The organism is Arthrobacter sp. CDRTa11 (genome assembly GCF_026427775.1).
Lineage (GTDB): Bacteria > Actinomycetota > Actinomycetes > Actinomycetales > Micrococcaceae > Arthrobacter.
This window is the reverse complement of the sequence record NZ_CP044532.1, coordinates 2918832-2974661: the sequence shown is the minus strand read 5'-3', so window position 1 is coordinate 2974661 and position 55830 is coordinate 2918832. Positions and strand designations below refer to the sequence as shown.

Here is a 55830-nt window from a genome sequence, read left to right as displayed (position 1 = left end):
AAGCCGGCCATGCCGATGGCAGTACGCGTTGGTGCGTTGCGGGGACGGTCCAGGACATGGTGCTCTCGGTTGTCCTTGGTGATCCACCGTTCGATCCACGGGTACATGAACATCACCGTGAAGAGAATGCCTGCGGGAACCAGGGCCGGCAGCAGGACATTGAGGGTGAGCGTGTATCCGAAGATGACGTACTCGAAGTGGAAGTCCCCGATCACACCGGGCATCAGGCGCAGGGCACCGTCAACAAAGCCGATGTACCAGTCAGGCTGGGTACCTGCCGACACCGGTGAGGGGTCGTAGGGGCCGTAGTTCCAGATCGGGTTGATGGTGAAGAACCCCGCCATCAGTGCGATGACACCGAAGACGATGAAGAAGAATCCGCCTGCCTTGGCAGCGTATACGGGGCCCAGCGGGTAGCCTACGACGTTTCCGTCGTTGCGGCCGGGGCCGGGGTACTGGGTGTGCTTGTGGATGACCACCATAAACAGGTGCAGGACGATCATCAGGAGGATCAGCGCCGGAACCAGCAGGATGTGGAGCATATAGAGCCGGCCAATGACCATCGTTCCGGGGAATTCGCCTCCGAAGAAGAAGAAGGAAGCGTAGGTTCCGATCACCGGGATTGCCTTCATGACGCCGTCGATGATGCGCAGGCCGTTGCCGGACAGCAGGTCATCGGGGAGGGAGTAGCCGGTAAAGCCGGCTGCCATCGCCAGGATGAGCAGGACGCCACCCACCACCCAGTTCATTTCACGGGGCTTCCGGAAGGCTCCGGTGAAGAAGACGCGGAGCATGTGCACGGCGATGGACGCCACGAACAGCAGGGCCGCCCAGTGGTGCACCTGACGCATGAACAGGCCGCCGCGAACGTCGAAGGAGATGTCCAGCGATGAGCTGTAGGCGACTGACATCTCGACGCCCTTGAGGGGCACGTACGAGCCGTCGTAGTGCGTTTCCGCCATCGACGGATCGAAGAAGAACGTCAGGAACGTACCTGACAGCAGCAGGATGACGAAGGAATACAGCGCGACTTCGCCGAACATGAACGACCAGTGGTCCGGGAAGACTTTCCGCCCGAATTCACGCAGGATTCCGGCGCCGCCGACGCGCTCGTCAACGAAATCGGTAATGCGTCCGGCTTTGGTCTTGGCGACGAAGGCGGGGGCTTCAGCTCTTGATGCTGCGCTCATGCTCATCACGCTCCCAGTAACTAGGTCCTACAGGTTCTTTGAAGTCGCTGGTTGCGACCAGGTAGCCCTCGTCATCCACGGCAATGGGAAGCTGCGGAAGGGGCCGGCTGGCCGGGCCAAAGATCACTTTGCACTCGTTGGTGAGATCAAAAGTGGACTGGTGGCACGGGCACAGCAGGTGGTGCGTCTGCTGCTCGTAAAGAGCAACGGGGCACCCGACGTGAGTGCAGATCTTGGAGTAGGCAACGATTCCGTTGTAGCTCCAGTCCTCGCGGCCCGCCGAAGGATTCAGCGATGCCGGATCCAGGCGCATCAGCAGCACAACAGCCTTGGCTTTTTCGTTGAGCTTGCCCTCATGCAGTTCGTTCAGGCCTTCCGGGATGACGTGGAAGGCGGAGCCGAGGGTGACGTCCGAAGCCTTGATCGGGGTCCCGTCAGGGTCCCTGGCCAGGCGCTTGAGCTTGCCCTCCTGGGGTGCCCACATGGTGTGCGACAGTGCCATGTCGGGGCGCGGGCCCAAGTCACCGAATATAGCCACTGCGGGCAGGGGCGCCAGGGCAACAGCGCCGAGAAGGGTGTTGCGGATGAGCGGACGGCGCTTGATTCCGGTCTCTTCCACAATGTCATCTACGATGCGGACAGCGGCGAGGCGGTCCTCTTCCGTGCGGATGCCATGGCGTTCTTCCGAGACCTCATGGTCCGGCATGAGGGCCTTGGCCCAATGGACAATGCCGGTACCGATGCCAAGCATGGCAAAAGCAGTGCCGATGCCCAGCAGGGCATTCTGGAGGCGGACAGCGGCAATGCTGGAATCGTTGCCAAGGTCGATGGCGAAGTACGCCACCAGGAAGATCACGGTGCCGACAACAGAGCTGCCAAAAAGTAGGGCGACCTGCCGTTCTGCACGCTTTGCGGCCTTCGGGTCCGTGTCAGCCAGGCGCAAACGATGCGGAGGGAGTCCAGGATCCTGGAACTTCTCCACCTCATTCTGACCAGCCGTAGCTACGGTGCCCGAGTGGCTCGGACTGCCGTCACTATGGTTGCCCATAATTCGCCTCATCCTTCTCTCGTCCCGGCTTCTGCCGAGTTAGTTTTTCAATTTCGAACTGCTGACTGATCAGCAGAAGTTTTTTCTGTGGCAAGCGAAACGCCTAGGACGTCCGCGAGGTCAGCCAGATGGTGAAAGCGATGATGACACCCAGCCCCGCGACCCAGACGAACAGGCCTTCGGCGACAGGACCCAGTGCACCGAGGTCGGCGCCGCCGGGGGAGCCGTTGGACTCGATCTGCTTCAGGAACGTGATGATGTCGCGCTTGCCTTCGGGGGTGATGTTGGCATCGCTGAATACAGGCATGTTCTGCGGGCCGGTAGCCATGGCCTCGTAAATGTGCTTGCCCGAAACATCGGCCAGGGCGGGTGCGAACTTACCCCGCGTCAGCGCACCGCCGGCAGCGGCAGCGTTGTGGCACATGGCGCAGTTGGTGCGGAAGAGCTCGCCGCCTTCGGCTGAGTTACCCTTTTCGTCCAGCAGGTGCTCTTCAGGGATTGCCGGCCCGGCTCCCAGGGAAGCAACATAGGCTGAAAGCTGGTGGGTCTGTTCGTCGTTGAACTGAACTGGCTTCTCGGCGGCCTGCGGGCCGTTCATCTGCATGGGCATCCGGCCGGTGCCAACCTGGAAGTCAACCGCTGCGGCGCCGACACCCACGAGGGACGGGCCGTCCTGGCTTCCGCTGGCGCCCATGCCGTGGCAGGTGGCGCAGTTAGCCGCGAAGAGCTTGCCGCCCTCTTCAACATCATCGGCGCTGTAGCTGGTGGTGGAAGCCTTCGCCTCGTTGACGGTGGTGGCAACGGCGTAAAGCCCACCAGTGACGAGGAGCCCCATCAGGAGCAGCGCTATTGCTGCAAGTGGGTGACGCCGCTTTTGCGAGAGTGCCTTCACGTGGTGGTTCCTTTATTCGATCGTGCGTCGGCTCCGTGAGCCGCTTCTTGAAATTCTGCCTCTTGTAGAAAAAGAATCAAAGCTGGCTACTTGAGTACGTAGATGACCAGGAAAAGGCCGATCCACACGACATCCACGAAGTGCCAGTAGTAGGACGTGACAATCGCGGAGGTTGCTTCAAAGTGACCAAACTTCTTCGCGGCGAACGAGCGGCCGATGATGAAGAGGAAGGCCACGAGGCCACCGATAACGTGCAGGCCGTGGAACCCGGTGGTGATGTAGAAGGCCGAGCCGTAGGCGTTGGAGGAGAGCGAAACATGCTCAGATACCAGCATCGCGTATTCCGTGGCCTGGCCGGCGACGAAGAACGCGCCCATGAGGAAAGTCAGGGTGAACCACTCGTTCATGCCCCAGCGGGAGAACTGGAACGGGCCACCGGACTTGCGGGGCTGCAGCCGTTCGGCGGCGAAGACGCCCATCTGGCAAGTAAAGGAACTGGCCACAAGGACAATCGTGTTGACGAGCGCAAAGGGGAAGTTGAGCTTGGCCGTCTCTTCCGCCCACATCTCACCGCTAGTGGAGCGCAGCGTGAAGTACATGGCGAAGAGACCGGCGAAGAACATCAACTCGCTGGACAGCCACACTACGGTTCCAACGGAAACCATATTGGGGCGGTTCAGCGTGGGGTGCGCCGGGGTACTGGGGGCATGGGTCGCAGATGTCACATAGACATTATGTCTATAAACTTCCGTAGTTCCCAACGCGAACCGGCTTTTCGTTGGGACTTTTTCTACAAAGACGCGAAATCAGCGGGAAAAGTTCCCGGCCGGGTTCACATTGGTCAGGGCCGCCGCCCGGTCGATAGCATCAGGGGGTGACTTCTCAGGCATCGGCACCGGCGGCCGGCAACACGTGGCCGCGCCTCATCTCCGCACTCATTAATGGCACAGACCTGACAGCGGACAGTACCGCCTGGGCGATGGGCACCATTATGTCCGGCGAGGCGACCCCGGCTCAGATTGCCGGCTTCCTGGTTGCCCTCCGCGCCAAGGGCGAAACTGTCGAAGAGATCTCAGGTTTGGTCGAAGCAATGCTGGGCCACGCCCGGCCGGTGAGTATTTCCGGGCAGAAACTGGACATTGTTGGTACCGGGGGAGACCAGCTCAACACAGTGAACATTTCCACCATGGCGGCCCTGGTGGCTGCAGGTGCCGGTGCCAAGGTGGTGAAGCACGGCAACCGCGCGGCGTCGTCCTCTTCCGGTTCGGCCGATGTGCTGGAGGCATTGGGGGTCAGGCTGGACCTCCCCATCGACCAGGTGGCCAGCAACGCCGAGGAAGCAGGCATCACCTTCTGCTTTGCGCAGGTATTCCATCCGTCGTTCCGTCACACCGCCGTGCCCCGGCGTGAACTGGCCATCCCCACCGCCTTCAACTTCCTGGGCCCGCTGACCAACCCGGCTCATGTCCAGGCCTCAGCCGTTGGGGTGGCAAACGCCAGGATGGCGCCTTTGGTGGCAGGCGTATTGGCCCGCCGGGGGAGCAGGGGCCTGGTGTTCCGCGGAGACGACGGGCTGGACGAACTGACCACCACCGGACCCTCGACGGTCTGGGAGATCCGGGACGGTGACGTCACCGAGTCGTCGTTCTCCCCGGCCGATCTTGGAATCCGTCCGGCGACTGTGGAAGAGCTGCGTGGCGGAGATGCGCAGGCCAATGCCGCCGTCGTGCGCGACGTCCTGGCCGGCAAGGCCGGACCAGCCCGCGATGCAGTCCTGCTCAATGCGGCAGCAGGACTGGTGGCTTTCGATACAGAAGCCCACGGGCCATTCCTTGAACGTATGCGAACAGCGCTGGCGCGGGCCACTGCCTCAATCGACTCAGGTGCTGCCGCCGCAGTCCTTGATAAGTGGGTATCGCTCACGCAGGCCTGACCCGCCGCCTGGCAGTGCCAGACGGCAGAGCGGGGCCCCGGCTGATTCGCCGGGCCCCGCTCTGCGTTCGGTTGCTGTGGAAGCTACTGCTCGAAGCCCAGCGCGAACGCCGCATCCAGGTCGTGCTGGGAGTAGGCGCGAAAAGCGATGTGGGTGCTGGTATGCACCACAGCCGGAACCTTCGAGAGCCTGTCTGCAATGACATCGGCCAGTTCCTCATGGCGCGAGACCCGGGCCACGGCAATGAGGTCCCATTCCCCGGTAACGGAGTACACCTCACTGATGCCCTGGATGGCGGAAATCTCCTCGGCCGTTTCGGGAATGCGGGCGGCATCTGTTTTGATCAGAACGAATGCGGTGATCACTTCAATCCTTCCGGATTTGTAGGCCGTAGCAGTGCGCCGGCGGGACTGTTCAGTGCTGCCAGCCTATTACATCGCTCCGGTCATGAGCCCTTGTTTGCCGGGCGCCGCAACCGGATGAGCAGTGCCAGCAGGAGACGGTAGCCCATAAGGAACACGCCCAAAGTCAGCAGGGCGACGACGACAAACGCGATCACCACGGTTTGTCCCGTCAGCGCACGCAGGAGCATCCCGCCCGCGACGGCTCCGAGCCAGACTGCCAGCCCTGCCGGGCGGACAGACAGGGGACGGCGCCAGACTCTTGCCGCAGCCCACGCGAGCGCAGCTCCGGCAAGGAAGGGCCAGGCCGTCAGCAGTACCCCCGTGACGACGTCGCCGCGCTGATGGGCGTCCCGGCCGATGGCTGCGAAGACCAGGATAAGGAGGGCATCAGTCGAGGCCGCTCCCGCGATGACAAGGCGGCCGGCGCCGTCGGACCTGTTTTGCTGTTTCGTCTGTCTGGTCTCGGGATTCACGCCTTCGAGCCTAACGGTTTCCCGACAGAGAAAAGCCGTGAGTCCTGCCACGTGCCCTTCGGCGACCCATCAGGAATCGTTGTGCAGCCATGCACGCCGGATTAGGCTCAGCTCGGATAGGAAGCAGATGCAGCAAATTTCGACATGCCTGTGGTTCGAGAACCAGGCCGAAGAAGCCGCCGGTTTATACACGTCGGTCTTCAGTGATTCCCGGATCCTTAACGTGGCCCGGTTCGGGGAGGGCGGCCCAGGGCCTGCGGGCCAGGCAATGACGGTGGAGTTCGAGATCGAAGGGCGCAGGTTTATGGCACTCAATGGCGGCCCGGCGAGCAATTTTACCGAAGCAGTTTCCTTTGTGGTCGATTGCGCCGATCAGGACGAGGTGGACCGGTACTGGGCAGCACTTACCGACGGCGGATCCGAGCAGCGGTGCGGGTGGCTGAAGGACCGTTATGGGGTGTCCTGGCAGATCATCCCCTCGGTTCTCGGATCACTCCTGGGGGGTGCTGATCCCGAGGGCTCGCAGCGCGCCATGCAGGCGATGCTTGGAATGCAGAAGTTGGACATCGCGCAGCTTCAGCAGGCCTACGACGGCTGACCGGCCGCCAGCCTCCGCAGCGACAGGCCCTCCGCGAAGCTCTGCCCGGCCGCGGGCCCGGAAAGCACGGATCGTATGAGCCGCTCCAAGGTGGCCAGGCCATCGGTGGAGAGCACAGATTCCAGGTGTCCCTGAATGGATGCGACCCCTTCGCCGCGTAACGCGTTCACGATGCCGTTGTCTGCGGAGATCTCCAGGTTGAGGCGAGGTGTTGCCAGCTGGCCTGGCTCAGCCATGGCGGCGAAGGTGTTGTAAAAGCCGAGGCTGGCCCGGGTACCGAAAACGTCTGCGTCAAGCCGTGTGCCCTGACGCGGGGTAGGCAATGCTTCAACGGGAAGCCCCGCAAGGATCGACAGGAGCTGGTGGCTCAGGCAGACGGCCAGCAGCGGCCGGCCCGCCTCCAGCCTGGCAAGCATCAGGGTCCGCACGGTTGCCAGCCGCCTGCTGGTGTCGCTCCGCGGATCTCCGGGGCCAGGGCCGAAGACCACCAGGTCGGCGGTGGAAATATCCACGGCGGCATCCCATCGGACCACGGTGGTTTCCATGCCGAGGTGGCGCAGTTGATGGGCGAGCATCTCGGTAAACTGGTCCTCGCAGTCGATGACAAGCGCTGTTTTGCCGGCAAGGGGCGGGTGTTGTTCCCAGCCCTGGGGGCGGATCCAAAACGGTGCCAATTGGCTGTTTCGATCCAGAAGCGCCTCAGCCACGCCTGGCAGTGAGTTCAGGTCCACGGCCGGTGGGGCCGGCGTCGAGGGGAGGAGCCCAAGCGCCGAGAGTATTCCTGACGCTTTTGCATGCGTTTCTGCTGCCTCTCCTTCCGGCGTCGAGAGCCGAACGAGCGTAGCGCCTGCCGACACGGTGACGGCGCCGGTCCCGTCCACGTGGGCCGTGCGGATGAGGATTGGTGCGTCCAGCTCATAGGAAACGCAACCGTTCCCGTCCATTCGGGACTCAAAGAACGCCAAGACACCTGAGTAGTATCCGCGGCCACCCTCTTCATGGCGTTCGATAACGGAACAGGCGTTCTCCATGGGAGAGCCGGTAACGGTGGGAGCGAACATGGTGGCACGCAGGACCTCCCGCAGATCCAGTCCGGTTCGGCCCTCCAGCAGATACTCGGTGTGGCTGAGCCTGGACATCTGCTTGAGGTACGGGCCCAGGATGCGCCCGCCGTCCGGACAGATGGCGCTCATCATCTTCAGTTCCTCATCGACCACCATAAAGAGTTCGCCACTCTCCTTGATGTCGGACAGGAATCCCAGGACGCCTTCTGCAGTGGGACCGGCGCCTGGGTGCCTGTATGTCCCGGAAATGGGATTCATCGTTACCATGCCGTCCTTGACCGAGACGTGGCGCTCCGGAGTTGCTCCGACAAGTGAATGCCCGGGGGAGTGCACCGCAAAGGTCCAGTAGGCGCCCTGCTCTGCGAGGAGCAGCGCACGCATCCATGCAAGCACCGCAAACGCCGGGGAAGCTTCGATGCCTCCGCGGAAAGAGCGCCGGATGACAAAGTTGGCGCCTTCGCCTTGTCCAATTTCCTCGTCGATAACCCGCCGTACGATCCCGGCGTAGTCTGCGTCGGACGTCTCAAACCCCAGAGACTCGATGGGAACCGTATTGGCGGGAAGAATGGCCAGCGCTTCAGCGATGGTTACCGTTTCACGTTCCGTTACGAGCAGGCAACGGAGCGGCGCGCCGTCGTCGGTCGCCATAAATCCGCGCTCCCTGACCTGGCGGAACGGAACCATGGTAAGCACGTCCTGCCCGCCGGACGTCCAGTCGAGGGGAATGTCCGCCAGGTTCTCGACGTCGACAATGTCGCCTGTGAGGACGTCTACGACGTCGGACTGCTGGCGCCGTATGACGGCGAAAGGCAGTGACGCCTCCGTGGAGGAGTTAACGATGCGGGTGAGGAGCGAGGTCATGGACAGTCCCTGGGTTTATGTCCACCCCGCCCGACCGGTGCAGCAAAAAAACGACCGCCTGGCGAGGCGGTCGTGAGCGTGGTTGTGCGCGCGTCAGTCCGCCTTACGGGGCGGGCCACCAAGAAGAAGAAGCTGAGAAGCGCATGGGCCCGATCTTAGGGGGCCGGAGCCGCTTCCCGCAAGCGGGCATCGTGGGGCGGAGGGCCGGCGCTCCCGCCCCACGATGTACCGCAGTCACTGCGTGCATTCCGGGTCCTTTTGAGCCGGAGCTAGTCAACCATCCGGAATGTTGCGTCTGCACGGTCCAAGTCGCTCACCATTGGAGCCAGAACCAGGGCGTAGTTCTGGTGGCGGATATACCGGTCCGGGAAGTTGTGCGACCGGAAGGATGTCAGGCGGCTGTGGCCCAGGCCGGGCACAGGAAGGAAGGTCGTGTCCGCTTTGAAGATCGCCGAGCCGTCATTCTTCACCAGGCTGAACTGGTAGTTCCAGTGGCGCAGGAAGTAGCCGGGCATGTCCAGGGATTCAAAGGAGATTCGCCCTTCTGCCCCGCTGGCAAGCCCGGGAACTACCCGGAACTGTGAGTCGTTGACCGGCGACGTCGTGGGATCGAGGCGGACTGTTGCACCGGAGTGCCGGACATAGCGGCCCGGGACGTTGAAGCTTTGCAACCGGGAAAGGCGGCTGCCGGTCTGGGCGGGATACTGCATCAGCGTGCCGAATCCGAGGGCGTCATACCCGCCGGAGGTGCTGCCGTAATCGCCTCCTCCGCTATCCGGCCGAAGGGTGGCAGCGATTTGGCTGACCCAGGGGGTGCTGAGGCCCATGCGGCCGGAGTAGTGTCCCAGGACCTGATCCCACACCGGCCGGGCCTGCCCGCGGGAGCCGGCTCCGGGGACTGTCTGGGTCTGCCAGCCGACGTGGGGTGCGGTAGTGGCCTTTGGGCCGGACTGCCAGGTGTACGGGGTGAACGGGACGTCGTTGCCGAGGTTGTACTTCGCGACGTACTCCGCTGCCTTGAGGAAGCGGTTGTTGTCGTGCCCGTAGCAGTCGATGCCCTGGTTCCAGGCCATTTCGCAGAAGGCACCCATGAGCCCGATGCCCATAATGGTATGCGCCTGGTCGCGGCCGCTCTCCTGCCACTGGGCCAGGCCCTCGTCCTCGTAAACGAAGGGCACGGCGTTCGCCAGCGAGCCGTTGCCCGCCCCGCTCTGGAAGTAGGTGACCGCGCGGTCCACCAGATCGTCGCGGTCCGCGAGGATGCCGATGGCCATGATCGATGCCATGTTGCAGAGGTCCCAGTTGGCCCAGTAGTTCGTGATGACAGCACCATTGTGATTTGTGAGGAAGTCCTCATTCATCGGGTGGAAAATGTTGAGGAGCATGTCCCGGAACCGCTCGAATTCGAAGTCTGGGTGGTCCCGCACCAGCTCTGCCGCGTTAGCGAACTGGTAGCCGTAGATGCCGGCGGCCAGGAAGCGGTCGGCGTTGCCGGTGACCGTGGTCAACATCCCGGACCAGGCGTTGAGGATCCGCACGGCAGCCGCACCATGGGCGGCGTCGCCGGAGATCCGCCACCTCAGGGCGTTCTGGTACGCGGCATGGACGTCGGGGAACAGCTGCCCGTAGTTGGAGCCGTCGCCGCCGCGGACGACTGTCTCCAACGGACGCGGCTGCCAGCCGGAATGGGAACGCCCGTTTGCCACCAGGCGGTCCCAGCCACCCAGCCAGGGCTGGGCGCCACTGTCCACCTGTGTCGATACGCGTTCGATGTCCGACAGCGTGTGCACCAGCCCAGGGTGTGCGTAGGTGGACGTCCCGGCTGCAGTGGCGAGCGGCACGGGACGGGGCTTGTCCTTGGCTGCCGAAGCACCCAAATTTCCGAAAGCTGCAAGAGGTATGGCCAGTGAGGCGCCTGCTATCAGGGACCTGCGTGAAATCGTACTGCCGAATGAGTGCGGGTGGCGGTAATTCGTCGTCATTGACTTCCGTTCGCTAGGGCTGGCTGAAGTTGTGGGTCCGTCGATTACGACTGCGACGGCGGCACTGCACTCCGTCCAGACATGGGCCCGCCCCACGGCTCGCCATGGCAATCACAGCGGGCGCAGTTGGTGAGTGAGCGCTAACAACACTCTCCCACGTCCATCCGCAGCATTGAAAAATTGCCATACACCGGGCCGAAGGGCAGCGGGAAATCGTTATCCCGCTCCGTGAATACTCACATGGGAGGGCCGGAAGTTCAAGAGCCGGCCTGAATCGGTCAGAGCACGATTGCTCCGCTATCAAGAGTGGCGGGTTTCCCTTTGCTGCTTCCTGGCCGTCAGCAGCAGGTATTCCCAGTCCATCTGCGATGGCGCATCACCGTGGGCGTCGCTGAAGGTATCGGCCAGTTCCGTGAGCGCCTTGTCCAGAGCCGTGATCTTTTCCTCATCCCCGGCGAGGAACTTGTAGACGGAGATGGTCGGGCCGTAATGGGACTTGAAGTAGTGCAGAAAGTCGTCCGGCCTATGGAAGCTGGTGATTGAGACTGTCTGCGTCCGCGCCTGGACATCCGTGATCCTGTCTCCCAAGAGCTCGCGCACGTGGACTTCGCTGCCCCAAAGAGGCGGTGGCTGGGCACCAGGCGGGGGTGGGGGAGCGAACGGCTTCATGGCCGCGAACATCCTGCCGATGAACCCGTCAGGAGTCCAGCTCAGCAGCCCAATGGTGCCGCCGGGTTTGCACACGCGCACCAGCTCATCAGCAGCCGCCTGGTGGTGCGGTGCGAACATCACACCCAGGCAGGACAGCACCACATCGAATTCGTCGTCAGGAAAGGGCAGGGATTCGGCGTCGGCTTCCATCCATTCCAGTTCAGCCCCACGGTCCGCTGCCTGCCGGCGCCCGGCGTCGAAGAGTTCGGGGGTGAGGTCGCTGGCCACCACTTCCGCTCCCATCATGGCTGCTGGGATCGCCGCGTTGCCGGCGCCGGCGGCCACGTCAAGGACACGCTGCCGGGACTTGACCCCGCACGCTTCGACGAGGATCGCCCCGAGGTCCGGAATCAGTTCGCCGGCGAGGGCTGGGTAGTCGCCCTGGGCCCACATGGCCCGGTGCTTTTGCTTCAGTACCCGGTCCGCGTCGATGGCATCTGTCTGCTCATTCATGTCATTGCCCCTTGCTGTGCAGGTTTTCAATGGACAGCCCGCTGTTGGCCCTTGGAGGCTGTGGTGCGCTTATTGTGAGCGCGGCAGGAGGCGGATGTAAAGCTCGACGACGACGTGGTGGGTTTCGCCGCCGGTCCGTGCCTCTGCATAGACTCGGCTTATGAGTGAAAGTCCGATTGCGGTCGAATGGGAATCAGCGCGCGCGAGCAACCGCGACAACTGGGAAGACCGGGTTCCGTTGCACGAAAAGGCGTATGCGGTCAGCGACTTGGACGATCCGGACTACCTGACCGAAATCGTCCTCACCGACCTTGCCGCGCTGCAGCCGTTCCTTCCAGGGGGCACGGTGGCGGGTCTGGATGTCTGCCACCTTCAGTGCCATATCGGAACGGATACACTGTCCCTGGCGCGGGCCGGTGCCCAGGTCACAGGCGTCGATTTCTCCCCGGCCGCGCTGGAATCTGCCGCCAGGCTGGCACAGCATATGGGACTCGAAGCAACGTGGATCGAGACGGACGTCCTCGAGGCCCGTGCCGCCGTCGAAGGCCATTTTGACCTCGTGTACACCAGCATCGGAACCATTACCTGGCTGCCTGACCTGGACCGTTGGGCAACCCAGGTATCAGGTCTCCTTCGGGCAGGAGGGTTGTTTTACATCCGCGATGGGCATCCTGCCCTCTACGCCCTTGATGAGCACGCCGACGGCCTGCAGCTGAGGTATCCATATTTTGGCAACGGCAGGGCGCAGGTATGGGATGACGAGTCCACGTATGTCGGCGATGGAAAAGTCGCGCACTCCCGGACCTATCAGTGGGCCCACCCCCTGTCCGACATCCTCAACTCGCTCATCAGGGCAGGCCTGCAAATTCTCCGTTTCGACGAGGACAACACCATTCCTTGGAAGTTCAGCCCGCGCATGCTGGAGGTTCCAGGCGGTTATGCGTGGCCGGTGCCCGAGCGGGACCTTGTGCCGTGCACCTACACGATCGTTGCTCGGAAAACAGCCGAATAGACAAGCAGGCAGGATTTCGCACGATCGCGGGGCGATGCGGATGGCGTTGGGCAACCGCATGCATACTGGACGGATGGCTGGAAGTATTTCGCCGACAGCACCTCCACGGTCAGTGTTCGCGGCATTCGGGGCTTCGGGGCCGCCCGAGCGGTTGACTGGCGGCCGGGGGCTCACCTGGCGGGCAGGGCACGTCGTGCTTCGCCCCACTGAGGATTCCGAAGAGGCTGCCTGGAAGTCAGAGGTGCTGGCAGCGCTTGACGGTGCCGGTAAGTTCACCGTTCCACGGCCCATCCGCGACGATCACGGCAAGTGGGTCCGCGACGGCTGGCAAGCTGCCGAGTGGATCCCGGGCGCCGCGGACGAGACCCGGGTTTCCGACGTCGTCCGGGCAGGTGAGGCGTTTCACCGTGCCATTGCGGGGCTCCCGCAGCCGGCCTTCATCATGGCGTCCAACGATCCGTGGAGCAATGCCGACCGTGCGGCCTGGGGTGAGGCGGCTTTGCCTGCCGATCAGCTTCTGGAGCTGTTGGTGGGGGAGTACCACCCGGTGGAAACGCCCTCGCAGGTCATTCACGGTGATCTGTTGGGCAACGTCCTGTTTGCACAGGGGCGGCCGCCGGCGTTGATCGACTGGGCGCCTTATTGGCGTCCGGCAGGACTGGGGGCGGCGATTGCAGTGGCCGATGCCGCCTGTTGGCATGGATACCCGCTGGATGATTTGGCAGGTCACCACGGCATTCCGGAGTGGCGCCAGCTGCTGCTGAGGGCGCTGGTGTTCCGGATGACAACGCTTCACCTGCTCGGGTACTGGGATGACGTGCAGGCAGAGCGGCACGCGCCGATAGCGGAGGCTGTCATCGCCCTTACCGAGCTTTAGGCTGGCTAGAGACATTGTTTTGTGATCGGGGGAAAGAAATGAAGCACGCACTTTCCTGCACTGCCTTGGCCGTCATTGCTCTTTGCCTGGCATCCTGCGCGGCAGCGGTACAAGACGGCGCGACTGCCAGTGTCCCGCCCGTCGAAAGGCCCTCACCATCCTCCACCCTCCGCATCGTCACATCTGATATACCGCAGCTGAGCGGCATGGACGCGCTTTTCTCCGGCACGTTGACGGTAGACGGCAACGGCTGCATACAGGCGAAGACGGCGGGAGATTCTTTCCTGGCCACTCTTGTATGGCCCCAGGGGTACGTGGTCCAGGGAGATTCGAAGTCCTTTGAGGTTCTTGACGCAAGCAAGAATGTTGTGGCGCGTTCGGGCTCGCCTTTTGCCTTCGGCGGTGGCCTTGTTGACTCGTTCCATGACGGGTGGACTGAGCCCGGCTGCGCCAATGGCCCGCTTTGGATGGTCGGAGAAGCAGCAGGCTAGGAGCTGGGGGACTGGGCGAATTGATTCAGCTGTTGGGCCGAAGCATTACTACTGGTAACGGTGATTATTCGGTTTCGAACTATTCTCAGCTGGCTACAGAGCCCGCATTTAAACGGTGGAGCCGATAGTGCCGCCCAGCGGTCTCGTGATGGCCAGTTGAGGAACTCTGCCACCGAGGTTTATCTAGCCGAGACAAGCCCAAGGATCGCAATGGCGACGCCGATCCCAACCCAAGCCCCGGCCATGATCCGCAGTATTCTGACGTTTCGCCGCTTGAATGCCGGCCGGTCCAGATTTGGCTGAAACCACTCGACGCGGATCCTCGCCACCCGTTCCGTCAGGGCAGGTGAAATAGCGAAGAGAAAAATTCCTGCCCCTACCAGTGCCAGTCCGAATATTGTTCCGGGCGTCATGCGTTCTCCCTAGTAGCGGAGTATCTGTTCGGCCATTATCTATGCCATCTCTTTGCCTGCGTAACGCGACCACGGTTCTGCCGCTGCTGCGGAGTGTTTCTGGGTGACTTGGTAGCTGTAGCCGAGCATTTCGGCCACGAGTGGTGCTGGCACTTCATTCACGAGGGCGCGGAGGGATGCGTTGCGTGCGCCCAGGAGGTCGATGCCGATTTCTCTGAGGCGTTCCATGAGCGTGTTGGGGTGGATGTGTTGCCCGGGCCGGTATCCGGGGAACAGCCATTTGCTGCCCGAGCTGCTGCCTGTGCGTAAGTTGGGGCGTGCGGCCAGGTGTTGGGTGAGCAGTGAGGCGAACGGTTCGGGTACTGGCGCTGGATCTCCTTCCGCGAGTGACAGACGCGGGCCATCGGGCGTGAGGATCACGTCGGTGCTTTTCATCGCGGCGATCTTCACGACTGGCTGGGCGTAGAGCAGCAGGAGAGTGGCGGCGACGCGGTAGTGCAGGGTGTCGATGTTGTCGGTGAGGCAGGCTTTGAGCATGGCGAGCCGATGGCCCTGGGAGAGCAGTGGCACGGTCTTGGCTTGTCGGAATCCGATGGTGATGTTGGTGCAGGTCCGGTTCTTGACCGCCCAGACGAAGAAGGTTCTGATGGCGTGTCTGGTGGTCGGGCCGTCGGCCAGCCAGGTGTCGACGTCGGCCTGGACACAGGAGGCGACGGTCCGTCCGTGGGTGAGCTTGAGCCAGGTGAGGAATTTGATGGTTTCGGTGATTTCCTGCTTCGCGCTGTGGACGGGGCCTCGGGTGGGTTTCCCGTGTAGAGACGCTCCGGATGCGTCGCAGGTGGTGCCACCGGGCAAAAGACTCGACCGGCCGTCTGATGTCGGCGTCGTCAAGGTCCGCGAGCTTGTTGGTGAGCCAGCCTTCGAAGAGAGCGAGGTAGTGGTCCCTGTTCGGGAGTAGCTTGTGGTGGGTGAGCAGGCTGCGCATGTGTTCCACCCGCAGGCTGTTTGGTTCCTTGTCCAGCGCTTCATGGCTGAGGGGGATGCCGCCGGTGGCAAGCCGGGCGAGCAAGTCGCGGACACCGGGTTTGCGCAGCCATGTGAGGATACTTTCAGGGCGCTGGGCTCCGCAGAGCGCGCCGAGGAGTTTCGTCGCCGTCGTTTCCGGTCCCCGGGCCTCGTCGACGCGCAACAGGACGGTGAGGTCATCCCGAAGTGAGCAGCGTGCGCAAGTGTTCTGGCGGTAGTGCTCCGTTTCCGTGCCGCAGCGGGAGCAGTGGTAATCCTGGGTGATACCCGCGCAATCGACACAGACCGGTTGGTCGCCGTGGGCAGCAGACCGCCCGGGAAGCATGCGCTCTGTTCGGCAGCCGGGGCAGGGACCGTGGGTGCGCATGGCGATCGTGAAACAGGTCCCGCAGATCCTGCCTTCTGGCCAGCTGGCGCGGTGCCTGCCGGCTGCCCTGGAGCATCTGTCGCAGGTGAACGCCCCTGCCGTGCGGGGCCGGCCGCGGACGGCAATCCGCGGTGTGATTTCAGCCGTCATCGCGGATCACGCGGGCCCGTTTGGGCCGGATGGTCTTGTTCAGGTCCACGACGTTGGCGTCGGAGGCGACCTTGCGGACCTTGGCATCTGTGGCCGTGACGGTGACGAGGTCCTCGGGTCCGCAGGAGAAGATGTCGCAGAGCGCAGCGATCATCATCAGTGAAACGCGTTCCGGGCGCTGGGTGACGAGCCGATAGACCTGGGAGGCAGAGAGTTCGATGCCGCGTTCCTTCAGCAACGGGCTCAAGTCGGTGCTGTTGTGCATTCCCCGGGCTGCCATGAGTTCTGCAAGCCGCCACCGGTAGTCGATCTCTCGTTTCATGAGGTTCAGTCTTCCATTCCGGCCAGGGCGTCCCGGACGGTGGAGTCCAGGGCCCGGCGCAGCGTGTTGACCCGGTAGTCGCTGGAGACGGAGGTATAGAGGGCCGTGGTCGAGGCGTGCTCGTGTCCAGCCTGGTGCTGGACGAACAGGGGGTCCATGCCGGCTTCGATCAGGTGGGTGACGTAGGAGCGGCGCAGCGAGTGGATGTCCAGTCCGGGGGAGAGGCCCAGGTCTTCGCAGTAGCGGTTGAACCTGCGGTTCAGTGCTGTCTCCGAGACAAGGGTGCCGCGTTCGGACGGGAACAGGTCCAGCCCGTCGGTCATGTGCCGGTGGCCGCGTTCCAGCCAGTCGGCGATGACCTCCGCCGACCAGTCAAACACCGTCAGGACGCTGCGGCGTTTCGGGGGAGACCCTTTCATGGCCTTGCCATAGCGGACCTGCAGAACCCCGTACTTGCCGAATTCCCGGGCGTGCGGGTTCCGGGCAAAATCCACGGTCTGGAGGTGTCTGACCTCATTGCGTCGCAGCCCCCAGCTGTAGGCCACCTTGAACAGGACAGCGTCGCGGTAGGCCGGCAGCCAGCCCTTGCGGCCCAAGGTCGCAATCCGGTCCACCTCGTCATCGGCCCGGTCAAAGAAGGCCTGCAGCTCCTGCCTGGTGAACGGGCGCCGGACTGGAGCTGACTCTGTCGCCTGCGCATGGACCGCGGTATTCCAGTCAAAGCAGACCTGCGAAGGGTGCGTTCCAAAGTACTGTTCGCAGACCCGGTCCCAGCCATACTCGGGCGACGCTGCGTAGGCGCAGAACGCCCTCAGCGCTGCCTGGTAGCTCCGGATGGTGGACTGCGCGGCATGCCTCACGCTGCGAAGATCCCCGAAGAACTCATCCACGTGGGCCGGCGTCCACTGCCATGGATACTCGTTAGTGGACTCCTGGAACCGCGTCACCAGCCGTTCGCGGCCCTCGATGGTGCCAAACGCCAGGTTCCGGCTCAACTGCTGGTTGCGCCAGCCAGTGAGCATCTGGGTGAACACGTGGTCCTCCGGGTGAAGGAAACGCACAGCGCCGAAGTCGAGCACCCGTCCCGCTGAATCGACCGCCACGAACCCTCCCGATACATTGCATTGGATGCAAGAATCATGCAATTAATGCAGAACCCGCGCAAATCCGCGGATCTGAAGGCCATTCCAGCCTGATGCAATCCAGCTCCTGAGGGCCTGCGCGGTGGATTTACGAGTAGCCCGGCCGACCCTCCGCACGGTGTTTCGGCAGGTCACAGGCTATTTCGGCTTCAAGTGACGCGATACCGGGTGGCAGTGGGTGGAGGAGGAGTGAATCGTGCATCAGATGCAATAATCACTGTTTTACTTTACATAATGTAGATTATCGGCGTTATTCAACGGTGGTAATCGCTGCTGATGTTGTGTCATCCCGGTGCGAGTTGTTCCATTCGAATGTTGTCGTCAAAGTGCCCCATTTGGGCATTCATTGAAGCCCGCAGAGCGTTTCCTCGCGGCTCCGGTCCAGAGCCTCGAGAATCACAAGGTTTCCTGTACGGGATGCCGTGCAAGGTTTTCACGGGAACGTGCGATCGGCCGGGAAAACCCACCCTGCACGGACATGCCAGGCGGACAATCGAGTTAGTTGACATAACTACCCACATACGCGGCGAGGTGTTCGCCGGTGAGTGTTGGCCGGCTGGTCACAAGATCTGTTGGCGTCCCCTCGAAAACGATCCGGCCGCCGTCGTGGCCTGCTCCCGGTCCGAGGTCGATAATCCAGTCGGCGTGCGCCATCACTGCTTGGTGGTGCTCAATGACAATGACGGACTTTCCGGAGTCGACCAGGCGGTCGAGCAGGCCCAGCAGGTTCTCGACGTCGGCAAGGTGAAGCCCGGTGGTCGGTTCATCGAGGACGTAGACATCGCCTTTCTCAGCCATCTGGGTGGCAAGCTTGACACGCTGCCGCTCTCCCCCGGACAACGTGGTCAGCGGCTGGCCGAGGGTGAGGTACCCGAGCCCAACATCCACGATTCGGTCCAGGATCTTATGGGCGGCGGGCGTACGGGCTTCCCCTTCGCCGAAGAACTTTTCCGCCTCAGTCATGGACATTGCCAGCACCTCGGCGATGTTCCGCCCGGCCATCGTGTATTCCAGGACAGATGCCTGGAACCGCCGGCCCTCGCAGACCTCGCACGTCGACTCGACAGTAGCCATAACCCCCAGTTCCGTGAAGATGACACCCGCGCCGTTGCAGTTGGGGCAGGCGCCCTCGGAGTTGGAACTGAAAAGCGCCGGCTTCACGCCGTTGGCCTTGGCGAAAGCCTTGCGGATGGGTTCCAGCAGGCCGGTGTACGTCGCGGGGTTGCTCCGGCGTGAGCCCTTGATGGCACCCTGGTCAACCACCACCACGCCTTCGCGCCCGGCAACCGAGCCGTGGATCAGTGAGCTCTTCCCCGAGCCGGCGACGCCGGTCACCACGCAGAGCACACCGAGCGGCACATCAACGTCCACATTCTGCAGGTTGTGCGTGCCCGCACCGCGGACCTCCAGCGCACCCTTGGGTGTGCGGACTGCCTTCTTGAGGGCAGCCCGGTCGTCAAGATGCCGCCCGGTGATGGTGTCACTGCGCCGAAGCGCCTCGACGCTGCCCTCGAAGACCACCTCACCGCCGGCGGTGCCCGCACCGGGACCGAGGTCGACGACGTGATCACCAATGGCGATTGTCTCTGGCTTGTGCTCCACGACGAGCACGGTGTTGCCCTTGTCGCGCAACTGCAGCAGCAGCTGATTCATCCGCTCGATGTCGTGGGGGTGCAGGCCGATGGTGGGCTCGTCGAACACATAGGTGACGTCGGTGAGGGAGGACCCGAGGTGCCGGATCATCTTGGTCCGCTGGGCCTCTCCCCCGGACAGCGTGCCCGCCGGCCGGTCCAGTGAAAGGTAGCCGAGGCCTATTTCGGCGAACGAATCCAGCAGGTGCCGCAGCCCCTTCAGCAGCGGTGCCACCGATGGCTCTTTCAGCTCGCGGACCCACCCGGCCAGGTCGCTGATCTGCATCTCGCACAGGTCCGCGATGTTCTTGCCCTGGATCTTTGAGGAGCGGGCCTCCGGGCTCAGCCTGGTCCCGTCGCATTCAGGGCAGGTCTGAAACGTGATCGCACGATCCACGAAAGCCCGGATGTGCGGCTGCATCGCCTCGACGTCCTTGGACAGCATCGATTTCTGGATCTTCGGGATCAAGCCTTCGTAGGTGAGGTTGATGCCCTCCACCTTGATCTTTGTTGGCTCCTTGTAGAGGAGATCCTGCATTTCCTTCTTGGTGAACTTTGCGATCGGCTTGTCCATATTGAAGCCTGCGCCGCTGAAGATGCGGCCGTACCAGCCATCCATGCTGTAGCCGGGCACCGTCAAGGCACCTTCGGCGAGCGACTTGCTCTCGTCGTAAAGCGCAGAGAGGTCAAAGTCAGAGACTGAGCCCATGCCCTCGCAGCGGGGACACATGCCGCCAAGGTAAACGACGTTTTGGACAACGCTCTTCTCTACCCGGCCACTCTTCTCTGTGCTCATCACCCCGCTCGCTTTGCGCGTCGGGACATTAAAGGAGAACGCTGTGGGCGGCCCGACGTAGGGGTTGCCGAGCCGGCTGAACAGAATCCGGAGCATGGCGTGGGCGTCAGTGGCAGTTCCCACGGTGGAACGGGGGTTTGCGCCCATCCGCTCCTGGTCAACGATGATGGCAGTCGTGAGGCCCTCGAGCACGTCAACGTCCGGACGAGCCAGGGACGGCATGAACCCTTGCACAAAGGCGCTGTAGGTTTCATTGATCATCCGCTGCGACTCGGCAGCGATGGTGGCAAACACCAGCGAGCTCTTCCCCGAACCGGAAACGCCGGTGAACACCGTCAGCCGGCGCTTCGGGATCTCGACGCTGACGTTCTTGAGGTTGTTTTCCCGGGCGCCCTGCACGCGGATCAGATCGTGGCTGTCTGCAACGTGCAGTCCCGGCGATTGTGTGTCCGTCCCCGTGGCCGTGCTCATGGTGTCTCCATCCGTTACAGGACCGCGGTCGCGGTCACCTGGCTTTCTCTGTCCAGCTTCGTGCAGTCTAACCAGCCTGTGCTCTGCTCAGTTCAGTTCCTGGATGCGGATCAGGCTTCCCGCTGGATCGCGGAAGGCGCAGTCCCGAATGCCGTACGGCTGGGACGTCGGTTCCTGGACAACCTCCGCGTCGCTTTCCTGCACCTTGGCGAAGACGCCGTCGAGGTCATGAGTGGCCAGCAGGATGATGCCGTAGGTGCCCTTGGCCATCATTTCGGTGATGGTGCGGCGCTCGTCGTCGGTGATGCCGGGGTCTACGGCCGGCGGATGCAGGACGATGGATGTGTCGGGCTGGCCGGCCGGGCCCACCGTGATCCATCTCATGGTGCCGTGTCCCACGTCGTTGCGGACCTCAAAGCCGAGGGTGTCGCGGTAGAAGGCCAGCGAGGCCTCGGGATCGTTGTGCGGAAGGAAGCTTGAGTGAATGGTGATGTCCATGGCAGTCATGCTAACTGCGGCTCCGGGGCCCGTGCTTCTCGATTCCTGACCGGTCTGGTCACCTGTTTCGCCACGCAGGAGGGGATTTCTGCCGCCGCATGGGCGCTCTCGCGCCGGTAGACGCTGGGCGGAACACCCACCAGCTCGGTGAAGCGGGTGCTGAACGTGCCCAGCGACGAGCATCCGACGGCGAAGCAGACTTCGGTGACGCTGAGCTCACCGATGCGCAGCAGCGCCATGGCGCGTTCGATGCGGCGGGTCATCAGGTAGGAATACGGCGACTCGCCGTAGGCCAGACGGAACTGGCGGCTGAGGTGTCCGGCGGACATGTTCACCCCCCGGGCAAGTGCTTCCACATCCAGTGGCCTGGTGTACTCCCGGTCCATCCTGTCGCGGACGCGGCGCAGCAGGGCGAGGTCCCGCAGGTTCGGCGGCGTGGCGGGTTTGCTGGTCACGTCGCGATGCTGCCACGTACCAGTCAGGTTGTCCAGCCCCTGCCGCTACGGTGGCGCCGCGGCCCGGCCCGAGGGTGCACGGAGCCAAGTCTCCGCAGTTCAAAGGCGCATTGACCCCACTTGCCATTGTCATATGTGCGGCGCTCGCCAAGAATGAAGCAATGACGGTCTATCTGCGTTCATTGGAAACTGCTGTCCCGCCGACGATGCTGGTCCAGACAGAAGCCAGGGACGTTTTTGCGGCGCAGCCCGGGCTGTCCAGGCTTGGTTCCCGACTGGTAAGCACCTGCTTCGACTCTGCGGCGATCGACACGCGTTACACGGCTGTCGAGGAAATGACGATGGACTTCCGGGCAGACGATCCCCAGTTCTTTGACCCGGCCACCGGACTGCTGCTTAACCCCAGTACAAAGGTGCGGAATGAAATCTTTGCCCGCGAGGCCACCAAGCTTTTTATCGACGCTGCGCAGGCGGCCATGGACGCCTGCCCCGAACTGGATCCGTCCGGCATCACCCACCTCATCACCGTCTCCTGCACAGGCTTCTTCAACCCGGGTCCCGACTACAAGATAGTCCGGGCCCTCGGGCTGGATCCGGCCGTGCAGCGCTACCACCTTGGATTTATGGGCTGCTATGCAGCTTTCCCCGCCCTGCGGGCCGCCAAGTCCTTCTGCGAGGCGGATCCCGAAGCAGTTGTCCTGGTGGTCTGCGCGGAACTCTGTTCCCTGCATGTCCGTACGTCCAACGATCCGGACACCATCATGGGGTCGGCGCTGTTTGCGGACGGCGCGGCAGCCGCCGTCGTTACTGCCCGGGAGTTCCCGGAAGCACCCGCGCTCCTGCAGCTGGACCACTTTGAAACCGTACTGACGCCCGTCGGCGAGGAATCCATGGCGTGGAACATCGGGGACCACGGTTTTGAAATGGTGCTGGGAAACTACGTACCGCACATTATTGATGACCATATTGTCGGCGCGCTCCAACCACTGTTGGCTCATGACCCCACCGTGCTGGGACTCCCCTACAGCGGCATCCGCCACTGGGCCATCCACCCTGGCGGCCGGAGCATTTTGGACAAGGTCCAGTCGAGGCTGGAACTGACGGACCAGCAGCTTGTTCCTGCCCGTGAAACGCTGCGGAACTACGGAAACATGAGCAGTGCCACGGTCCTGTTTGTCCTGAGGTACATCCTGGAACAGCCGCCGGAAGATGGCGACGAACGTATCTGTTCCATGGCTTTCGGGCCTGGCCTTACTGTTGAAACGGGCCTCTTCACCAAGCTTCGGCAGGCGCCTCAAGTTCTGCTGCGGAGCCCGGCAGCCAGCGGGCTGGCCCAGGGGCAGGCAGCCGCGGAATCGCTGGCCTGAGAGGGCAAGGTGTTGCGGATGCGGCGGCGGGACTCCGACGCCGTGGAAATCATGGACCTGCCGGACTGCGACCCCCGGGGCCTGGACCGCACCTACCGGCAGTTCGCCATCATCAACCGGACGCTGTCGGGCTGGCGCAGGCTCTACTCCCGTGAACTGAGGCCACTCCTGTCGGAAGAGTCAGGCACCACTCTCCTGGACATCGGATCCGGCGGCGGAGATCTTGCCGTAACGCTGTCCAGGTGGGCGGAGCACGACAGGTTGAAGCTTCACATCACCGGAATCGACCCCGACGGGAGGGCGCATGCGTTCGCCGCCGCCAGGCCGAAGGTTCCGGACGTTGAATTCCGGCAGGCGCACAGTTCCGACCTGCTGACCGAAGGGCGCAGTTACGACGTAGTGATCTCCAACCACGTCCTGCACCACCTGCAGCCGCCTCAAGTGCAGCAGCTGCTGCTGGACTCCGAGGCGCTCGCACGCCGCACAGTGCTGCATAACGACCTGCGGCGGAGCGCGCTTGCCTACGCCCTGTTCTCTGTCGCAGCCCTTCCCTTCCGGGGCTCCTTCATCCGGGCTGATGGCCTGACCTCCATCAGGCGCAGTTACATTCCCGCGGAGCTGGCTGCCCTCGCTCCCCCGGGCTGGAATGTGGAGACGCACGCCCCGTTCCACCAGGTGCTGGTCCGCCGCAAGGGCAGCGTTGATGGCTGACGTGGTGATCGTGGGTGGCGGACCCGTGGGGCTTTATCTTGCCGTCCTGCTCCTGCAGGAGGGCGTGGCGGTGCAGGTCTTGGAGCAGCGGCTTCACCGGGACCTGCACTCGCGGGCCATCGGCATCCACCCGCCCGCGCTGCAGGCGCTGGAGCGGGCAGGCGTCGCTTCAAAGATGGTTAGCGAAGGCGTGCCCATCCGCCGCGGCTTTGCCATCAGCGGGGGGAAGGCGGTGGGTTCCATGTCCTTTACACCTGTGTCCGACCGGTTTCCGTTTGTCCTGGCCCTTCCGCAGTTCCGGACCGAAGCCCTCCTGGAGAGGAGGGTCCGTGAGCTTGATCCGGCGGCCCTGGTCAGGGGGATCCGGGCCACTGGAATAGGGGACGACGGCGGCCGGGTCACCATCAGTGCTGCGGCCGGCACCGCGCCGGTGCAGGTTTCAGCTGCCCTGGCGGTAGCCGCGGACGGCTCCAGGTCAGTCATGCGGAGCCTGCTCGGCATACCCGTCCGGACCCGAAGATACCCCGATCACTACGTCATGGGCGACTTTGCGGACGCCGGAGCTTTCGGCCAGGATGCCGTGCTTTTCCTTGCCGCCGGCGGGATCGTGGAATCCTTCCCGCTGCCCGGTGGCCTTCGCCGCTGGGTAGTCCGGGTCAGCGAGCCGGGTCCAGCCCCCAGCGCAGGGCACCTTACCTGGCTTGTCCAGCAGCGCACCGGCGTCGACCTGGACTCCGGTACCAACAGCATGCTCAGCAGTTTCAGCGTCCGGTCAACCATCGCCCGCAGGCTGGTGGCAGGACGGGTTGCGCTGATCGGCGATGCTGCCCACGAAATCAGCCCGATCGGCGGCCAGGGCATGAACCTGGGCTGGCTCGACGCTCAGGAACTGGCGCCCATCATCCTTGCCGCCCTGGAGGGGCAGCCGGTTGGACAGGCCCTCCGGACATTCGAACTCCACCGACGGAAGGCCGCCCGTACCGCTCGGCGGCAGTCCGAGGTGAACATGATGCTGGGCCGGCCGCTGCCGGCGCCCTGGGTGGACCTGCGGAACGGTGTTATCGGGGCCATTGCCTCCGTCCCGCCAGTCAACAGGCTTGTCGCCAGGCGATTCACCATGCAGTGATAAGACGCACTGCGGCAGTGGCGCCGGCGGGCTCAGGAACCGGGGAAGTAGCAGTCGTAACTGTCCTGGCTGACGATAAGTCCGTCCCGGACCTCAAACACCGATGAGGTCCTGGCCCGGATCGTCTCGCCCGAATCCCAATACCGGAGGTCCATCACGGACGTCGCTGACCAGTCCGCTTCGAGCACAACGCGGCCGCCCTCGCTGGTGGTGCGGCGAATGTCGAACTTCTGGTTGGCAACCACCTGTGAGCTCTGGTCGGCACCTTTGAGTACCTGCTCCAGGGTGCGGGTTGCGCCGTTAGGGGCCAGCAAATGCGGCGCCTCCACCAACACAAACTCGTCGGAGAGGAATCGGCGGATCTTCGCCCCGCCCCCTCCGGCCTCAAGGGTCCGGACAAAGTCGAGTACGACGTCCACGGGCAGGGTCTCCGGTGCGGTCAGTTCAGCCATGGCATTGAGACTAGCGGATGCCTGCCGCCACGCCTTTGTCCGCCGCTAGGCTTTCCCCATGAACCCAGCATCACCCCCGACGCCGTTCAGCCCGTCGTTTATCCAGGAAACAGTGCAGGAGATCCTCGCTGCCGAATCACTCCCGCCGATCGTCCAGGCCGGGCATCCAGTGCTGCGCCAGCACGCAGCGGCCTTTGACGGCCAGATCAGCCCGGCAGAACTGGACCAGCTGATCAGCCTGATGAGGCGCGTGATGCACGAAGCCCCGGGCGTGGGACTGGCAGCCCCGCAGCTGGGAATTCCCCTGCAGCTCGCGGTGCTGGAGGACCAGTTCGACGTCGATCCGGAGGCAGCCGCGCTCCGCCACCGGACACCGCTGGGCTTCCTCAGCGTCCTGAATCCACGCTACAGCCCGGTCGGTTCACAGACCGCAGCCTTTTTTGAAGGCTGCCTGTCCCTGAATGGTTTGCAGGCCGTGGTGGTTCGCCCGGAACTGGTACTGCTCAGGTTCGAAACGCCGGGTGGCGTCTCCACCGAACGGCAGTTTGAAGGCTGGCAGGCACGGATCGTCCAGCATGAGACCGATCACCTTCAGGGCATCCTCTACGTTGACCGCGCCGAGCTCAGGTCATTAAGCAGCAATGCCGAATATGCAGCCCGTTGGGCCGAGCCGGGCATTGGCAAGGCACGCGCTGCCCTGGGTTTCCTCCCGGAAGCGGCTGAGCCGCTCCCCTAAGGGGCCCTGGGTTTTTTCGGGGCCGGCTGCTGAGGCGCCCGCCCTAAGATGGTGCCTATGCCAATCTCCGCTCCCCTTCCGTTGCTGTGCCCCGTGTGCCGGGCAGCGCTCGACGCCACAGGCGACGGCGGGCCTGCCTTCCCCGCCGTCGCCTTGCGCTGCGGTGCCGGGCACAGTTTCGATGCGGCCAAACAGGGCTACTTCAATCTGCTGGTTGGAAAGGGCACCGTTTTTGAGTCCGACACCGCCGAGATGGTGGCCGCGCGCTTCAATTTCCTCGAAGGCGGCCACTACAGGCCCCTGGCTGAGGCAGTCGCGGCGGCCGCTGCCCCCCATCTGGCCGGAAGCGGCCGCGCCGTAGTCGATTCCGGAACGGGAACCGGCCACTACCTCAGGCAGTTGCTGGACACCGTAGCGCCGGCAACGACGGGTCTCCACGTCATTGCCCTGGACATTTCCAAATACGCGCTCCGGAGGGCGGCCCGGCTCAACCCGGAAGCAGTCAACCTTGCCTGCGATGTCTGGCAGCCGCTTCCCGTGGCGGATTCCGCCGTCGACGTTGTCACCGTCATTTTCGCACCGCGGAACGCAGCCGAATTCGCGCGGATTCTCAGGCCGGCCGGCAGGCTGGTGGTGGTCACCCCGCGGGCGGGGCATCTGGCGGCGGTGAGGGCGGAAACGGGAATGCTGGGGATCGAAGCAGATAAGGACGACAGGCTGGCCGAGGCGATGTCCGGGCATTTTGATGTCGAGTCTGCCCAGGACCTGGATATACCCATGACCCTGACACCAACCGAAGTTGCCGACCTGGCATTCATGGGGCCTGCGGGCCACCACCTGAACCGTGCAGGACTGATCCAACGGCTCTCCGGCCTTGCCCCGATGACCGCAGTGGAGGCCCGCTTCCGGATCACGGTCCTTGGCCTGGCAGGGCGCCCAGGGTAACAACTTGGCCACTATCCCCCACGCATTATCCGCCGCCTGCCGCCCGGCATGCCTTCGGACTAGGATGGAATAACAGTTACCGGAGGACCTGTGGCTGCGTCAGGCTGCAGGATGCCGACGAAGGGGGACGGAATGTTCGAATGGCTGAGCGAGAACTGGTGGGCGCTGTGGCTCACCGTATTTCTTGCCTTCGCAGTGATCGAGATGATCACCCTTGACCTGTTCTTCATCATGCTTGGCGGTGGCACCCTCGCCGCCCTTGTCGCCGATTTCGCGGGCGCGGACCTATGGCTGCAGATCGTCGTTTTCTGCGTCGTATCACTGCTGATGATTGCGTTTGTCCGGCCCGTGGCCCTCAAACACCTGAAAAAGGGACCCTCCGAGCAGCGCACCAACGTAGACCGGCTCATTGGCGAACAGGCCCTCGTGATGGAAGCGGTGAGCTCCACGGGTGGCCTCGTAAAGATCGGTGGCGACGTCTGGAGCGCGCGCTCGGCAACAGGCGTGCTGCCCGCGGGGCAACGGGTAGTGGTGTCCGCAATCGACGGCGCAACCGCCGTGGTCGCAGCCCAGCCGGAAACCGCCAACCCATCCTGATACAGCTTCACTAACTACTGGGGAAATAAAGGAGATGTATGGATAACGCAGGAGGAGCCGCCGTGGCCATTGTGCTGGTGGTCCTGATCGTGTTCGTGATTATCGTTCTGGTCCGCTCAGTGCGAATCATTCCACAGGCGAGGGCAGGCGTCGTCGAGCGGCTCGGCAAGTACCAGCGGACCCTTAACCCCGGCCTGACCATCCTGATCCCCTTCGTGGACCGGCTCCTGCCGCTCCTGGACCTGAGGGAACAGGTGGTTTCATTTCCTCCCCAGCCGGTCATCACCGAAGACAACCTGGTGGTGTCGATCGACACGGTGGTCTATTTCCAGGTCACCGATCCGCGTGCCGCCACGTACGAAATTGCCAACTACATCCAGGCCGTCGAGCAACTCACCACCACCACCCTCCGCAACGTCGTGGGCGGCCTGAACCTGGAAGAGGCCTTGACCTCCCGGGACCAGATCAACGGCCAACTGCGCGGAGTGCTCGATGAGGCAACCGGCCGGTGGGGCATCCGTGTTTCACGCGTGGAGCTCAAAGCCATCGATCCGCCGCACTCCATCCAGGACTCGATGGAAAAGCAGATGCGGGCCGAACGTGACCGTCGGGCAGCCATCCTCACTGCCGAAGGTACCAAGCAGTCCGCCATCCTTACGGCTGAGGGCCAGCGGCAAGCCTCCATCCTGGCAGCAGAGGGTGATGCGAAGGCAGCCATCCTGAGGGCGGATGGTGAAGCCCAGGCCATCCAGAAGGTCTTCGACGCCATCCACAAGGGCAACCCCGACCAGAAACTGCTTGCCTACCAGTACCTGCAGACGTTGCCCAAACTGGCTGAGGGATCATCCAACAAGCTGTGGATCATCCCCAGTGAAGTCGGCGAGGCCCTCAAGGGCATCGGAAATGCGCTGGGCGGCACCAATCCCGATCCGCGCTCAGGCGGCGGGTTGTTCGACGAGCCGGAGAAGCAGCCGCAGCCCTGATAACCGGGCCGGCGCCCAGGCTGTACGGGGTGCAGCAGACGGGGAGGTAACCTTCATTGGAGGTCACCTCCCTGTTCTGTACCCTCCTCACTTGCCGTGTTCTTTGCCGCTGCTCTTCGCCCCTGTTCACCCGCTCAGGAGTATGGTATTTTGCCCCACCGGCCGCGCACCCGTATAATAGGGTATTTGTCCGGTAGGTGCAGATCCGCTGGAACAAGAACGCTTCGCAATGCGTTGAATCTTATGATGCAGCACAGTGCACACAGTAGTCCGACGGCGCCTGGTCGCCGTCGGCTAGCGTGGAGCCTTGCTCCGCGAACCGACCAAAGGGAGAAAACATGAGCGATCGCAGCCTGCGGGGTATGCGCCTTGGTGCACAGAGCATGGAGACCGAGTCCGGCGTGGAGCCGGCCCCGCGTCAGCGTGTCGAATACAGGTGCGAGGACGGCGAGCAGGTCTTCGTTACGTTCTCCTCCGAAGCCGAGATTCCCCCCGTGTGGGTTTCCAAGACCGGCAAGGAAGCACTTCTGGTCGACGGTGAACGCCCGGACACCAGCAACGAAAAAGCTGTCCGCACCCACTGGGACATGCTGCTGGAACGCCGCTCGCTCCCCGAGCTGGAACAGATCCTTGAAGACCGGCTGACCATCCTGCGCGAACGGCGTGGCGAACGGCGCAGCGCCTAGCCGCAACGCTGTAACAGCGTCACCAACTGGCAAGGGCCGCCCCGCACCACTTACATGGTGCGGGGCGGCCCTTTCAGTTTCCGCGCCTGTTCGGCCGGTTCTGCTACCCCTGGTCCGCAGTGTCGCGTCCAGTCAGCTTGTTCCATCTGGCCTGCAGGCCCCACTTGGTGACGTTGATCATTGCTTCGACCACGATGTTTCCGCTCATCTTGGAAGCGCCCAGCTCGCGCTCCACAAAGGTGATGGGGCGTTCCTCGATCCGCAGCCCCATTTTGGCCACGCGCCATGCAAGGTCCACCTGGAAGCCGTAACCAACCGAATCAATCTGGTCCAGATTCAGCTTTTCCAAGGTTGTCCGCCGGAAGGCCCGGTATCCGCCGGTAACGTCCTTGATCTTGAGACCGAGCATGATGCGGGCGTACGTGCTGCCGGTCCGTGAAATGGCCTGGCGGTACAGCGGCCAGTTGACCACTTTTCCGCCGGAGACCCAACGGGAACCCATGGCCAGGTCTGCACCCTGTTCTACTGCCTCCAGCAGCTGGGGAAGCTGTTCGGGCTGGTGGGACCCGTCAGCATCCATCTCCACCAGGACGTCATATCCGGCGTCCAGGCCCCAGCGGAAACCCGCAATGTAAGCGGCGCCCAGGCCTTCCTTGCCTTTGCGGTGCAGGACGTGGACCTGGGGATCGTCGGCAGCGAAGCTGTCGGCAAGCTGGCCTGTGCCGTCCGGGCTGTTGTCGTCCACCACAAGCACATCCGACGCCGGCACAGCCGCGCGCAGGCGCTGGAGTGTCTTCGGCAGGGATTCCAGCTCGTTGTAGGTGGGAATGATGGTAAGGACGCGCACAGGGAGCCTTTCCTGGATGGGAGCGGTCGGAGCGACTGAGCCTCAGCGGTTATCGCAGGCGCAGGCGCAACTACCTATTATAGGGTGATTCCCCGGCCGCCCCGGTCAGGAACGGAGCCGGCCCCGCCCAGGGATCGGGGCCGGCGCCGTTCAGGATCGGAGTGCGGGACTGGCGTACAGCTCGCGGCCATCCCTCACAGTCTGCAGGCAGACGGGGTCCCGGCCGGTATCCAAGGCCGGCAACAAGGGAGTGCGTGCCCTCGGATCAGTGCTCCAGGACTGAACCCTTCCGTCGGCCACCTGGACCATCAGTTCCTCCACCTCCCACACGGCGAATGAGGCGGGCGCGCCCGGCACGAGTTGTCCGGCCATGGGGTTACGGTACTTGGCCGCCCGCCAGCCAGCCCGGGTATGGCCCAGGAACGCCGCCCTCGCCGAAATCCGTTCGTCCTGGTTGTGATGCTCCAGGCAGGCCCGGACACTGGACCAGGGCCGCAATGCTGTGACGGGGCTGTCGCTGCCAAAGCAAATGGGAACCCCCGCCGAATAGAAGGACGCGAAGGAATTCATGGTCCGGCTGCGGCTGCCCAGGCGCTGCTCGTAAAGGCCGCCTGCCGCACCCCAAGCCCCATCAAATCCGGGCTGGGCGCTGACCGTTACAGAGTAGTGCGCCAGCCGCGAGACGGCGTCGGAATCAGCCATTTCCACGTGCTCAAGCCGGTGGCCGGCAGCGCGGATGCGTTGTTCGCCAACCTCGGCCGCCGCAAGGTCAAACGCTGCCAGCGCCGCATCCAGCCCGGCGTCGCCAATGACGTGGAATCCACCCTGGATACCCAGTAGTGAACAGGCCGCGAGGTGGGCGGCCGCCTGGTCCGCGGAGAGGTACAGGCTGCCCCGCTCACCGTGCGCGTCAGCGTAGTCGGACCGGAGGGCTGCCGTCCGGGAGCCTATGGATCCGTCAATGTTCAAGTCGCCTGCGAGGCCCCGCACCGGGACGCGGAGTGAGTCCAGGACTCCCCGGGCATGTTCTTCCGAAGTGGCCAGTTCTCCCCAGTACGGGAGAACCTCCGGGACAGCCTGTTCGTCCCGGTCAGTGGTCCAGGAGGCGGCCATATGAAGATCCGCCGCCCCTCCGATGTGCGGCGCGGCCATCTCCGCCAAGGCAACATAGCCATTCTCCGCGGCTTCCCTCAATGCCTGCTCTTGATATGCCCGAAGCGACTCCGCGGGAAGTTGCCGCGTGGCCTGGCGTGCGGCCGTGTGGGCGGCCCTCTTGACCTGGCTGCCGGTTGAGAAACCATCCAGTCCGGCAAGCCCGGCGGATGCGGCCAGCGATGAAGACACGAGGGCAGAATGAACGTCCACCCTGGACAGGTAGACGTCCCTCCCGCCGGCGGCCCGCTGCAGCTCTTCAGGGGTGGGCAGGGCGGGGTCGGCCCACGTGGATTCGTCCCAGCCATGCCCCAGCACCGGCCCGTCTGCCTTTGACGATGCGACCGCCTGCAGGAGCTGCCCGGCGGAGCGGACGTCCCCGAGCTGGAGCGAGCCAAGGGCAATGCCCGTTTCTGTCAGGTGCATGTGTGAATCGACAAATCCTGGGGCGATCAGGGCTCCGCGCAGGTCGATGATCTCCATGGAGCTGTCCGCGATGGATGATGCAGCCTGCTCTGAGCCCACCCATGCAACGGTGTCGCCGTCCACCAGCATTGCTGTGGCGAAGGGGTCCGCGGCGGTGTACACGGAGCCGTTCCGGTAGAGGACAACCTTGCGTTCGGGACGGGATGGCTCCGGGGAAGGCGTGCTGGTCATGGCGTTGTAAAGCTCCTCAGTGATGCGGGCGGCGTGCATGTGCGCCAGGGCAGGTTGGAAAGGTCCTCAGAGGACTGAAGAGTAGGCCACCACTCCGCGCCGGATCAGGGAGATCGCTTCGGCGCACAGGCGTGCCAGGCGTGGTTCAAGACCGGGAATCTTGGCAATCTGGTCCAGGAGGTCAATAACCTGCTTGACCCACCGGACAAAGTCGCCGGCGGCCAGGTCTGTGCCGTTGAGCACCTCCTGAAGATGCCTCCCGCGGGCCCATTTGTACATTGGCCACACGAGTCCCAGTTCAGGTTCCCCCGTGAGTGGCAGCTTGTTCTGTTCTTCCACGTCCTCCAGGGCGGACCATTCGCGGATCACCAGGTCCACCGAGGATTCAAGGGAGATGCTGGGCATCCTGGGCCGAAGCCCCCTGTCCTCGCGTTTGGCCTGGTACACCAGGACGCTCGCCAGGGCGGCTACCTCCACGGCGTCCAGGTCATCGAACGCACCCAGCCGGAGGGACTGCGAAATGAGCAGGTCTTTTTCACCGTAAATCCGCCGCAGCCTTTGGCCATCCGGGCTGATGGTCAGCCTGCCGTCAGCGGCAGCTTCCAGGTAGCCATAGGCGGAGAGCACATCACAGACGCGGTCGAACGTCTTGGCGATGGTGTTGGTCCGGCCCTGGATCTGGCGGACCAGTGCATCAGTTTCGCGCCGCAGCTTCCACCAGCGTTCCGACCACCGTGCATGGTCTTCGCGTTCGCTGCAGCCATGGCAGGGATGGGCCCGGAGCGCCCGGCGCAGGTCTGCGATGCGCTTTTCCTGGTTGGGCAATGCAGTTGCCAGGCCAAAATCGTTGTTGCGGTTGCTACTGGGGGCCGGCGGCCTGTTTTCCCGAAGTGCGTTCCGGGCGGAGGACGCGAGGTCCCGGCGGGACTTGGGGACCTTGGCGTTGAAGGATTTTGGTATCCGGATGCGGGTCAGGGGTGCAATTGGCCCTTCAAGGTCATCCGTCCCGATTCTGCGCAGCTGGTTGTCCAGGGTGAGGACAGCCGGCCGCGGCTCGCGGCTGCTGTGATCGGAGCTGAGGACAATGGCCGGGCCCGGGGCGCGGCCGCCGGGCACGTCCACCACGTCTCCGGGAAGCAGGCGCGCGAGGGAGTCGTCGCTCAGGGATTTTCGGGCCCGTGACTTGGTGCGCGAGGTGACATTCTCGGCGTCGGACAGTTCCCGGCGCAAGCGCGCGTACTCGGTGAAGTCGCCAAGGTGGCACGTCATGGACTTCGCGTAGCCGGCCAGGGATTCTTCGCGGCTGCGGACCTGTTTGGCCAGGCCTACGACAGAACGGTCTGCCTGGAACTGCGCGAAGGATGACTCCAGGATCTCCCTGGCGCGGGCACGGCCGAACTGCGCCAGCAGGTTGATGCTCATGTTGTACGTGGGGCGGAAGCTGGAGTTCAGGGGGTAGGTCCGCCGGGAGGCCAGGCCCGCGACCGCTGCCGGATCGGTGCCCGGCTGCCACAGCACCACAGCGTGGCCCTCGACGTCGATGCCCCGGCGTCCGGCGCGCCCGGTGAGCTGTGTGTACTCCCCTGCGGTGATGTCCACGTGGGCTTCGCCGTTGAACTTGTCCAGCTTCTCCAGGACCACTGAACGTGCCGGCATGTTCACGCCCAGGGCGAGGGTTTCGGTGGCGAAAACCGCCTTCACCAGCCCTTCGGCAAACAGCTTCTCCACCACTTCCTTGAACGTGGGGAGCATCCCGGCATGATGGGCGGCGAAGCCCCGGAGCAGGCCGTCACGCCAGGTCCAGAAGCCCAGGACGTCGAGGTCGTCAGACGGGATGTCCTGCCCGGCTTCGTCAACACGCTGGGCGATAATGCGCTGCTCCCGCTCGCTGGTCAGCCACAAACCCGAGGAGACACACTGGGCCACGGCGGCATCGCAGCCCGCCCTGGAAAAGATGAAGGTGATGGCCGGGAGCAGGTCCTGTTTGTCGAGGCTGGCTATGACCTGGGGGCGGCTGGCCCGCCGCACACCCGTGGCGGCCTGGGGAGGCCCGTCGTCGCCCCGCTGCCTGTGCTGGCGGCGCTGGCTGCGTCCGCCATGTCCAAAGCGGCCATTGAAGTTCTGCCGGCTCTCTATTCTGGCCATGGCCAGCAGGTCGGGGTTGACTTCAAACCCCCGTGGCTGGGGTTGAGGCCGCGCCGGTTCATCCCGCAGTACTTCGACGCCAATTCCGTCGCCGGCCTCCGCCGGCGGCGCAATCTCATCAAACGTGGTTTCGCCGGCGAACAGGTCCACAATCTCCCTGCCGACCATAACGTGCTGCCAGAGGGGCACCGGGCGGTGTTCGGAAACAATGATGTCTGTATCGCCGCGAACTGTGTCCAGCCAGGCACCGAACTCCTCTGCGTTGGATACCGTGGCGCTCAGGGACGCTACCTGGACCTCGCTGGGAAGGTGGATGATGACTTCCTCCCACACCGCGCCGCGGAAGCGGTCCGCGAGGTAGTGCACTTCGTCCATCACCACAAAGCCCAGGTCATCCAACGTATCGGAATCGGCATAGAGCATGTTCCGAAGGACTTCGGTGGTCATCACCACAACGGGGGCGTCTCCGTTGATGCTGGTGTCACCGGTAAGGAGGCCCACGTTCGCGGGCCCGTATTTCTCGGCAAGCTCAGTGAACTTCTGGTTGCTTAGCGCCTTGATGGGGGTGGTGTAGAAGGCTTTGAGGTTCCGCTCCAGCGCGAGGTAAATGGCGAACTCGCCCACGATCGTCTTGCCCGCTCCGGTGGGGGCTGCCACCAGTACTCCCTTGCCGGCCTGGAGGGAAAGGCAGGCCAGTCGCTGAAAATCGTCAAGCTCAAAGTCCAGGGTACGGATGAAGCCGCCAAGGTACGTGGCTGCCTCGGCTGTACGCTCTGCGCTGGCCCGGTAGCTTTCTGCGGGCGACAGTGGTTCTGGATCGGTTGGCCCGGTAGAAAATGGCCCCGAAGAGAGCGGCCCGGAAATGGAGGACATACCCCAAGCCTAATGCGCTGAGGGCTACAGGTTCTTCAGCTCGGTACCCGGGGTTGCGATATCGGCATTCGCCTCAGTCTCGGCAGCCTGCTTGGCTGCCCGCCGGCTGCGCCGTTTGTCGTTCATCAAACAGATTCCGATGGCGGCAAAGAAGAGCACCAGCAACGGACCAGCCAGCATAAACATCGAGATTGCGTCGGCACCAGGGGCAGCGATGGCCGCCAGCACAAAGACCAGGAATACGGTGATGCGCCACGCCTTGAGGATGGTCTGGCCGGAGATGACGCCAGCCATATTGATTCCCACAAGGACCACCGGCACCAGGAAGGCGACGCCCAGGACCAGCACCATCCGGGTCACAAACTCGATGTAGGTGCGGGCATCTATGACACTGGAAGACCCGGTCGGAGTGAATTGCGTCAGTGCCCGGACCACCTGCGGGACCACCAGCCAGCCCGCGTAGATTCCCGCCAGGAACAATGGCACGGCTGCCGCCATGTAGCCCAGGGTGTAGCGCCGCTCTTTCGAGGTCAGGCCCGGGGTGATGAACGCCCACAACTGGTAGATCCAGATCGGGCTGGAAATAACCAGGCCGATCAGCAACGACATCTGCAATTTGAAGTCGAACGGTGAAGCAATCGTGCCAAAGTTAATGGCCGAGAGCCCACCCGTTTGCTGCGAAATGCGGTTCACCGGCTCGGCCAATGCCGCGAGCAACGGGTCATAGAGGAACCAGCCGCCCACGCCGCCGACGACAACGCCGATGGCCGACTTGATCAGCCGGTTCTTCAGCTCCCTGAGGTGGTCCCAAAGAGCCATCCGCCCTTCAGGGTTTGATTTACGGCCCCTCGTTAGTGCCACTGCAGGTTAAGCGCGGTTCGACGGCGGAGCGTCAGTACCGTCGGTCGGCTCACCGGGTTTGCCCTGCGGATGGTTGACGACCTTGCCCTCCACGGGCCCCGATGCATCGGGGGTCTCAGTCTTGCCGTCGTTCTTCATTTCCTTGACTTCGGATTTAATGATCCGCATCGACTGGCCAAGGCTGCGCGCCATGGCAGGAAGCTTGGGCGCGGCAAAGAGCAGCAACGCCACGACGATGATAATTACGATTGGCCACGGGCCATCAAAGAGTCTTCCCACGGGAGTTCCTTTCCTCTGGATACATCCTACGTCTAAGTGAAGTCGAGATCGCCCAGTAGCTGCGGCTGGCCCCGGTCGGTCCTGCGCCGAACCCGCCTTTGGCGGCGCTGTTCCCGGCGTGATGAGACGGATGTGTGGTAATCATGCCGCATCCGTACAGGTGAGGCAAAAACGGCTGAACCGGGCTGCTCCGCCGTGTCCGACGGGCTGTCCCCGGGCGGAGGAAGAGCCGGATTCAGCCGCCCCAGTTTCTCGCCGGCGGCACCGAGGTCTTTGACGGTTGCCATGAACTGTCGGAAAAGGCGGATGCCCAAAAACACATAGAAGAGGAGGGAGAGCGCAACAAGCGCTATCCAGAGCAGAATCCAGGACCACCAAGGCATGCTGAGAAGTCTAGCCGCCGTACCGGTCCAACGAGGCCTTGATCCAGTTGCGTGCGGAGTCCGCCAGCTCCACAGGCTCCAGGATGCGCACCGTACCCCCGTGCTGGGCCACAAACATGGGCAGCCAGGCCGTGTTGCCGAACCGGATCTCCGCCACCAGGCCGCCATCCTGAAGGACTGCCGTGCGTTCGGCGTAGTAGTCATCAGCCAGGCCGGCGCCCTGCCTGGTGAGCTGGACCGTCACGGTGACGTCGTCGTCGGTGGGAGTAAAGAGCTTGGCGGGGAAACCTTCGGCGGGCTCCATGTTGGTTGACGCCTGCTTGCCGTTTGGCCGCAACTCCTGGACCCGGTCCAGCCTGAAGTTCCGCAAGCCCTGCACCGAATGGCAGTACGCCTCGAAATACCACGTGTTGTCCAGCGAATAAAGGCGGAGCGGGTCAACGTCGCGTTCTGAAAACCGGTCGCGCTGCGGGGACAAATACACAAGGTGCAGCTGGGCCCGCTCAGCGATCGCCTGATGGATCAGTTCGAGAATGGCGGAGTCCGCCGGACCCACCTCGGGCCCTGCGAGGGAGCCGGCGCGAAGTCCCTCTTCACCGGCCGCTGCCATAAGCTTCAGGGTCACGGATTCCAGCGCTCCGCCTTCAGCGAGTTCCGGCAGGCCGTTGAGGGTCTCCAAACCAGTGAGGAGGGCACAGGCCTCCTCCACGGTGAAACGGACCGGCCTGGTGAGATCCAGATCCTGGGTGATGTACACGTGGTCGTCCTCCCACTGGATGTCCAGGAGGTCGTCCGGATACCCCTCCGGCAGGCCCGAACAGATGAGGATCCGCAAGTCATCTTCCAGTTCGCTGCGCGTGACTCCGAAGCGCTGCGCAACGTCCTGGATGTGCAGCCCCTGGTTGTGCACCAGGAATGGCACCAGCTGCAGCATCCGTTTGAGCTGGTCTTCAGACGTGCGCTTGCGGGCCGTCCGGGCTGCAGTGGCATCCGAAAACCTGAACTCCGGAACCGGAGCGGCGCAGAAGTCGGCGGCGGCACGCAGTCTCCGCCGCACGGCCGCCATGAGATCTTCCGGCGAGACTGCCAGGGCATCCGGGCCGTAGGAAGCCAGTTCCTCGGCAAGCACCTCCGCATCCCTGAACTGAAGCTCAAGCCTGTCGTAGCCGGCGTCGGGCACTCCTGTATCCCCGCCTTCCGCGGAACCGGCAGCGCGCTGGCGCAAGCCCACCAGCCGCCCCGCCTTGACGTCCACGACGGCGGTCCGAAGCGGGAGTTCCGGAAGCCTGGCCAGCACTTCACGGATGTTGAAGTTCTCCGGCGGAGAATAGCGCTCCTTGTCCCGGACTGTAACGGCACTGGTGATCCGGGAGAGGCGGAAATGCCGCACAGCCTGGCGGGTGCGGTCATAGCCGGCCAGGTACCACTGGCCGAACCGGCTTCCCAGGCCCCAGGGTTCCACCGTCCGGAGCTCTTCGTTGCCGGTACTGCCTGCCAGATAGCTGAAGGTGACCGGGTGCTGGGCGTGCATGGCGCCGACGAGCTCATCAAACGCCCTGCCGGCGGGTTTGATTCGTGGCTGAACACCGACGGGAAGTTCAACGTCAGACAGGCCGCCGGAAGCCTGCAGCTTCCGCAGCGCGTTCTGTGCGGCGGCGCCCAGGGCCGCCCGTTCCCAGAGCTGCGAAGCCAGCAGGAGTACTGTCCACTCCCCCGGGCTGAGCCGGACGTCCGGCAGCCTGTTGGACTCCTTGCCGATCCGGTAGCGCGTGGTGGCGGGATCGTCTTCACTCCAGCCCAGGTCTGTAACGGTCTCCACGTCGAAGCCGAACTGCCGCAGGTCGTTTTTGTCACGCTCGAACATCCTGCCAAAGGCCACGTCATTGCCGGACGTGTCGTGGTAGACCTTTTCGCGCAGCTCGCTGCGGCGGAGGCCGTATTTGGTGTTGAGGAGTGCAATCAGCAGATTCAGGAGGCGCTCTGTACGGGATGCGGACACGCAGGCTACGTTACTAAAGTCCATGCCGGAAAGCAGAAAGCGCGGCAACGACAGGACAACAGTCCTGATCGTTACCGCGCCTTCAGCGCCGGCGCCAGTGCTTTTTGCGGCTACGCCTTGGGCGGCTACGCCCTATACGGCTCTAATCAGCGGACGCCCACGAGGTCGACCACAAAGATCAGCGCTTCGTTGGGGCCGATGGCTCCGCCGGCCCCGCGTGATCCGTAAGCAAGCTCAGAGGGTATCTCCAGGCGGCGGCGTCCGCCCACTTTCATGCCGAGCAGGCCCTGGTCCCAGCCCTGGATGACCTGGCCGACGCCTACGCGGAAGTCCAGCGGTGCGCCGCGGCCCCAGGATGCGTCGAATTCTTCGCCGGTGGACCAGGCAACACCCACGTAGTGGGTGGAGACGGTGTCGCCGGCCTTGGCCTCGGTGCCGTCACCCTCGATGAGGTCGGTGATGACCAGCTCCGTGGGGACATCGCCTTCCGGGAAGTCAATTTCCGGCTTCTGGCGGTCGAAATTGCGCTGACCAAATGACATGGTTGCTCCTTCTAATTGGTGGGGCGTGGTGTGGTTGAGGTGTGTGGATATGCTGTCGAGCTACTTAACGCCGAGGATGTCGACAACGAAAACAAGGTCGCCCTTAGCTTCGCCCTGCCCGGCGTCACCGTAGGCCAGGTCCTTGGGGACGACCAGCAGGACGCGCGAGCCGACCGTCTTCCCGGCGAGCCCCTGCGTCCAGCCCTTGATGACACCCGTCAGCGGGAAGCTGGCGGGCTCTCCGCGGTCGAAGCTTGAATCAAACTTGGTGCCGCCCACGAGGTTCACACCCACGTAGTTGACGGTGAGGGTGTCTGTTGCCTTGACCTCGGCACCCTTGCCCTTGATGAGGTCCTGGGCCACGAGGGCAGTCGGCGCCGCAGCGCCATCCACGGAGATCTCCGGAACGCCCTTGTCATTTTCCTTGACGGTGGGAAGGCCGGCAGGCGGCGTAACGGGATCGCCCTCAGGCTTTTCGAGCGCCGGGGTAACGTCCGCAGCGGAGAGCACCTTGATCAGCAGCAGCTGCGTGGGCTGGGCCGGGGCACCGGCGGCGGCAGCCTGGCCGGGAATGGCAAGGGCAAGGCTTGAGCCGACCTTGGCACCAACAAATGCGTTGTAAATGAAGGCGCTTCCGGTCTTGAGGTCCTCGTTGAGTTCCAGGGGCTCGGGCTCACCGGCGAAGGTGTCCTCCAGGGTGGAGCCGTCGGTTCCGTTCAGGGCGAGAATCGAGATGTTCGCAACCTGGTTCGGTTTGACGGGATCCCCGCTGCCCTCGGCGACCACCTTGACGGTGGGTTCAGTCACTTCGAGTGGTTTGGTAAATTCGACGCCGGGAGCTTTTTTGTCCCCGTTGTCCGTCAGTTTCAGGGAGTCGAACTTCGCAGTATCGCCAGTGGACTGACTGGTGGGTTCCGGTGCTGCGGGCGAGCCGCCACAGGCGGTAAGCAACAGCAGACCGGGGATAAGAATTGCAAGTAGTCGGCGCACGTAAGAGAACTTTCGTCGGGGCAAGGTGGATGCGGCGCCGGAACTCGTACACTCGGCACCGCTGCAGGGCCAAAGAACGGCCCTATCCAGAATAGCCCCTCAAGCTGTGTGTCAGCCCATAGAGTCCAGCAGGGCATCCACACGGTCGTCAACGCTGCGGAACGGATCCTTGCACAGGATGGTCTGGTGTGCGCGGTCATTGAGCTTCAGATGCACCCAGTCCACCGTGTAGTCCCTGCCCAGTTCCTGGGCGCGGCGGACGAAGTCCCCCCGCAACTTAGCCCTGGTGGTCTGGGGCGGCGCGTCCACTGCATCCTTGACTATGGTGTCATCCACCACGCGACGCACTGCGCCCCTGGACTGGAGCAGATAGTAGAGGCCGCGGCTGCGCGAAATGTCGTGGTAAGTGAGGTCAAGCTGCGCAATCCGCGGTGCGTCCAGGCCCAGGCCATGCCGTTCCCGGTAGTTGTCCATCAGCTTCTTTTTGATGGCCCAGTCGATTTCGGTTTCGATGGAGCTGGTATCGCCGCTTTCAATGGCCCTCAGGGTCCTGCCCCACAGGTCAAGGATGAGCGGGACATGCGGGTTGTGCGCGCCGTTCTCCTGGACAAAAGCGGTGACCTTTGTTAGGTACTCCTGCTGGATCTCCAGCGCTGTCAGCTGGCGGCCGTTCGCCAGCCGGACCAGGGCACGGCCACTGAGGTCGTGGGAAATTTCCCGGATGCTGCGGATGGGGTTTTCCATCCTCATGTCGCGCATGATCACACCCGCCTCAATCATCCGCAGGATCAGGTCCACCGTGCCCACCTTCAGCAGGGCCGTCGTTTCGGACATGTTCGAATCGCCCACAATGACATGGAGCCGCCTGAAGAACTCGGCGTCGGCGTGTGGCTCGTCCCTGGTGTTGATGATGGGGCGGGACCTGGTGGTGGCGGACGAGACGCCCTCCCAGATGTGATCGGCCCGCTGCGAAAACGCGTAGGTTGCCCCGTGCGGTGTTTTGAGGATTTTGCCCGCCCCGGCGATGAGCTGCCGGGTGACAAGGAAGGGAATGAGGATTTCGGCCAGCCTGGAGAACTCGCCCCGCCGCGGGATCAGGTAATTTTCATGGCTGCCGTAGGAGTTCCCGGCTGAATCAGTGTTGTTCTTGAACAGGTACACGGTGCCGTTGAAGCCCTCAGCCGCCAGCCTCGATTGAGCCTCGTCCACGAGGTCATCAAGGATGAGTTCACCGGCCCGGTCGTGGGCAATGAGCTGGGCCAGGTCATCACATTCAGCGGTGGCGTACTCGGGGTGCGATCCGACATCGAGGTAGAGGCGGGAACCGTTGGTCAGGAACACATTGGATGACCGCCCCCAGCTGACCACCTTGCGGAAAAGGTAGCGGGCCACTTCCTCGGGCGCCAACGGCCGGGAATCCGGGCTCGAGTACGAAATGCCAAACTCGGTTTCAATACCGAAGATCCTCTTGTCCATCTCAGTCCTCCTCAGCAAGCAACGCCGTGAGATCGGCGTCGTTCAGTCGCCGAAACGCGCGCCGCGAGCCACGGGAGCTCTCGGACATGCGGTCCAGCACAGCCACTTCCACCGCCTTGGCCGGCAGTTCCCCTGCTTCCGTGTCCGTGACCAGGCCTTCCATCGCGAGACGGATTGCATGGGGGAACCGCAATGACGAGCGCCAGCCTGCCGCGATGGCGGATGACACCTTCTCAGCCTGGCCGCCCATCACTATGAAGCCGTCCTCATCTGCGATGGAGCCGTCGAAAGTCAGCCGGTAGAGGTGGTCGCGTTCCTGCGTGGGGCCCACCTCGGCCACGGCCAACTCCACTTCGAAGGGCTTCTGTTCCGCCGTGAACACGGCCCCGAGGCTTTGCGCATAGACACTGGCGAGTCCGCGGGCCGTGACATCTTCGCGGTCATACGAGTATCCGCGGACATCGGCATACCTCACGCCCGCCTGGCGCAGGCTTTCGAATTCGTTGTACTTGCCGACAGCGGCAAACGCGATTTTGTCGTAGATCTCGCCGATTTTATGCAGGGATGGTGACGGGTTTTCCGCAACAAGCGCGATGCCGTCCTCACAGCTGACCACCACCACAGACCTGCCGCGTGCGATGCCTTTCCGTGCGAAGTCCGCACGGTCCTTCATCAGCTGCTCGGGCGAAACATAAAACTGCTGCGTCATCTTAGGCCTCCCGCCGTGCGCTGGTACGGGCTTCGATGATGTTTCCTGCCACCGTGGCCAGTTCGGACTCGGGCACCCGCCGGGCACCGGACCTGTTCACCGTATAGACAATCGGCCACAGCTGACGGACGGGATCAGGGCCGCCGGTGGCGGAATCGTCGTCGGCAGCGTCATAAAGCGATTCCACGGCCACCGAAACTGCCTCGGCTTCCGTGAGGTTGGGCCGCCATAGCTTTTTAAGGGCGCCGCGGGCGAAAACCGAACCGGACCCCACCGTGTGGTGTTCGCGTTCCTCGTACCGGCCGCCGGTGACGTCGTAGGAGAAGAGGCGGCCCACGCCGGCCGTGGTGTCAAAGCCTGCAAAGAGCGGAACCACGGCCAGTCCCTGCATGGCCATGGGAAGGTTGCTACGGATCATGGCCCCCAGCCTGTTGGCCTTGCCATCCAGGCTGAGCAGCGTGCCCTCGATCTTTTCGTAGTGTTCCAGCTCCACCTGGAAGAGGCGGGTGAGGTCTATTGCGATGCCTGCTGTTCCCGCTATGCCCAGGACCGAGTACTGATCTGCCGGAAATACCTTTTCAATGTGCCGGCTGGCAATCACGTTGCCCATGGTGGCACGCCTGTCACCGGCCATCAACACGCCGCCACCGTAGCTCATCGCCACGATGGTGGTGGCGTGCGGCACCTGCAGGGGTGTGCTCAGATTTGCTCCGGCCGGGAGGTCACGGCCGTAGGGAAGCAGCTCCGGGCGGTCCCGCTGCAGATGCTCGGTAAATGACGACGTCGCACTGGCGGCTACCTGATTGGCGGTTGATTCCTGCACTCATGCACTCCTTGAACGTGGTACTTCAGCGTCTGTACAGTTTCCGGCCGTCCGCGGCTTCCGCCAGCATCCGGAACCCGGGTTACTGACCGCCCTTTTGGACGAACGCGCGGACAAACTCTTCAGCGTTGGATTCAAGGACGCCGTCGATTTCGTCGAGGAGGTCATCCACGCCCTGGGTGGACGCCGATGCCTGGGCTTCAGGGGGCGCGGGAGGGGCCTCCGGCACGTCTTCCTCGACCTGGCTGTCGCGCGATTGTGGCTGCTGCTGCTCCTGGCCTGCCATTGTTATCACTCCCTCTGTGAGTCATCGGATCCGGGACGGATCTTCCGATATGCCCAATATTGCCACGCCATTGACCGGCTTGGGCGGTTTACGCCGGAGGCGGAGCAGTCTTGTGTCCCAGCAGCTCTGCCAGGAAAGGACCGGCCGTCCGATGGCGGGCAAAGAGCCCTCCGGTGAGTGCTTTGGTGCCGCGCAGCGGTTCCCTGGTGGGCACCCGTTGGAGCCGGCCGTACCCCGGAACGTCAAAGATCACCGAGTCCCAGCTGGCCCCCACCACATCCTTGCCGAAGCTGCTGATGCAACGGCCACGGAAAAAGGCCCGGGTGTCCGACGGCGGTTCGGTGACCGCAGTGGCGATGTCGGCGTCGTCGATGATCCGTTGCATCCGGTTCCGCGCGAGGAACCTGTAATACAGGCCCTTTTCCGGGCGGATATCCGCCCATTGCAGATCCACCAGGCCAAGCCGGGCGTCGTCCCAGGCCAGTCCGTCACGGTCCCGGTAACCCTCCAGGAGGGAAAGCTTTGCCAGCCACTCCACCGACGAGGCGGCAGCCGCCCTGTCCGAGTCCAGTTGCGTGAGCGTGGACGCCCAGCGCTCCAGGACCTCGTGGGTGTGCCCGTCCCCGTCGACGGCGTCGCCCACTCCAGTGTCCTGGGCGAGCTTTGCGGCGGCCTCGTGATACATCCACTGAAGGTCCAGGGCTGTTACCCGGCGCCCGTCCAGCAGCCTGAGTTTGGCGGTCAGCGACGTGTCGTGGCTGACGGCCTGCAGCCCGGCGACGGGCTCGTGCACTTCCACTTTCGGCGCAAGGCCGGCTTCGATGAGGCTGAGAACCAGGGCTGTGGCGCCGAACTTCAGGTAGTTGGACACCTGGCTCAGGTTGGCGTCCCCAATGATCACATGCAGCCGACGGTATTTGTCTGCCGTGGCATGCGGTTCATCACGGGTATTGATGATGGGCCGCCGGATGGTGGTCTCAAGGCCCACTTCCGCTTCAAAGAAATCCGCCCGCTGGCTGATCTGGTAACCCGGTGTGGAGCTGTCCTGTCCCAGGCCCACCCGGCCGGAACCACACATGATTTGCCGGGTGACGAAGAAGGGTGTCAGGCCCCGCACGATGTCGCCAAACGGGACAGAACGCGGCATGAGGTAGTTCTCATGGGACCCGTACGAGACGGACTTGTTGTCCGTGTTGTTTTTGTAGAGGTTGACGGCGGGGAGTTCCGGATCCGCCGCGAGCCGCCGGACTGCGGCCAGGGCTACGAGGTCCCCTGCCGCGTCCCACTTCACGGCGTCACGGGGACTGGTGACCTCAGGGCTGGAATACTCCGGGTGGGCATGGTCCACGTACAGGCGCGCGCCGTTCCCCAGGACCATGTTCATCAGCAGCGTGCCTGACTCGTCCTGCCCGTCGAGTTCCAGTTCCTCGCGTCCGTAGGCAAGGGCCACGGCTTCGGCGTCAAGAACCGGCGGTTGGTCAGTCAGCTGGCTGGGGTGGGCAGATTCCCGCTCAAGCGTCCAGCCGCGGGCGTCGTGCAGGGGCTCCTCGTCGGTGTAGTCCCACCGCGTCTCTGCTCCTCCGGCGGCGCGCTGGCGTGTCACCTGCGCATACGCCTGCACTACCCGGGCGGACATCATGGTGGCATTGGCGCCGGGGGCCGAGGGGGCATGGATCCCGTACTCGGTCTCGGCCCCCATAACGCGCATGGCCCCGCCGACGGGGAGCGATCCCCCGACGACGGGTTCCGGTGCAGCCGTCACAGGTACTGCCCTGTGTTCGGCATCGTCTCAATAGACTTGCCTGGCTCCTGGCCTGCCTTGCCCTGCACAATGGTGCGGATGTAGGTGATCCGCTCGCCCTTCTTGCCGGAGATGCGTGCCCAGTCATCCGGATTGGTGGTGTTGGGCATATCCTCGTGTTCGCGGAATTCATCCACCACGGCGCGCAGCAGGTGCTCGATCCGCAGGCCCTTCTGGTGCAGCGTCAGCAAATCCTTGATGGCGTACTTCTTGGCCCGGTCAACCACATTCTGCACCACGGCGCCGGAGTTGAAGTCCTTGAAGTAGAGCATCTCTGTGTCGCCGTTGGCGTAGGTGACCTCGAGGTACTCGTTGGACTTGTCCGTGGAGTACATGGCTTCCACCGTGCGCTGGATCATGGCATCCACCGTTGCCTGGACGTCACCGTCATGCTCTGCCAGATCGGACTCGTGGAACGGCAGATCAGTGGTGATGTACTTGTTGAAGATGTCGGCTGCGGCCTCGGCGTCGGGACGGTGGATCTTGACTTTGACGTCCAGGCGCCCCGGACGCAGGATGGCCGGATCAATCATGTCCTCGCGGTTGGAGGCGCCGATCACAATCACGTTGTCCAGCCGCTCCACGCCGTCGATCTCACTGAGCAGCTGGGGAACGATGGTGGTTTCGACGTCTGAGGAGATCCCTGTTCCGCGGGTGCGGAAAAGGGAGTCCATCTCATCGAAGAACACCACTACGGGGCTGCCGTCGGAGGCCTTTTCGCGGGCCCGGGAGAAGATCAGGCGGATGTGCCGTTCGGTCTCCCCCACGTACTTGTCCAGCAGTTCCGGACCCTTGATGTTCAGGAAGTAGCTCTTCAGGTCTACGTTGCCTGAACGTTCTGCCGCCCGGGCGGCCAACGAGTTGGCTACTGCCTTGGCGATGAGGGTCTTGCCGCAGCCCGGCGGGCCATAAAGCAGGATCCCCTTGGGTGCCTTCAGGCCGTGCTCACGGTAGAGGTCAGGGTGCAGGAACGGCAGCTCGACGGCGTCGCGGATCTGCTCGATCTGTGGCCCCAGTCCACCGATGTCCTCGTAGGTGATGTCCGGGACTTCCTCGAGCACGAGGTTTTCCACCTCAGACCGGGGCACCTTCTCCAGGGCATATCCTGTGCGGGAGTCGATGGACAGTGCATCGCCCACCCTGAGCTTTTCGGACAGCAGCGCCCCGGACAGCCGGATCACCCGCTCTTCGTCCGCGCGCCCCACCACCAGGGCGCGGTCGGCGCCGAGCATTTCCTTGAGTGTCGCAAGCTCTCCGGCACGCTCGTACCCGAGTCCGGCCACGATCAGCAGTGCCTCGTTGAGCAGGACCTCCTGGCCCACTGCCAACTGGTTGATGTTGACCAGTGGACTGATCCCCACCCGCATCTTGCGGCCGGCATTGAAGATGTCGGCGGATTCCTCAGTTGCGGCTTGCCCGCTGCTGCCGGCCGACGGCTGCCGCTTCGGATTCAACTGGAGAATGGTGCCAAAGCTGTACGGCGGCTGCCCTTCCTGGTCCAAGGCGTTCTTCAGCCGAAGAATCTCCGCTTTCGCAGTTTCCAGCATGCTGACCAGCTTGGCGTTGTTTTGTGTCGCGGCTGCCAATTGGCGGTCGATGTGCCTGAGTTTGTCCCGGAGGATGTTAACCTGCCGGTCGGCAACGGACAGATCGTTGGCGGCAGACTGCTCCGCCGGTGTGCGTCCGGAGTCCTGGTTCGGCGTCTCCATCATGCATCAGCCCCTTCCTGCGCTTCTCTTAAGACCTTAGCCCCAAGTTGGCAGGTACAGCTGAAGACTCCCGAAATATGGACTAGTTCGTGATCTCCGGTTCGTCTTTAACGTTGGTGCCGGCGATGGCGTCCCTCGCTGCACGGCGAAGTTTCTTGTCTGATACCAGCCGTTCGCCCACCGCCCCGGGCGTCCAGGCATTGACGTCCTCTTCATTGAAATCCGTTTTGGACGGCCGGCGCTTGACCGAAATCCCGGTGACACCGTCAGCCAGCCGGCGTGTCACCAGCAGGAAACCGGTGTGGGCCACCATGCGGTGGTCCGGGCGGACCGCCAGGCCTTCCAGGTGCCAGCCGCGCACCATGGATTCCCATGCATCGGGCTCGGTGAAACGGCCGTCGGCGCGGATGGCCTCGGCCGTCCGGGAAAGCTGCGTGACGGTAGCTACGTAATTGATCCAAACGCCGCCCGGCGCAAGCACCGTGGCAACGGCGTCGAGGCACTCCCACGGCGCCAGCATGTCAAGGACCACACGGTCAACAGACCCGGGGGCTTCGCTGCGGACCACTTCCTCCTGGAAATCGCCGAGTGAGACCTTCCAGGCGGGGTGGGGGCCACCAAAGATGGTCTCCACGTTGCCCCGGGCAATGTCCGCGAATTCCGCCCGGCGTTCAAAGGAGTGAAGGTAGCCGTTGTCGCCCACAGCGCGGAGCAGTGAGATGGACAGCGCGCCTGAACCGACTCCGGCCTCCACCACCCTGGCGCCGGGAAAGATGTCCGCCATGGTGACAATCTGCCCTGCATCCTTCGGGTAAACCACGGCGGCGCCCCGGGGCATGGACAGCACAAAATCGGAGAGCAGCGGGCGCAGCGTCTGGTACTGCTGGCCGACGTTGTTCACCACCACCGAACCGTCCACCTTGCCGATGATCTCGTCGTGGTTCAGGAAACCGCGGTGGGTGTGGAACGCGCCGCCGGTTTCCAGCGTGATGGTGTTCATCCGGCCGCGCTCGTCAGTCAGCTGGACCCGCTCCCCTTCGCGGAAGGGACCCCGGCGCCGTGCAGCGCCTGTTGGCTGCAAGCCGCTGCCAACAACACCGTCTTGGGTTGCTGCTGTGGCTTCGTTGGCGGCAGTTTCGCTGCTCATGATTCTTCCTCGCTCCTGTAAGACTGTGGGGCCGCTGAAACTGTTGGGCCGCGCACTGTTATGGCCAGCCCGGCCCTGCACAGAGGCCCTCGTCGGCAACCGTTCAGCGGCAATGCACGACCGGCACGTAACTCTACCGGTTTTGGCCCTGCGGATAGCCATTGGGCCGGACACCCTTGCCGGTGATGGCGGCCAGCACGGCATTCTGCCGCAGGAGCCCGGTCACCGTCCCCCGGTGGTCCACCACAGCATATTCCCGGCCCTCCAGTTGGGCGAGGTACTGGATGAGCTCCTGCCCCTTGGACCATTCGGGCACATAGGCGCCCGGAACCAGGGCATAGGACACGGCGGTGACGGGGGTGGTTCCCGCGGCGGCAGGGGGAACGGCAGAAACAGCCGATGGGTCCACTACTCCCTGCGGGCGGCCGTCCGGGCCGCAGACAACAACTGCAGGGGTTCCCGACGGTGAGAGCCGCAGGATTTCCGCCACCGTTGCTGAAGCTGGAATGCCGACGGCGGGTTCGGACAGTGCTACAGCGCTCACGAGGTGGAGCCTGCTGCGCAGTGTTCCCTGTTGGATGGAGGCCGAGGCGCCCATCCACAGGAATCCGGCGACGAGGATGGTGATCATCAGGAAGCTAAAGTCCGGCTGCTCACCGGCCAGCAGCGGCCGGACAATAAACCAGTAACCCAGGGCGACAACAAGGACGCGTCCGGCCCAGCCCGCCGCGATTGTGCCTTTTGCCTGACTTCCTGTTGCTTTCCAGACCGCCGACTCGACCAGGCGCCCACCGTCTAGTGGGAGTCCGGGCAGGACGTTGAATATGCCGATCAGCAGGTTTGCCACCATAAAGATATTTGTCAGGATGTCCGCCACGCTGGGAAGGCTCGTCATGGAAAGCACCAGCCAAGCCGCACCGGCAAGAACGAAGTTGGCAGCCGGCCCGGCCAATGCCACCAGCACGGAGCGCCCCGGGGTGGCCGTGAAGTTTTCGAACTGTGTGTGCCCGCCCCAAAGGTTCAGGACGATTTTCTGCGTGGGCCAGCCATAGATCTTGGCGGTCAGCGCGTGAGCCAGTTCGTGGACGAGGACGGAGATCAGCAAGAGCACGGCGTAGGCAAAGGCTACGACGTAGGCGGCGAAGCCCAGGGCGGGATTCCTCGCCAGGAGCGCGGGCCCGAAGGCAACCACCGTAAAGGCGGCGATGACAAACCAGGAGTACGCCAAAATGACGGGAATGCCCGCAATCCTGCCCAGCGGAATGCCCTCCCGGCGGGAGGGCGCTTTCGTTTCAGTCAAGTGCGAGGCTCCTCGAAGCGTTTGCCGGCATTGCCGTTGTTTGGGCCTGCTGTTCGCCCCGGCGCACAGCGATGGATTCCAGGTCGGCCACGGTGCGTCCCTCCAGTGAATCCCACGTGAGGTGCCGTGGATCTGGCGGCAGCGGGACCATGTGAGGAATGGCAACGGTGGCAACACCTGAGGCCACCGCGGCCGCAACGCCCGGTGCCGAATCCTCCAGCGCCACACAGTGGTCCACGCTCAGGCCGGGATCATCCTGGCGCAGCAGTTCAACGGCCGTCAGGTACGCCTCAGGGTCCGGCTTGCCGCGGACCACAGTGTCTCCGGTAACCAGGAATTCGAAGTACTGCCGGGGAAGGCTGGAAACGATTTGGCGTGCCAGCGGGCCTTCAGACATGGTGACCAGGGCGCACCGGATGCCGGCACTGTGGAGGTCATCCAGCAGTTCCCGCGCACCGGGACGCCAAGGAACCTTGCGCTGCACATTGCGGATGACCTCGGCAGTCAGGGTGTCGATAATCTCCCGGATCTCCAGCCGGACACCGGCCTCCTGCAGAATGCCTGCGGAAAACGTCAGGGACTGCCCCACCAGCTGCATGGCCTGCTCGTGCGACCAGGTCCCGCCGTACGCCTGGACCAGCGCGTGTTCGGCGGCGATCCAGTATGGTTCCGTGTCCACGATGGTGCCGTCCATGTCCCAAAGAACGGCTCTCAGCGGGGAAGGGGAGGCAGTGGATCGCATGGTTTCAGTCTACGGTGCCACCTGAACGCCAGCTGCGGGCTACGCCCTTGGCGAATATGGGGGCCTCCTTGAACCCTTACGCCGCGCCGGCTTGTTTTTTTGGCGGTTCATTCGATGCATCACCCAGCTTCTTGGACGTAGGGTGAAGAAATGAATAGCTTCGATGGAGACACCACCGAACCGGATGCCGCGGACGAGCCCGAGCGGTTCCTGCTGCCAGTGGCGGACGGAGAGCGGGTGACCGTGATGTTGGCCGCCTTTGAAGGCTGGAACGACGCCGGCGAGGCCGCGAGCGATTCACTTCGCTACCTCAACAAGCTCTGGGGCGGCAAGAAGGTTGCCTCCATCGACGCTGATGAATACTACGACTTCCAGTTCACCCGTCCAACGGTGCGGCGGAACGCGGCAGGTGAACGGAAGATCAAATGGCCATCTACGCGCATCTACAAGGCGAGTGCGCCCGGCTCCAACGTGGATGTCATCTTTGTGCAGGGAACTGAGCCCTCCTATAAATGGCGTGCCTACACGGCCGAGCTGCTGGTGCATGCGGAGGCGTTGAAGGTGGACTACGTGGTGCTGGTGGGAGCCCTGCTGGCTGACGTTCCGCACAGCCGGCCTATCCCCGTCAGTACCTCTTCCGACGACGGGCCGCTCCGGGAGCGGCTGAACCTGGAGGCCTCCCAGTATGAAGGTCCGGTGGGGATTGTGGGCGTACTGTCCGAAGTCTCGCTGCTCGCCGGGATTCCTACCGTGTCGCTGTGGGCGGCCGTACCGCACTACGTAGCCCAGGCGCCGTCACCCAAGGCGCAGCTGGCCCTCCTGCACCGGATTGAGGAATTGCTGCAGGTGCCTTTGGATACACACGAACTGGCCGAGGAAGCCGACGCCTGGGAGCGGGGCGTTGATGAGCTCGCCACCGAGGATCCGGAGATCGCTGCCTACGTGCGCCAGTTGGAAGAGGCCAAGGATACGGCCGACCTTCCTGAGGCGAGCGGGGAATCCATCGCACGGGAGTTTGAGCGGTACCTCAAACGCCGCGGCCAGGACCGGCCCTAAGAGGCCGACCCGCATCCGGACGGGAAGCGGCCTCAAAAAGAAATCGTTACAGCCGGACGCCGAGAAGTGCATCTATCGCGTCGCTGGCAAGAGCCTGGTCATGCTGGCTCCCCTCAGTGCCTGATGCGGTAGCCATCGCAGCCCATTTGTCCACGGCCGCCAGCGCCCCGGGCGCGTTCAAATCAGCGGCCATTGCCTCGCGCATCCCGGCAATAAGGCCAGCCGCGGATCCCGCGGGAGCACTGGCGAGGGCGCGGCGCCAGGACTCCAGCCGTTCCTTCGCCTGGGCAAATCCGGACCCTGTCCAGGACCAGTCCGTACGGTAGTGGTGTGCCAGGATAGCCAGGCGGATGGCCGCGGGCTCCTCCCCTGCAGCCCGCAATGCGGAGACCAGGACCAGATTTCCCTTGGACTTGCTCATCTTTTCACCGTCAAGGCCCACCATGCCGGCGTGGGCAAAGTGCTGGGCCAACGGCACGCCGGCCAGAGAATACGCATGCCCGGCACCCATTTCGTGATGGGGGAAGATCAGGTCAGAGCCGCCGCCCTGGACGGTGAAGGGGGCCGGGAGGTATTTCTGGGCGATGACTGTGCACTCGATGTGCCAGCCGGGCCTGCCCGGCCCAAGCTCGCCGCCGGGCCAGCTGGGCTCGCCGTCCCGCGCAACCCGCCAGAGGAGTGGATCAAGGGCCTGCCGCTTGCCGGCCCGCCCGGGATCGCCGCCCCGTTCAGCAAAGAGCTCCAGCATCTCAGTTTCCGCCATGCCCGAAATGGAGCCCAGGGTCCAGGCATCCGGTTCATCGGGGACGGAATGCTTGCCGGCTGCCTCGACGTCGTAATACACATCGCCGTCGGGTTCTTCCGCACTACCCGGCACGCGATAGGCGAGGCCGAGCCGGACAAGGTGCTCGATCGCCGGGACAATGAGGGGAATGGATTCCACGGCCCCAACATAGTTATCCGGTGCCAGCACGTTCAGTGCTTCCATATCGGTCCGGAAGAGCTCAACCTGGCTGGCCGCAAGGTCCCTCCAGTCAACTCCCGTGGCTGTGGCCCGTTCCAGTAGGGGGTCGTCAACGTCGGTGACATTCTGGACGTACGAAACGCGCTGCCCGGCGTCGCGCCAGGCCCGGTTCAGCAGGTCAAAGGCCACGTAACTGGCAGCGTGCCCCATGTGCGTGGCGTCATAAGGGGTGATTCCACAGACATACATCGACTGGTCTCGGCCCGCGGGAAGTGTCACTTCGATGCCGCGGGCTGTGTCGAACAGCCGTACGGCGGACATTCTTCCGGGCAGTTCGGGAACAGGGCGGGATATCCAGGATTTCACAGGCCAAGCCTAGTGCTAGGCGCTGATGACATTGAAACCGAGCAGCAGATACAGCGCCATCCCCAGGAAGATCCGGTACCAGACAAAGAGGCGGTAGCTGCGGGTGGAAACGAACTTCAGGAACCAGCCGATGATCACATAGCCCACGGCAAACGCAATGACGGTGGCCATCGCCGTCTCCGGCAGGCCGTAGGGTCCGCTGATGCCCTCGTTGGTGACGGTCTTGTAGAGCTGGAACAGACCGCTGCCGAAAACGGCAGGAATGGCCAGGAGGAATGAATACCGTGCCGCGGCTTCCCTGGTGTAGCCCATCAGCAGGCCGGCCGTGATGGTCCCGCCCGACCTCGAAACGCCGGGAATAAGCGCCATTGCCTGGGCAAGTCCATAAAAGACACCATGCTTGTACGTCAGCCGGGTCAGCTCGCGTTCCTGTCTGCCCACCGCATCGGCCACCGCCAGGACCAGCCCGAAGACGATCAGCGTGGTGGCCACGATCCACAGGCTCCGCAGTACTGATTCGATCTGGTCCTGGAACAGAAGCCCCAGGACGATGATGGGCAGGCTTCCGAGAATAACGAGCCAACCCATCCGCGCATCCGGGTCCTGCCTGGACACTTTGCCGGTGAGTGCGCCGGTCCACGCCCTGAAGATCCTGACGATGTCATGCCGAAAAAAGACAAGGACCGCCGTTTCGGTTCCCAGTTGCGTTATGGCGGTAAAGGCGGCACCGGGATCGGCGGCGTTCGGCAGGAACTCCCCCACAATCCGCAGGTGCGCGCTTGATGAAATCGGTAGAAATTCGGTCAGTCCCTGCACAAGGCCCAGCAGGGCCGCCTCAAACCAGTTCACGGTAAAGACCCTACGTCATGGACCCTGATGATTCCCCGTAAGCTTGCTGCTATGCAGCAGCGTTATGTCGGCAACAGTGGATTGCGGGTCTCCGCCCTTACCCTGGGCACCATGTCCTGGGCAGGCGATACCGATGAACAGGACGCCACGGACCTGCTGCGCGCTTTCGTCAGTGCCGGTGGCAAGCACATCGACACGGCAGCGTCCTATGCGGACGGCCGCGCAGAGGCGATGATCGGATCGCTGCTGGGGGATGTTGTCTCCCGGACCGAAGTCTCCATCGCCACCAAAGCCGGGATGTCGACGTCGGACGGCCGGCGCACAGTGGACACCTCACGGAACGCGCTGCTGTCCGGGCTGGACGCCAGCCTGGCAAGGCTCGGGACTGACTACGTGGATATTTGGTTTGCGCAGGCATGGGACGCCAACGTCCCGTTGGAGGAAACCCTCTCGGCCCTCGAATTCGCCCTGCGGACCGGGCGGGCCAGGTATGCGGGCGTCTCAAACTTCAACGGCTGGCAAACTGCCAAGGCCGCCGCCGTGGCCGGGTTTCCACTGGTGGCTGCGCAGTCAGAATATTCGCTGCTTCAGCGGAAGGCGGAAGAGGAGCTCATTCCCGCAGTGGAGGACGCAGGTCTGGGCCTGATGGCATGGGCCCCGCTGGGCCGGGGTGTCCTCACGGGCAAGTACCGGGGCAACATCCCTGGCGACTCCCGGGCCGCACACTCCATCCTTGCGCCCTACGTTGAACCGTACCTGGCAGAGAAGCCGTCCCGTGTGGTGGAAGCGGTGGCCATGGCTGCCAAGGGGTTGGGCCGCACACCGCTGGATGTCTCCCTCAGCTGGCTGCTTTCCCAACACGGGGTTGCCACAGCGATGGTGGGCCCCCGGACGCCTGTCCAGCTTAAAGAGATCCTTGATGCCCAGCTGACACCCTTGCCGCCGGAGATTTCCCGCGCCCTCGAGGACGTTTCAGAACCGTCCTGATCCTGCCGGCATTTGCTGCAACCGGCGGACGTTACTCCTCGACGATTTCCAGGTCCTCGTCGTCGTCCAGGACGCCGTCTTCCTCTTCATCTTCCTCGTCGTCAAACACCTGCAGCGGCGTCACTTCGTTGTACGCCTCGTAGAGTGCGTCCTCGTAAACTTCGAAGGCATCGGCAACAGCGAAAAAAGCTGCTTCCACTGTGGGGTCGCCATCGCCTCGCCGGTTGGAGGCTGCGATAAGGTGTTCTTCCAAGGCAGCGGTCAAGGACTGAAGCGCGACACGCGGATCGATGCTCATGACTTCACGTTAGCTGGAAATGGACGAGAATGGAGAGCAATGAAGGAACAATTTCTCACCAGCTCCGTCCACCGGGAACGGGACTATTTGAGGCAGTACGAGTACCTCGTACTGACGGTAAGCCCTGACGATTCACTGCGTGAGGCACGGCGCCGGCTCGCGGAGCACTCCGAGTACGGCAAGTGGGAACTCGAGCGCAGCAAGCTCTACCTCGGTGGAGGACGCCGCTTTTGGCTCCGGCGCAGGGTCATGCAGGTTCAACGGACTGTCTAGCCCCAACCATTATTGTTCCAGGGGGCCAAGCCAGGCATTCGCCACTGTATTGTGCGCTGATTCGTCATCGGAGGGGTGGAACATCCCGGCGAGAACGTCGCGGTACAGGCGCTCCAGTTCACTGCCCTGGAAGTAACTTGAGCCTCCGCTGACCCTGATGGCAAGGTCAACCACCCGGCGGGCGGTCTCTGTGGCGTTGATTTTCAGTCCGACGAGCTTGGGGAACCACTGCGGCCCGTGGTCCACACGGCTGTCAACGTCACGCGTCACCATCAGGAGCTGGGGGTAGAGATTGTCCATGGCCATGGCGGCCTCTGCCACTTTCCAGCGGATGTCGGGATCCTGGGCATAGCTGCGGCCACCGTTCTTGAAGGAGGTGCGGCGCTTGACGGCCTCCACGGCCAGATCCAGGGCGCGCTCTCCAAGGCCGGTGTACACGGCGGCGAGGAGTGATTCAAAGCAGGCGAAAATGGCGAAGATCAACGGGTCGGCATTCGGCCCGACGGGCAGCCTGCGGAAGATCCGGTCAGCGGGGACTTCGGCGGCGTTCAGGACTGTTGTGTTGGACTGGCTGGCCCGCATCCCGAGCGTGTTCCAGTCGTCCAGGATTGTGTAGCCCGGGGTCTCACGGGTGATGAACCCGTGGATCAGTTCTCCCTCTCCGCCGCGTGCGCCTTCATCCTTTCCGAAGATCCCCAGCCTGGTCCACGCCGGGGAAAGGCTGGTGAAGATCTTTGCCCCGGTGAACCTGTAGCCGCCACCGGGCAGTGGCGTGGCCACGGTCCGCGAATCGAAGAGGACTGAATCGTTACCTGCCTCAGAATTGCCGAAGGCAAAGATTTCGCCGTTCGCGGCCTCCTTGAGGACGAAGTCCAGTGAGTGGTCGCCTCTCTCGGCCAGGACGTGTGCGACGCCGGTCCACACCAAATGCATGTTGACCGCCAGTGCGGTGGCAGGCGCAGCCGTTGCCAGCCTCCGCTGGCACTGTGCCGCCGCTTCAAGCCCCAACCCCGCACCGCCGTCGGCTGCAGGGACAAAGAGCTTGAGGTACCCCGCTGCGGCCAGTTCCGCCAGATCCTCATGGAAAAAGGCGTTATCACGGTCATAGCCGGCGGCCCGGCCGCGGATGCGCTCCAGCAGCGCCTGGGGCAGGATTTCTTCCGGCGTCATACGTGGCCTGCTCAGTAGTTGGTGAGCAGGGTGTTAAGCACCCGGGCGCCGAATTTGAGTGAATCGGCAGGGACACGCTCGTCCACTCCGTGGAACATCCCGGTGAAGTCCAGCTCATCGGGCAGCTGCAGCGGCGCGAAGCCGTAGCCGGTGATCCCCAGCCTGCTCAGGGACTTGTTGTCGGTCCCACCCGAGAGTGTGTACGGGAGCACCTTGGCGCCGGGATCCTCGGAATGCAGGGCGTCGATCATGGAATCCACAAGGTTGCCCGCGAAGGGAACCT

General features: G+C 63.5%; 57 protein-coding genes (2 of these 57 running past the window's edge). 17 read left to right on the top strand and 40 right to left on the bottom strand.

The genetic code is table 11. The features are described 5' to 3' along the window. The 4 genes from F8G81_RS13350 to F8G81_RS13335 all read right to left on the bottom strand — a co-directional run. Positions 1-1190: the 5' portion of a cytochrome b gene (locus F8G81_RS13350; protein WP_267275211.1), read on the bottom strand. Its footprint begins 487 nt before the window's first position; 1190 of the gene's 1677 nt are visible here — the first part of the coding sequence; its start codon is at positions 1188-1190; its stop codon lies beyond the left edge, outside the window. Continuing rightward, on the bottom strand, positions 1168-2238 hold the full coding sequence (locus F8G81_RS13345) for a ubiquinol-cytochrome c reductase iron-sulfur subunit (RefSeq protein WP_267275210.1): 1071 nt from the start codon (positions 2236-2238) through the stop codon (positions 1168-1170). Before F8G81_RS13345 ends, F8G81_RS13350 begins: the two co-directional genes overlap by 23 nt. Before the next feature lie 103 nt (positions 2239-2341). Then, the gene (locus F8G81_RS13340) at positions 2342-3130 is read right to left on the bottom strand and encodes a c-type cytochrome (protein ID WP_267275209.1); all 789 of its coding nucleotides are present in this window, start codon (positions 3128-3130) and stop codon (positions 2342-2344) included. An 86-nt stretch (positions 3131-3216) separates the two neighbouring features. After that, positions 3217-3774 carry a cytochrome c oxidase subunit 3 gene (locus F8G81_RS13335; RefSeq protein ID WP_416377145.1) on the bottom strand — a complete coding sequence of 186 codons (558 nt, stop codon included), beginning with the start codon at positions 3772-3774 and terminating at the stop codon, positions 3217-3219. A gap of 230 nt (positions 3775-4004) precedes the next feature. Here F8G81_RS13335 and trpD point away from each other — a divergent pair, with 230 nt between their 5' ends. Then, on the top strand, positions 4005-5063 hold the full coding sequence (trpD, locus tag F8G81_RS13330; protein WP_267275207.1) for an anthranilate phosphoribosyltransferase: 1059 nt from the start codon (positions 4005-4007) through the stop codon (positions 5061-5063). Positions 5064-5146: 83 nt separating this feature from the next. On the opposite strand, the gene F8G81_RS13325 is transcribed toward trpD, so the two are convergent. Then, positions 5147-5428: an Lrp/AsnC family transcriptional regulator gene (locus tag F8G81_RS13325; protein WP_267275206.1), complete on the bottom strand. Its 282-nt coding sequence runs from the start codon at positions 5426-5428 to the stop codon at positions 5147-5149. Between the two features lie 80 nt (positions 5429-5508). Beyond that, positions 5509-5877, bottom strand: coding sequence for a DUF3054 domain-containing protein (locus F8G81_RS13320; protein ID WP_416377144.1), 369 nt, complete (start codon positions 5875-5877; stop codon positions 5509-5511). 190 nt (positions 5878-6067) lie between these two features. Here F8G81_RS13320 and F8G81_RS13315 point away from each other — a divergent pair, with 190 nt between their 5' ends. Continuing rightward, positions 6068-6538: a VOC family protein gene (locus F8G81_RS13315; protein WP_267275204.1), complete on the top strand. Its 471-nt coding sequence runs from the start codon at positions 6068-6070 to the stop codon at positions 6536-6538. On the opposite strand, the gene F8G81_RS13310 is transcribed toward F8G81_RS13315, so the two are convergent. The 3 genes from F8G81_RS13310 to F8G81_RS13300 all read right to left on the bottom strand — a co-directional run bounded on the left by F8G81_RS13310 (position 6526) and on the right by F8G81_RS13300 (position 11609). Then, on the bottom strand, positions 6526-8463 hold the full coding sequence (locus F8G81_RS13310) for a chorismate-binding protein (protein WP_267275203.1): 1938 nt from the start codon (positions 8461-8463) through the stop codon (positions 6526-6528). The two genes, F8G81_RS13315 and F8G81_RS13310, sit on opposite strands and share 13 nt — an antisense overlap. Before the next feature lie 269 nt (positions 8464-8732). Further along, positions 8733-10445 carry an AbfB domain-containing protein gene (locus F8G81_RS13305; protein WP_267275202.1) on the bottom strand — a complete coding sequence of 571 codons (1713 nt, stop codon included), beginning with the start codon at positions 10443-10445 and terminating at the stop codon, positions 8733-8735. 300 nt (positions 10446-10745) lie between these two features. After that, positions 10746-11609: a class I SAM-dependent methyltransferase gene (locus F8G81_RS13300; protein WP_267275201.1), complete on the bottom strand. Its 864-nt coding sequence runs from the start codon at positions 11607-11609 to the stop codon at positions 10746-10748. Positions 11610-11769: 160 nt separating this feature from the next. Here F8G81_RS13300 and F8G81_RS13295 point away from each other — a divergent pair, with 160 nt between their 5' ends. The 3 genes from F8G81_RS13295 (at position 11770) to F8G81_RS13285 (ending at position 13989) form a co-directional block, all read left to right on the top strand. Beyond that, entirely contained in the window at positions 11770-12621 is an 852-nt protein-coding gene (locus F8G81_RS13295; protein ID WP_267275200.1) for a class I SAM-dependent methyltransferase, read from the top strand. A gap of 73 nt (positions 12622-12694) precedes the next feature. Then, positions 12695-13498: a hypothetical protein gene (locus F8G81_RS13290; RefSeq protein WP_267275199.1), complete on the top strand. Its 804-nt coding sequence runs from the start codon at positions 12695-12697 to the stop codon at positions 13496-13498. Positions 13499-13536: 38 nt separating this feature from the next. Next, the gene (locus tag F8G81_RS13285) at positions 13537-13989 is read left to right on the top strand and encodes a hypothetical protein (protein WP_267275198.1); all 453 of its coding nucleotides are present in this window, start codon (positions 13537-13539) and stop codon (positions 13987-13989) included. A 179-nt stretch (positions 13990-14168) separates the two neighbouring features. Here F8G81_RS13285 and F8G81_RS13280 read toward each other — a convergent pair whose 3' ends face one another. Together F8G81_RS13280 and F8G81_RS13275 are read right to left on the bottom strand one after the other, a co-directional pair. Further along, positions 14169-14402 (bottom strand): hypothetical protein, encoded by a 234-nt coding sequence (locus tag F8G81_RS13280; RefSeq protein WP_267275197.1) that lies wholly within the window; start codon positions 14400-14402, stop codon positions 14169-14171. A gap of 39 nt (positions 14403-14441) precedes the next feature. Then, positions 14442-15293, bottom strand: coding sequence for a hypothetical protein (locus F8G81_RS13275; protein ID WP_267275196.1), 852 nt, complete (start codon positions 15291-15293; stop codon positions 14442-14444). Between the two features lie 73 nt (positions 15294-15366). Between F8G81_RS13275 and F8G81_RS13270 the strand changes: the two genes are divergently transcribed. Continuing rightward, the gene (locus F8G81_RS13270; RefSeq protein WP_267275195.1) at positions 15367-15618 is read left to right on the top strand and encodes a hypothetical protein; all 252 of its coding nucleotides are present in this window, start codon (positions 15367-15369) and stop codon (positions 15616-15618) included. Between the two features lie 316 nt (positions 15619-15934). On the opposite strand, the gene F8G81_RS13265 is transcribed toward F8G81_RS13270, so the two are convergent. The 5 genes from F8G81_RS13265 to F8G81_RS13245 form a co-directional block, all read right to left on the bottom strand. After that, a complete protein-coding gene (locus F8G81_RS13265; protein WP_066275886.1) occupies positions 15935-16267 on the bottom strand; it encodes a helix-turn-helix domain-containing protein in 333 nt (110 codons plus the stop codon). Positions 16268-16272: 5 nt separating this feature from the next. Beyond that, on the bottom strand, positions 16273-17370 hold the full coding sequence (locus F8G81_RS13260) for a tyrosine-type recombinase/integrase (RefSeq protein ID WP_267275194.1): 1098 nt from the start codon (positions 17368-17370) through the stop codon (positions 16273-16275). A gap of 537 nt (positions 17371-17907) precedes the next feature. Further along, positions 17908-20307, bottom strand: coding sequence for an excinuclease ABC subunit UvrA (locus F8G81_RS13255; RefSeq protein ID WP_267275193.1), 2400 nt, complete (start codon positions 20305-20307; stop codon positions 17908-17910). An 87-nt stretch (positions 20308-20394) separates the two neighbouring features. Beyond that, positions 20395-20814, bottom strand: coding sequence for a VOC family protein (locus tag F8G81_RS13250; RefSeq protein WP_267275192.1), 420 nt, complete (start codon positions 20812-20814; stop codon positions 20395-20397). Continuing rightward, positions 20811-21260, bottom strand: coding sequence for a helix-turn-helix transcriptional regulator (locus F8G81_RS13245; protein WP_267275191.1), 450 nt, complete (start codon positions 21258-21260; stop codon positions 20811-20813). The genes F8G81_RS13250 and F8G81_RS13245 overlap by 4 nt, the downstream gene beginning before the upstream one ends. Before the next feature lie 161 nt (positions 21261-21421). On the opposite strand from F8G81_RS13245, the gene F8G81_RS13240 reads away from it, so the two are divergent. Genes F8G81_RS13240 through F8G81_RS13230 form a run of 3 tightly spaced genes read left to right on the top strand, consistent with a single transcriptional unit; the run spans position 21422 to position 24464 of the window. Further along, positions 21422-22627 (top strand): type III polyketide synthase, encoded by a 1206-nt coding sequence (locus F8G81_RS13240; protein WP_267275190.1) that lies wholly within the window; start codon positions 21422-21424, stop codon positions 22625-22627. 18 nt (positions 22628-22645) lie between these two features. Continuing rightward, complete coding sequence (locus tag F8G81_RS13235) at positions 22646-23338, top strand: class I SAM-dependent methyltransferase (RefSeq protein WP_267275189.1); 693 nt, start codon at positions 22646-22648, stop codon at positions 23336-23338. After that, on the top strand, positions 23331-24464 hold the full coding sequence (locus F8G81_RS13230) for an FAD-dependent oxidoreductase (RefSeq protein ID WP_267275188.1): 1134 nt from the start codon (positions 23331-23333) through the stop codon (positions 24462-24464). The genes F8G81_RS13235 and F8G81_RS13230 overlap by 8 nt, the downstream gene beginning before the upstream one ends. A gap of 32 nt (positions 24465-24496) precedes the next feature. Here the strand turns inward: F8G81_RS13230 and F8G81_RS13225 are convergent, their stop codons facing one another. Next, positions 24497-24916, bottom strand: coding sequence for a nuclear transport factor 2 family protein (locus tag F8G81_RS13225; protein ID WP_267275187.1), 420 nt, complete (start codon positions 24914-24916; stop codon positions 24497-24499). 58 nt (positions 24917-24974) lie between these two features. Between F8G81_RS13225 and F8G81_RS13220 the strand changes: the two genes are divergently transcribed. From F8G81_RS13220 to F8G81_RS13200, 5 genes are all read left to right on the top strand, one after another. After that, positions 24975-25652 (top strand): peptide deformylase, encoded by a 678-nt coding sequence (locus F8G81_RS13220; protein ID WP_267275186.1) that lies wholly within the window; start codon positions 24975-24977, stop codon positions 25650-25652. Between the two features lie 57 nt (positions 25653-25709). After that, a complete protein-coding gene (locus F8G81_RS13215) occupies positions 25710-26597 on the top strand; it encodes a methyltransferase domain-containing protein (RefSeq protein ID WP_267275185.1) in 888 nt (295 codons plus the stop codon). A gap of 132 nt (positions 26598-26729) precedes the next feature. Then, positions 26730-27194, top strand: coding sequence for an NfeD family protein (locus F8G81_RS13210; protein ID WP_267275184.1), 465 nt, complete (start codon positions 26730-26732; stop codon positions 27192-27194). Positions 27195-27232: 38 nt separating this feature from the next. Further along, positions 27233-28177: an SPFH domain-containing protein gene (locus tag F8G81_RS13205; RefSeq protein ID WP_267275183.1), complete on the top strand. Its 945-nt coding sequence runs from the start codon at positions 27233-27235 to the stop codon at positions 28175-28177. A 338-nt stretch (positions 28178-28515) separates the two neighbouring features. Then, a complete protein-coding gene (locus F8G81_RS13200; RefSeq protein ID WP_003802221.1) occupies positions 28516-28863 on the top strand; it encodes an RNA polymerase-binding protein RbpA in 348 nt (115 codons plus the stop codon). A gap of 103 nt (positions 28864-28966) precedes the next feature. Here F8G81_RS13200 and F8G81_RS13195 read toward each other — a convergent pair whose 3' ends face one another. The 18 genes from F8G81_RS13195 to F8G81_RS13110 all read right to left on the bottom strand — a co-directional run bounded on the left by F8G81_RS13195 (position 28967) and on the right by F8G81_RS13110 (position 49584). Continuing rightward, complete coding sequence (locus tag F8G81_RS13195; RefSeq protein WP_267275182.1) at positions 28967-29710, bottom strand: polyprenol monophosphomannose synthase; 744 nt, start codon at positions 29708-29710, stop codon at positions 28967-28969. A 150-nt stretch (positions 29711-29860) separates the two neighbouring features. Then, positions 29861-31519 (bottom strand): amidohydrolase, encoded by a 1659-nt coding sequence (locus tag F8G81_RS13190; protein ID WP_267275181.1) that lies wholly within the window; start codon positions 31517-31519, stop codon positions 29861-29863. Between the two features lie 66 nt (positions 31520-31585). Beyond that, complete coding sequence (locus tag F8G81_RS13185; protein WP_267275180.1) at positions 31586-34537, bottom strand: DEAD/DEAH box helicase; 2952 nt, start codon at positions 34535-34537, stop codon at positions 31586-31588. A 24-nt stretch (positions 34538-34561) separates the two neighbouring features. After that, the gene (gene tatC, locus F8G81_RS13180; RefSeq protein WP_267275179.1) at positions 34562-35356 is read right to left on the bottom strand and encodes a twin-arginine translocase subunit TatC; all 795 of its coding nucleotides are present in this window, start codon (positions 35354-35356) and stop codon (positions 34562-34564) included. A gap of 48 nt (positions 35357-35404) precedes the next feature. Then, a complete protein-coding gene (gene tatA, locus F8G81_RS13175) occupies positions 35405-35677 on the bottom strand; it encodes a Sec-independent protein translocase subunit TatA (RefSeq protein WP_267275178.1) in 273 nt (90 codons plus the stop codon). 32 nt (positions 35678-35709) lie between these two features. Further along, positions 35710-36060 (bottom strand): hypothetical protein, encoded by a 351-nt coding sequence (locus tag F8G81_RS13170; protein WP_267275177.1) that lies wholly within the window; start codon positions 36058-36060, stop codon positions 35710-35712. 10 nt (positions 36061-36070) lie between these two features. Then, positions 36071-38059, bottom strand: coding sequence for a helix-turn-helix transcriptional regulator (locus tag F8G81_RS13165; RefSeq protein ID WP_267275176.1), 1989 nt, complete (start codon positions 38057-38059; stop codon positions 36071-36073). A gap of 146 nt (positions 38060-38205) precedes the next feature. Beyond that, positions 38206-38601, bottom strand: coding sequence for an FKBP-type peptidyl-prolyl cis-trans isomerase (locus F8G81_RS13160; protein ID WP_267275175.1), 396 nt, complete (start codon positions 38599-38601; stop codon positions 38206-38208). A 60-nt stretch (positions 38602-38661) separates the two neighbouring features. Then, the gene (locus F8G81_RS13155; protein ID WP_267275174.1) at positions 38662-39591 is read right to left on the bottom strand and encodes an FKBP-type peptidyl-prolyl cis-trans isomerase; all 930 of its coding nucleotides are present in this window, start codon (positions 39589-39591) and stop codon (positions 38662-38664) included. A gap of 111 nt (positions 39592-39702) precedes the next feature. Then, entirely contained in the window at positions 39703-41067 is a 1365-nt protein-coding gene (gene pafA / locus F8G81_RS13150) for a Pup--protein ligase (RefSeq protein ID WP_267275173.1), read from the bottom strand. A 1-nt stretch (position 41068) separates the two neighbouring features. After that, complete coding sequence (prcA, locus tag F8G81_RS13145; RefSeq protein ID WP_267275172.1) at positions 41069-41776, bottom strand: proteasome subunit alpha; 708 nt, start codon at positions 41774-41776, stop codon at positions 41069-41071. 1 nt (position 41777) lies between these two features. Next, on the bottom strand, positions 41778-42599 hold the full coding sequence (gene prcB, locus F8G81_RS13140) for a proteasome subunit beta (RefSeq protein ID WP_267275171.1): 822 nt from the start codon (positions 42597-42599) through the stop codon (positions 41778-41780). An 82-nt stretch (positions 42600-42681) separates the two neighbouring features. Next, positions 42682-42885, bottom strand: coding sequence for a ubiquitin-like protein Pup (locus F8G81_RS13135; protein ID WP_214959339.1), 204 nt, complete (start codon positions 42883-42885; stop codon positions 42682-42684). An 88-nt stretch (positions 42886-42973) separates the two neighbouring features. Continuing rightward, positions 42974-44647 (bottom strand): depupylase/deamidase Dop, encoded by a 1674-nt coding sequence (gene dop / locus F8G81_RS13130; protein WP_416377052.1) that lies wholly within the window; start codon positions 44645-44647, stop codon positions 42974-42976. After that, complete coding sequence (arc, locus tag F8G81_RS13125) at positions 44644-46395, bottom strand: proteasome ATPase (RefSeq protein ID WP_267279212.1); 1752 nt, start codon at positions 46393-46395, stop codon at positions 44644-44646. The genes dop and arc overlap by 4 nt, the downstream gene beginning before the upstream one ends. 82 nt (positions 46396-46477) lie before the next feature. Beyond that, positions 46478-47542, bottom strand: coding sequence for a tRNA (adenine-N1)-methyltransferase (locus F8G81_RS13120; protein ID WP_267275170.1), 1065 nt, complete (start codon positions 47540-47542; stop codon positions 46478-46480). Between the two features lie 133 nt (positions 47543-47675). Further along, positions 47676-48842: a site-2 protease family protein gene (locus F8G81_RS13115; protein WP_267275169.1), complete on the bottom strand. Its 1167-nt coding sequence runs from the start codon at positions 48840-48842 to the stop codon at positions 47676-47678. Beyond that, a complete protein-coding gene (locus tag F8G81_RS13110) occupies positions 48835-49584 on the bottom strand; it encodes an HAD family hydrolase (protein ID WP_416377051.1) in 750 nt (249 codons plus the stop codon). The genes F8G81_RS13115 and F8G81_RS13110 overlap by 8 nt, the downstream gene beginning before the upstream one ends. 150 nt (positions 49585-49734) lie before the next feature. Here F8G81_RS13110 and F8G81_RS13105 point away from each other — a divergent pair, with 150 nt between their 5' ends. Next, complete coding sequence (locus F8G81_RS13105; protein ID WP_267275168.1) at positions 49735-50640, top strand: PAC2 family protein; 906 nt, start codon at positions 49735-49737, stop codon at positions 50638-50640. Between the two features lie 46 nt (positions 50641-50686). Here F8G81_RS13105 and mshC read toward each other — a convergent pair whose 3' ends face one another. Beyond that, a complete protein-coding gene (gene mshC / locus F8G81_RS13100; RefSeq protein ID WP_267275167.1) occupies positions 50687-51970 on the bottom strand; it encodes a cysteine--1-D-myo-inosityl 2-amino-2-deoxy-alpha-D-glucopyranoside ligase in 1284 nt (427 codons plus the stop codon). 15 nt (positions 51971-51985) lie between these two features. Next, entirely contained in the window at positions 51986-52819 is an 834-nt protein-coding gene (locus F8G81_RS13095) for an undecaprenyl-diphosphate phosphatase (RefSeq protein ID WP_267275166.1), read from the bottom strand. 51 nt (positions 52820-52870) lie between these two features. Here F8G81_RS13095 and F8G81_RS13090 point away from each other — a divergent pair, with 51 nt between their 5' ends. Beyond that, complete coding sequence (locus tag F8G81_RS13090; RefSeq protein WP_267275165.1) at positions 52871-53806, top strand: aldo/keto reductase; 936 nt, start codon at positions 52871-52873, stop codon at positions 53804-53806. Positions 53807-53837: 31 nt separating this feature from the next. Here F8G81_RS13090 and F8G81_RS13085 read toward each other — a convergent pair whose 3' ends face one another. After that, positions 53838-54104: a hypothetical protein gene (locus F8G81_RS13085; RefSeq protein WP_267275164.1), complete on the bottom strand. Its 267-nt coding sequence runs from the start codon at positions 54102-54104 to the stop codon at positions 53838-53840. Positions 54105-54143: 39 nt separating this feature from the next. Here F8G81_RS13085 and F8G81_RS13080 point away from each other — a divergent pair, with 39 nt between their 5' ends. After that, the gene (locus F8G81_RS13080) at positions 54144-54377 is read left to right on the top strand and encodes a DUF5703 family protein (protein ID WP_267275163.1); all 234 of its coding nucleotides are present in this window, start codon (positions 54144-54146) and stop codon (positions 54375-54377) included. A gap of 9 nt (positions 54378-54386) precedes the next feature. On the opposite strand, the gene F8G81_RS13075 is transcribed toward F8G81_RS13080, so the two are convergent. Beyond that, positions 54387-55547, bottom strand: coding sequence for an acyl-CoA dehydrogenase family protein (locus F8G81_RS13075; protein ID WP_267275162.1), 1161 nt, complete (start codon positions 55545-55547; stop codon positions 54387-54389). An 11-nt stretch (positions 55548-55558) separates the two neighbouring features. Continuing rightward, positions 55559-55830, bottom strand: partial view of a M20/M25/M40 family metallo-hydrolase gene (locus tag F8G81_RS13070; protein ID WP_267275161.1) — the 3' portion only. The gene runs 1033 nt beyond the window's last position; the window shows 272 of its 1305 coding nt (coding positions 1034-1305); its start codon lies beyond the right edge, outside the window; its stop codon occupies positions 55559-55561.

Bases quoted from the DNA above. Each gene is read 5' to 3' on its own strand.
- F8G81_RS13235 (WP_267275189.1), top strand. From the start codon at position 22,646: ATGCGGCGGCGGGACTCCGACGCCGTGGAAATCATGGACCTGCCGGAC.
- F8G81_RS13170 (WP_267275177.1), bottom strand. From the start codon at position 36,060: ATGCCTTGGTGGTCCTGGATTCTGCTCTGGATAGCGCTTGTTGCGCTC.
- tatC (WP_267275179.1), bottom strand. From the start codon at position 35,356: ATGGCTCTTTGGGACCACCTCAGGGAGCTGAAGAACCGGCTGATCAAG.
- F8G81_RS13190 (WP_267275181.1), bottom strand. From the start codon at position 31,519: ATGACCAGCACGCCTTCCCCGGAGCCATCCCGTCCCGAACGCAAGGTT.
- F8G81_RS13285 (WP_267275198.1), top strand. From the start codon at position 13,537: ATGAAGCACGCACTTTCCTGCACTGCCTTGGCCGTCATTGCTCTTTGC.
- arc (WP_267279212.1), bottom strand. From the start codon at position 46,395: ATGGAGACGCCGAACCAGGACTCCGGACGCACACCGGCGGAGCAGTCT.
- F8G81_RS13255 (WP_267275193.1), bottom strand. From the start codon at position 20,307: ATGAGCACGGCCACGGGGACGGACACACAATCGCCGGGACTGCACGTT.
- F8G81_RS13085 (WP_267275164.1), bottom strand. From the start codon at position 54,104: ATGAGCATCGATCCGCGTGTCGCGCTTCAGTCCTTGACCGCTGCCTTG.
- F8G81_RS13295 (WP_267275200.1), top strand. From the start codon at position 11,770: ATGAGTGAAAGTCCGATTGCGGTCGAATGGGAATCAGCGCGCGCGAGC.
- F8G81_RS13290 (WP_267275199.1), top strand. From the start codon at position 12,695: ATGGCTGGAAGTATTTCGCCGACAGCACCTCCACGGTCAGTGTTCGCG.
- F8G81_RS13105 (WP_267275168.1), top strand. From the start codon at position 49,735: ATGAATAGCTTCGATGGAGACACCACCGAACCGGATGCCGCGGACGAG.
- F8G81_RS13200 (WP_003802221.1), top strand. From the start codon at position 28,516: ATGAGCGATCGCAGCCTGCGGGGTATGCGCCTTGGTGCACAGAGCATG.
- F8G81_RS13185 (WP_267275180.1), bottom strand. From the start codon at position 34,537: ATGTCCTCCATTTCCGGGCCGCTCTCTTCGGGGCCATTTTCTACCGGG.
- F8G81_RS13205 (WP_267275183.1), top strand. From the start codon at position 27,233: ATGGATAACGCAGGAGGAGCCGCCGTGGCCATTGTGCTGGTGGTCCTG.
- F8G81_RS13220 (WP_267275186.1), top strand. From the start codon at position 24,975: ATGAACCCAGCATCACCCCCGACGCCGTTCAGCCCGTCGTTTATCCAG.
- F8G81_RS13210 (WP_267275184.1), top strand. From the start codon at position 26,730: ATGTTCGAATGGCTGAGCGAGAACTGGTGGGCGCTGTGGCTCACCGTA.
- prcA (WP_267275172.1), bottom strand. From the start codon at position 41,776: ATGACGCAGCAGTTTTATGTTTCGCCCGAGCAGCTGATGAAGGACCGT.
- F8G81_RS13090 (WP_267275165.1), top strand. From the start codon at position 52,871: ATGCAGCAGCGTTATGTCGGCAACAGTGGATTGCGGGTCTCCGCCCTT.
- F8G81_RS13265 (WP_066275886.1), bottom strand. From the start codon at position 16,267: ATGAAACGAGAGATCGACTACCGGTGGCGGCTTGCAGAACTCATGGCA.
- pafA (WP_267275173.1), bottom strand. From the start codon at position 41,067: ATGGACAAGAGGATCTTCGGTATTGAAACCGAGTTTGGCATTTCGTAC.
- F8G81_RS13215 (WP_267275185.1), top strand. From the start codon at position 25,710: ATGCCAATCTCCGCTCCCCTTCCGTTGCTGTGCCCCGTGTGCCGGGCA.
- F8G81_RS13315 (WP_267275204.1), top strand. From the start codon at position 6,068: ATGCAGCAAATTTCGACATGCCTGTGGTTCGAGAACCAGGCCGAAGAA.
- F8G81_RS13225 (WP_267275187.1), bottom strand. From the start codon at position 24,916: ATGGCTGAACTGACCGCACCGGAGACCCTGCCCGTGGACGTCGTACTC.
- F8G81_RS13280 (WP_267275197.1), bottom strand. From the start codon at position 14,402: ATGACGCCCGGAACAATATTCGGACTGGCACTGGTAGGGGCAGGAATT.
- F8G81_RS13305 (WP_267275202.1), bottom strand. From the start codon at position 10,445: ATGACGACGAATTACCGCCACCCGCACTCATTCGGCAGTACGATTTCA.
- F8G81_RS13240 (WP_267275190.1), top strand. From the start codon at position 21,422: ATGACGGTCTATCTGCGTTCATTGGAAACTGCTGTCCCGCCGACGATG.
- F8G81_RS13300 (WP_267275201.1), bottom strand. From the start codon at position 11,609: ATGAATGAGCAGACAGATGCCATCGACGCGGACCGGGTACTGAAGCAA.
- F8G81_RS13120 (WP_267275170.1), bottom strand. From the start codon at position 47,542: ATGAGCAGCGAAACTGCCGCCAACGAAGCCACAGCAGCAACCCAAGAC.
- F8G81_RS13345 (WP_267275210.1), bottom strand. From the start codon at position 2,238: ATGGGCAACCATAGTGACGGCAGTCCGAGCCACTCGGGCACCGTAGCT.
- F8G81_RS13110 (WP_416377051.1), bottom strand. From the start codon at position 49,584: ATGCGATCCACTGCCTCCCCTTCCCCGCTGAGAGCCGTTCTTTGGGAC.
- F8G81_RS13230 (WP_267275188.1), top strand. From the start codon at position 23,331: ATGGCTGACGTGGTGATCGTGGGTGGCGGACCCGTGGGGCTTTATCTT.
- F8G81_RS13075 (WP_267275162.1), bottom strand. From the start codon at position 55,547: ATGACGCCGGAAGAAATCCTGCCCCAGGCGCTGCTGGAGCGCATCCGC.
- F8G81_RS13080 (WP_267275163.1), top strand. From the start codon at position 54,144: ATGAAGGAACAATTTCTCACCAGCTCCGTCCACCGGGAACGGGACTAT.
- F8G81_RS13310 (WP_267275203.1), bottom strand. From the start codon at position 8,463: ATGACCTCGCTCCTCACCCGCATCGTTAACTCCTCCACGGAGGCGTCA.
- F8G81_RS13160 (WP_267275175.1), bottom strand. From the start codon at position 38,601: ATGTCATTTGGTCAGCGCAATTTCGACCGCCAGAAGCCGGAAATTGAC.
- F8G81_RS13250 (WP_267275192.1), bottom strand. From the start codon at position 20,814: ATGACTGCCATGGACATCACCATTCACTCAAGCTTCCTTCCGCACAAC.
- F8G81_RS13135 (WP_214959339.1), bottom strand. From the start codon at position 42,885: ATGGCAGGCCAGGAGCAGCAGCAGCCACAATCGCGCGACAGCCAGGTC.